The organism is Corynebacterium sp. 1103A, from assembly GCF_055700955.1.
This window is the reverse complement of the sequence record NZ_JASTTF010000006.1, coordinates 57,672-114,930: the sequence shown is the minus strand read 5'-3', so window position 1 is coordinate 114,930 and position 57,259 is coordinate 57,672. Positions and strand designations below refer to the sequence as shown.

Annotated in this window: 54 protein-coding genes and 7 tRNA genes (1 of these 61 running past the window's edge); 48 read left to right on the top strand and 13 right to left on the bottom strand. The window is 65.8% G+C overall.

All coding sequences use genetic code 11. The features are described 5' to 3' along the window. The 3 genes from QQS52_RS06330 to QQS52_RS06320 form a co-directional block, all read right to left on the bottom strand. A protein-coding gene (locus QQS52_RS06330; RefSeq protein ID WP_472773090.1) for a glycosyltransferase family 87 protein crosses the window boundary here: on the bottom strand, positions 1-798 show its 5' portion. 381 nt of this gene lie to the left of the window's left edge; the window shows 798 of its 1,179 coding nt (coding positions 1-798); the start codon lies at positions 796-798; the stop codon falls past the left edge of the window. An 80-nt stretch (positions 799-878) separates the two neighbouring features. Next, positions 879-1,562, bottom strand: a complete 684-nt coding sequence (locus tag QQS52_RS06325; protein ID WP_472773072.1) for a pyrimidine reductase family protein — start codon at positions 1,560-1,562, stop codon at positions 879-881. A 67-nt stretch (positions 1,563-1,629) separates the two neighbouring features. Further along, positions 1,630-1,704, bottom strand: a tRNA-Val gene (locus QQS52_RS06320). Between the two features lie 257 nt (positions 1,705-1,961). Between QQS52_RS06320 and QQS52_RS06315 the strand changes: the two genes are divergently transcribed. The 15 genes from QQS52_RS06315 (at position 1,962) to QQS52_RS06245 (ending at position 11,122) form a co-directional block, all read left to right on the top strand. After that, a tRNA-Gly gene (locus tag QQS52_RS06315) sits at positions 1,962-2,037 on the top strand. 31 nt (positions 2,038-2,068) lie between these two features. Beyond that, positions 2,069-2,143 (top strand) — tRNA-Val (locus QQS52_RS06310). 53 nt (positions 2,144-2,196) lie between these two features. Then, positions 2,197-2,272 (top strand) — tRNA-Gly (locus tag QQS52_RS06305). Positions 2,273-2,316: 44 nt separating this feature from the next. Continuing rightward, a tRNA-Cys gene (locus QQS52_RS06300) sits at positions 2,317-2,390 on the top strand. Between the two features lie 25 nt (positions 2,391-2,415). Then, positions 2,416-2,490: transfer RNA gene (locus QQS52_RS06295), tRNA-Val, on the top strand. Between the two features lie 53 nt (positions 2,491-2,543). After that, positions 2,544-2,619: transfer RNA gene (locus QQS52_RS06290), tRNA-Gly, on the top strand. A 226-nt stretch (positions 2,620-2,845) separates the two neighbouring features. Next, positions 2,846-3,403 (top strand): copper resistance CopC family protein, encoded by a 558-nt coding sequence (locus QQS52_RS06285; RefSeq protein ID WP_472773071.1) that lies wholly within the window; start codon positions 2,846-2,848, stop codon positions 3,401-3,403. 15 nt (positions 3,404-3,418) lie between these two features. After that, positions 3,419-4,027, top strand: coding sequence for a copper chaperone PCu(A)C (locus tag QQS52_RS06280; RefSeq protein ID WP_472773070.1), 609 nt, complete (start codon positions 3,419-3,421; stop codon positions 4,025-4,027). Positions 4,028-4,046: 19 nt separating this feature from the next. Continuing rightward, positions 4,047-5,300, top strand: a complete 1,254-nt coding sequence (locus tag QQS52_RS06275; protein WP_472773069.1) for a Dyp-type peroxidase — start codon at positions 4,047-4,049, stop codon at positions 5,298-5,300. 72 nt (positions 5,301-5,372) lie between these two features. Continuing rightward, on the top strand, positions 5,373-7,430 hold the full coding sequence (gene thrS / locus QQS52_RS06270) for a threonine--tRNA ligase (protein WP_472773068.1): 2,058 nt from the start codon (positions 5,373-5,375) through the stop codon (positions 7,428-7,430). Further along, on the top strand, positions 7,423-7,998 hold the full coding sequence (locus QQS52_RS06265; protein ID WP_472773067.1) for an HIT family protein: 576 nt from the start codon (positions 7,423-7,425) through the stop codon (positions 7,996-7,998). Before thrS ends, QQS52_RS06265 begins: the two co-directional genes overlap by 8 nt. After that, positions 7,991-8,614, top strand: coding sequence for a phosphatidylinositol phosphate synthase (gene pgsA, locus QQS52_RS06260; RefSeq protein ID WP_070768306.1), 624 nt, complete (start codon positions 7,991-7,993; stop codon positions 8,612-8,614). Before QQS52_RS06265 ends, pgsA begins: the two co-directional genes overlap by 8 nt. A 9-nt stretch (positions 8,615-8,623) precedes the next feature. After that, positions 8,624-9,556, top strand: coding sequence for a phosphatidylinositol mannoside acyltransferase (locus tag QQS52_RS06255; protein ID WP_472773066.1), 933 nt, complete (start codon positions 8,624-8,626; stop codon positions 9,554-9,556). Between the two features lie 6 nt (positions 9,557-9,562). Further along, positions 9,563-10,666, top strand: a complete 1,104-nt coding sequence (locus tag QQS52_RS06250; RefSeq protein WP_472773065.1) for a glycosyltransferase family 4 protein — start codon at positions 9,563-9,565, stop codon at positions 10,664-10,666. Beyond that, positions 10,667-11,122 carry a hypothetical protein gene (locus QQS52_RS06245; RefSeq protein ID WP_472773064.1) on the top strand — a complete coding sequence of 152 codons (456 nt, stop codon included), beginning with the start codon at positions 10,667-10,669 and terminating at the stop codon, positions 11,120-11,122. It abuts the gene before it with no gap. On the opposite strand, the gene QQS52_RS06240 is transcribed toward QQS52_RS06245, so the two are convergent. Continuing rightward, the gene (locus tag QQS52_RS06240) at positions 11,090-12,352 is read right to left on the bottom strand and encodes a DUF2029 domain-containing protein (RefSeq protein WP_472773063.1); all 1,263 of its coding nucleotides are present in this window, start codon (positions 12,350-12,352) and stop codon (positions 11,090-11,092) included. The two genes, QQS52_RS06245 and QQS52_RS06240, sit on opposite strands and share 33 nt — an antisense overlap. 96 nt (positions 12,353-12,448) lie before the next feature. Further along, entirely contained in the window at positions 12,449-12,928 is a 480-nt protein-coding gene (locus tag QQS52_RS06235) for a DUF3817 domain-containing protein (protein ID WP_472773062.1), read from the bottom strand. A 164-nt stretch (positions 12,929-13,092) separates the two neighbouring features. Here QQS52_RS06235 and QQS52_RS06230 point away from each other — a divergent pair, with 164 nt between their 5' ends. The 13 genes from QQS52_RS06230 (at position 13,093) to QQS52_RS06170 (ending at position 28,795) form a co-directional block, all read left to right on the top strand. Continuing rightward, a complete protein-coding gene (locus QQS52_RS06230) occupies positions 13,093-13,920 on the top strand; it encodes an acyl-CoA thioesterase (RefSeq protein ID WP_472773061.1) in 828 nt (275 codons plus the stop codon). A gap of 95 nt (positions 13,921-14,015) precedes the next feature. Further along, positions 14,016-14,768 carry a YebC/PmpR family DNA-binding transcriptional regulator gene (locus QQS52_RS06225; RefSeq protein WP_472773060.1) on the top strand — a complete coding sequence of 251 codons (753 nt, stop codon included), beginning with the start codon at positions 14,016-14,018 and terminating at the stop codon, positions 14,766-14,768. Positions 14,769-14,953: 185 nt separating this feature from the next. Continuing rightward, positions 14,954-15,538: a crossover junction endodeoxyribonuclease RuvC gene (gene ruvC, locus QQS52_RS06220; protein ID WP_472773059.1), complete on the top strand. Its 585-nt coding sequence runs from the start codon at positions 14,954-14,956 to the stop codon at positions 15,536-15,538. Between the two features lie 89 nt (positions 15,539-15,627). Next, positions 15,628-16,245, top strand: coding sequence for a Holliday junction branch migration protein RuvA (gene ruvA / locus QQS52_RS06215; protein WP_472773058.1), 618 nt, complete (start codon positions 15,628-15,630; stop codon positions 16,243-16,245). Positions 16,246-16,288: 43 nt separating this feature from the next. After that, positions 16,289-17,386, top strand: a complete 1,098-nt coding sequence (gene ruvB / locus QQS52_RS06210; protein WP_472773057.1) for a Holliday junction branch migration DNA helicase RuvB — start codon at positions 16,289-16,291, stop codon at positions 17,384-17,386. A gap of 67 nt (positions 17,387-17,453) precedes the next feature. Continuing rightward, entirely contained in the window at positions 17,454-17,801 is a 348-nt protein-coding gene (gene yajC, locus QQS52_RS06205; RefSeq protein WP_296202569.1) for a preprotein translocase subunit YajC, read from the top strand. 324 nt (positions 17,802-18,125) lie between these two features. After that, the gene (gene secD, locus QQS52_RS06200) at positions 18,126-19,985 is read left to right on the top strand and encodes a protein translocase subunit SecD (protein ID WP_472773089.1); all 1,860 of its coding nucleotides are present in this window, start codon (positions 18,126-18,128) and stop codon (positions 19,983-19,985) included. Then, complete coding sequence (gene secF / locus QQS52_RS06195; protein ID WP_296202571.1) at positions 19,985-21,151, top strand: protein translocase subunit SecF; 1,167 nt, start codon at positions 19,985-19,987, stop codon at positions 21,149-21,151. The genes secD and secF overlap by 1 nt, the downstream gene beginning before the upstream one ends. Positions 21,152-21,243: 92 nt before the next feature. After that, positions 21,244-22,896 carry an ABC transporter substrate-binding protein gene (locus QQS52_RS06190; protein ID WP_472773056.1) on the top strand — a complete coding sequence of 551 codons (1,653 nt, stop codon included), beginning with the start codon at positions 21,244-21,246 and terminating at the stop codon, positions 22,894-22,896. Then, complete coding sequence (locus QQS52_RS06185; protein ID WP_472773055.1) at positions 22,897-23,448, top strand: adenine phosphoribosyltransferase; 552 nt, start codon at positions 22,897-22,899, stop codon at positions 23,446-23,448. Between the two features lie 47 nt (positions 23,449-23,495). Beyond that, positions 23,496-25,790: a RelA/SpoT family protein gene (locus QQS52_RS06180; protein ID WP_472773054.1), complete on the top strand. Its 2,295-nt coding sequence runs from the start codon at positions 23,496-23,498 to the stop codon at positions 25,788-25,790. A 217-nt stretch (positions 25,791-26,007) separates the two neighbouring features. Beyond that, positions 26,008-28,092: a bifunctional metallophosphatase/5'-nucleotidase gene (locus QQS52_RS06175; RefSeq protein ID WP_472773053.1), complete on the top strand. Its 2,085-nt coding sequence runs from the start codon at positions 26,008-26,010 to the stop codon at positions 28,090-28,092. A gap of 148 nt (positions 28,093-28,240) precedes the next feature. Next, positions 28,241-28,795, top strand: coding sequence for a DUF421 domain-containing protein (locus tag QQS52_RS06170; protein WP_472773052.1), 555 nt, complete (start codon positions 28,241-28,243; stop codon positions 28,793-28,795). 126 nt (positions 28,796-28,921) lie between these two features. Here the strand turns inward: QQS52_RS06170 and QQS52_RS06165 are convergent, their stop codons facing one another. Both QQS52_RS06165 and QQS52_RS06160 read right to left on the bottom strand, forming a co-directional pair. After that, the gene (locus QQS52_RS06165) at positions 28,922-29,275 is read right to left on the bottom strand and encodes a hypothetical protein (RefSeq protein ID WP_472773051.1); all 354 of its coding nucleotides are present in this window, start codon (positions 29,273-29,275) and stop codon (positions 28,922-28,924) included. 340 nt (positions 29,276-29,615) lie between these two features. Beyond that, on the bottom strand, positions 29,616-30,479 hold the full coding sequence (locus QQS52_RS06160) for a peptidylprolyl isomerase (RefSeq protein WP_472773050.1): 864 nt from the start codon (positions 30,477-30,479) through the stop codon (positions 29,616-29,618). A gap of 190 nt (positions 30,480-30,669) precedes the next feature. On the opposite strand from QQS52_RS06160, the gene tpx reads away from it, so the two are divergent. From tpx to hisS, 3 genes are all read left to right on the top strand, one after another. Next, the gene (gene tpx / locus QQS52_RS06155; RefSeq protein ID WP_472773049.1) at positions 30,670-31,167 is read left to right on the top strand and encodes a thiol peroxidase; all 498 of its coding nucleotides are present in this window, start codon (positions 30,670-30,672) and stop codon (positions 31,165-31,167) included. Between the two features lie 161 nt (positions 31,168-31,328). Beyond that, positions 31,329-31,976, top strand: coding sequence for an MBL fold metallo-hydrolase (locus QQS52_RS06150; RefSeq protein ID WP_472773048.1), 648 nt, complete (start codon positions 31,329-31,331; stop codon positions 31,974-31,976). A 6-nt stretch (positions 31,977-31,982) separates the two neighbouring features. Beyond that, positions 31,983-33,263: a histidine--tRNA ligase gene (hisS, locus tag QQS52_RS06145; protein ID WP_472773047.1), complete on the top strand. Its 1,281-nt coding sequence runs from the start codon at positions 31,983-31,985 to the stop codon at positions 33,261-33,263. Here the strand turns inward: hisS and QQS52_RS06140 are convergent. After that, entirely contained in the window at positions 33,250-33,828 is a 579-nt protein-coding gene (locus tag QQS52_RS06140) for a TetR/AcrR family transcriptional regulator (protein WP_472773046.1), read from the bottom strand. The genes hisS and QQS52_RS06140 overlap by 14 nt on opposite strands. Positions 33,829-33,963: 135 nt before the next feature. On the opposite strand from QQS52_RS06140, the gene QQS52_RS06135 reads away from it, so the two are divergent. Both QQS52_RS06135 and QQS52_RS06130 read left to right on the top strand, forming a co-directional pair. After that, positions 33,964-34,464: a hypothetical protein gene (locus QQS52_RS06135; RefSeq protein ID WP_472773045.1), complete on the top strand. Its 501-nt coding sequence runs from the start codon at positions 33,964-33,966 to the stop codon at positions 34,462-34,464. Next, positions 34,461-34,646 (top strand): hypothetical protein, encoded by a 186-nt coding sequence (locus QQS52_RS06130; RefSeq protein ID WP_472773044.1) that lies wholly within the window; start codon positions 34,461-34,463, stop codon positions 34,644-34,646. The genes QQS52_RS06135 and QQS52_RS06130 overlap by 4 nt, the downstream gene beginning before the upstream one ends. Positions 34,647-34,689: 43 nt before the next feature. Here the strand turns inward: QQS52_RS06130 and QQS52_RS06125 are convergent, their stop codons facing one another. The 5 genes from QQS52_RS06125 to ypfJ all read right to left on the bottom strand — a co-directional run bounded on the left by QQS52_RS06125 (position 34,690) and on the right by ypfJ (position 40,034). After that, positions 34,690-36,099, bottom strand: coding sequence for an L-serine ammonia-lyase (locus tag QQS52_RS06125; protein WP_472773043.1), 1,410 nt, complete (start codon positions 36,097-36,099; stop codon positions 34,690-34,692). A 105-nt stretch (positions 36,100-36,204) separates the two neighbouring features. Beyond that, positions 36,205-37,026 (bottom strand): FMN reductase, encoded by an 822-nt coding sequence (locus tag QQS52_RS06120; protein ID WP_472773042.1) that lies wholly within the window; start codon positions 37,024-37,026, stop codon positions 36,205-36,207. 48 nt (positions 37,027-37,074) lie between these two features. Continuing rightward, complete coding sequence (locus QQS52_RS06115) at positions 37,075-38,187, bottom strand: LLM class flavin-dependent oxidoreductase (protein WP_472773088.1); 1,113 nt, start codon at positions 38,185-38,187, stop codon at positions 37,075-37,077. 59 nt (positions 38,188-38,246) lie between these two features. Next, positions 38,247-38,984, bottom strand: a complete 738-nt coding sequence (locus QQS52_RS06110) for a CBS domain-containing protein (RefSeq protein WP_472773041.1) — start codon at positions 38,982-38,984, stop codon at positions 38,247-38,249. Between the two features lie 156 nt (positions 38,985-39,140). Further along, positions 39,141-40,034 carry a KPN_02809 family neutral zinc metallopeptidase gene (gene ypfJ / locus QQS52_RS06105; protein WP_472773040.1) on the bottom strand — a complete coding sequence of 298 codons (894 nt, stop codon included), beginning with the start codon at positions 40,032-40,034 and terminating at the stop codon, positions 39,141-39,143. A 411-nt stretch (positions 40,035-40,445) separates the two neighbouring features. Between ypfJ and aspS the strand changes: the two genes are divergently transcribed. The 15 genes from aspS (at position 40,446) to nusB (ending at position 57,115) form a co-directional block, all read left to right on the top strand. Then, positions 40,446-42,278: an aspartate--tRNA ligase gene (aspS, locus tag QQS52_RS06100; RefSeq protein WP_472773039.1), complete on the top strand. Its 1,833-nt coding sequence runs from the start codon at positions 40,446-40,448 to the stop codon at positions 42,276-42,278. Between the two features lie 67 nt (positions 42,279-42,345). Next, the gene (locus QQS52_RS06095; RefSeq protein ID WP_472773038.1) at positions 42,346-43,563 is read left to right on the top strand and encodes a phosphotransferase family protein; all 1,218 of its coding nucleotides are present in this window, start codon (positions 42,346-42,348) and stop codon (positions 43,561-43,563) included. A 68-nt stretch (positions 43,564-43,631) separates the two neighbouring features. Further along, the gene (locus tag QQS52_RS06090) at positions 43,632-45,011 is read left to right on the top strand and encodes a replication-associated recombination protein A (RefSeq protein ID WP_472773037.1); all 1,380 of its coding nucleotides are present in this window, start codon (positions 43,632-43,634) and stop codon (positions 45,009-45,011) included. 157 nt (positions 45,012-45,168) lie between these two features. After that, entirely contained in the window at positions 45,169-47,835 is a 2,667-nt protein-coding gene (gene alaS / locus QQS52_RS06085; protein WP_472773036.1) for an alanine--tRNA ligase, read from the top strand. Between the two features lie 4 nt (positions 47,836-47,839). After that, on the top strand, positions 47,840-48,373 hold the full coding sequence (ruvX, locus tag QQS52_RS06080) for a Holliday junction resolvase RuvX (RefSeq protein WP_472773035.1): 534 nt from the start codon (positions 47,840-47,842) through the stop codon (positions 48,371-48,373). A 60-nt stretch (positions 48,374-48,433) separates the two neighbouring features. Beyond that, positions 48,434-49,624 (top strand): endolytic transglycosylase MltG, encoded by a 1,191-nt coding sequence (mltG, locus tag QQS52_RS06075; protein ID WP_472773034.1) that lies wholly within the window; start codon positions 48,434-48,436, stop codon positions 49,622-49,624. Positions 49,625-49,644: 20 nt separating this feature from the next. Further along, positions 49,645-50,493 carry a shikimate dehydrogenase gene (locus QQS52_RS06070; RefSeq protein ID WP_472773033.1) on the top strand — a complete coding sequence of 283 codons (849 nt, stop codon included), beginning with the start codon at positions 49,645-49,647 and terminating at the stop codon, positions 50,491-50,493. A 93-nt stretch (positions 50,494-50,586) separates the two neighbouring features. Further along, on the top strand, positions 50,587-51,093 hold the full coding sequence (locus tag QQS52_RS06065) for a prepilin peptidase (RefSeq protein WP_472773032.1): 507 nt from the start codon (positions 50,587-50,589) through the stop codon (positions 51,091-51,093). A gap of 44 nt (positions 51,094-51,137) precedes the next feature. Next, positions 51,138-52,361: a chorismate synthase gene (aroC, locus tag QQS52_RS06060; protein ID WP_472773031.1), complete on the top strand. Its 1,224-nt coding sequence runs from the start codon at positions 51,138-51,140 to the stop codon at positions 52,359-52,361. Positions 52,362-52,394: 33 nt separating this feature from the next. Next, on the top strand, positions 52,395-52,931 hold the full coding sequence (locus QQS52_RS06055; RefSeq protein WP_472773030.1) for a shikimate kinase: 537 nt from the start codon (positions 52,395-52,397) through the stop codon (positions 52,929-52,931). Between the two features lie 56 nt (positions 52,932-52,987). After that, positions 52,988-54,058, top strand: a complete 1,071-nt coding sequence (aroB, locus tag QQS52_RS06050) for a 3-dehydroquinate synthase (protein ID WP_472773029.1) — start codon at positions 52,988-52,990, stop codon at positions 54,056-54,058. After that, on the top strand, positions 54,058-54,507 hold the full coding sequence (gene aroQ, locus QQS52_RS06045; RefSeq protein WP_472773028.1) for a type II 3-dehydroquinate dehydratase: 450 nt from the start codon (positions 54,058-54,060) through the stop codon (positions 54,505-54,507). The genes aroB and aroQ overlap by 1 nt, the downstream gene beginning before the upstream one ends. 136 nt (positions 54,508-54,643) lie before the next feature. After that, complete coding sequence (locus QQS52_RS06040) at positions 54,644-55,741, top strand: M24 family metallopeptidase (protein WP_472773027.1); 1,098 nt, start codon at positions 54,644-54,646, stop codon at positions 55,739-55,741. A 173-nt stretch (positions 55,742-55,914) separates the two neighbouring features. Further along, entirely contained in the window at positions 55,915-56,478 is a 564-nt protein-coding gene (gene efp, locus QQS52_RS06035) for an elongation factor P (protein WP_472773026.1), read from the top strand. A 73-nt stretch (positions 56,479-56,551) separates the two neighbouring features. After that, on the top strand, positions 56,552-57,115 hold the full coding sequence (nusB, locus tag QQS52_RS06030; protein WP_472773087.1) for a transcription antitermination factor NusB: 564 nt from the start codon (positions 56,552-56,554) through the stop codon (positions 57,113-57,115). Positions 57,116-57,259: the final 144 nt, after the last annotated feature.

Below are 57,259 nucleotides of genomic sequence, written 5' to 3'. Positions count from 1 at the left end.
CATGACGGCGACAGCCACCAGCACCGCCGCCAGCACCCAGACGGGGTAGTAGGCCCAGCCGGGCAGGTCGAAATAGGCGCGCAGGCCGTCCCAGGAGGAGTTGGCGTAGTCGCGGGTGGTGCCCAGGTAGGGCACCAACCGGCGCAGGTAGTCCCCGGCGTCCGGGATAACCGGCCAGGCCACCACGTTCAGGCCCACCGGCACCGCAATACCTGCGGCCACGGTGAACCAGCGGGCCTTGACCAGCGGTAGGACCAGCAGCGGGGCGAACTGCGGCTTGACGGTAATGGCCAGGCCTAGCACGATGCCCGCCCACAAGCTCGCTCCCGCGCCCCGTAGGCCCAAAGCCAAAAACCCGCTGAGTGCCAGCAGCAGCAGGCCGTTGATGTTGGCGAAGGTCAGAGTGTTGGTGACGGCCTCGGTGGCGAAAGCCAGGGCGATGCTTGCCGGCCACAGCGGGCTGGACAAGCGGTGGCCCACCACCCGGGTCAAAATCGCCAACGCGCCGACGATCGCCGCGGCGTTGACCAGGATGAAAAACACGCGGGCCAGGGGAAAATTGTCCACCAGGCCCAGCGGGTAGAGGAGCAGTGTGGCGCCCGGGTTGTAGAGGTAGAGCGGGTCCACGTGGTGGTAGGCCTGCTCGTAGACGGCCTGCCCGTCCAGGGCGCGCCGCACGGCGTAGTAGACGGTGCTGAAGTCATCGGTGGGCGCGCCGTTGAAGGCGCGGACCAGCACGGTGTTGAGCGCCAACAGGATGGCCAGCGGCCAGGCGGCCAGATTGAGGCCGGCGGGCAGCTGGGCGGGGCGGCCGGGGGCGAGCGCGGCGCGGGCAGTCCACGCGGAAGACAGGAAACTGGTACTCACGGCCAGCCAGTTTACGGCCTCGGCGCGCGGCGGTAACGCAGAAACACGGTGCCGTCGGCATCGGGGGCGCAATTGTCCAGAGTGAGGCGGGTAGTGCGGGGTGAGGTGGCATCGTTGGCGCGGACGACGGGGGTCTCCACCGCCGACGTGACCGTGGGATCGAGGGTCAGGTAGAAGGCGTCGATGGCGTCGGCGGCCACGAATTGGGACAAAAGGCCCGGCCCGCCCTCGCAGACGATGCGCCCGTAGCCCCGGGCCCGCAGGCAGGCCAGGAGGTCGGCGGGGCTCGCCGTCCCGGCGTCGAGGACCTCCGCGCCCTGGGCCGCCAGCCGGCGGGTGCGCTCGCGTACTCCGGCCTGGGCGAGTGCGGCGTGCGGGACCAGCAGCAGCGGGGCGGTGGTGAAATCAGTGAAGAAGCGGGAGTCCGGATCCATGTCCGCGCTGCCGGTGACGACCGCAATTGGGGCCGGGGCCCCTGAGTTGGAGGTCGCGCCGCCGTAGTCCTCGGCGCGCACGGTGGACGCGCCCACCACGATGACCTCGGCCCATTCGCGCAGCCCCTGCAACAACTGCGCGTCGGTGTCGTTGCCGAGGCTGTGGGACGTCCTGGCCGCCGAGGCCGAGCCCGAAACCGTAGCGACCACCACCGCCCGGACTTCAGGGCGGTCGGGGCCTACTAAAGCGTTGATATCCATGGCCACCATCATAGGGTGCGGATACAAAAAGAGCGCCTCCCCATCACAAGGGGAGACGCTTTATAAGTGGTGGTCCCAGCTGGGATCGAACCAGCGACCTTTCCGGTGTGAACGGAACGCTCTTCCACTGAGCCATGGGACCGTGCTGGGCTAAAATGTAGCACGGTGCCGCGCGATCCGGCGAATCCCCAGCAAAATGGCGGTCCCGGTGGGGCCGCGGTGGCCCGGATACCGGGGTGCGGGTCGCGGGGATGACAGCGGTGTCATTTAGCTTGCGCTACACCCCGCCGCGAAGGTCCCAAGAACCGGCCTGTGAGCGGGCGATTTGTAAACAGGGACCGGTTCAGGATAATGTTTTTACTCGCACCGCACAGAAAGCTTCAGCTGGAGACGGTGCATGCGGATGTAGCGCAGTTGGTAGCGCATCACCTTGCCAAGGTGAGGGTCGCGAGTTCGAGTCTCGTCATCCGCTCCACGCTTTCTTTTTTAAAGAAGGTGTTAATCCCGCGCGATTAGCTCAGTGGGAGAGCGCTTCCCTGACACGGAAGAGGTCACTGGTTCAATCCCAGTATCGCGCACCACGGGTTTTCCAACCTCGTTGGGAAGTCCTGAAACCGGGCCTGGTTTCAAATTTGCGGATGTAGCGCAGTTGGTAGCGCATCACCTTGCCAAGGTGAGGGTCGCGAGTTCGAGTCTCGTCATCCGCTCCAACACAGTTTCACTTTGTATACTTGTGTGAGGCGGCATACGCCACGGTGGAATGGCCGAGTGGTGAGGCAACGGTCTGCAAAACCGTGCACACGGGTTCGATTCCCGTTTCCACCTCCAGTTAGCGTGGCCACCGGCGACGCCTGCGCGATTAGCTCAGTGGGAGAGCGCTTCCCTGACACGGAAGAGGTCACTGGTTCAATCCCAGTATCGCGCACCACGGGTTTTCCAACCTCGTTGGGAAGTCCTGAAACCGGGCCTGGTTTCAAATTTGCGGATGTAGCGCAGTTGGTAGCGCATCACCTTGCCAAGGTGAGGGTCGCGAGTTCGAGTCTCGTCATCCGCTCCACTTTTCACGCCGTCCCCGCTGGGGGCGGCGTTTTGTATGTTGGCGCTCGGGTGGGGGACAATCGGGGCACCAGTTATGACAGTGAGATCTGCGCCATTGTTGGGAACTGCTTCCAGCAATGGAGCGACTAGTCGGATACGCGTCGCGCAGCGCGGCGGAAAGCCCGCGGTGTGTGCCGCTGCGACCTTGGAACGACCAGGCGAGTCCTCGCCGTAAGGAGCAGTACATGTTTTCATTTTCCCCGCGCACCGCAGGCGCTGCGGTGGCAGCCGGTGCCTTGGGCCTGTCCGCGTGGGCAGCGCCGGTAGCCCTGGCTCACGATGCCGTCATCGGCGGCACCGTCACCGAAGGTCAGGTCCTCGACGATTTCCCCGAGACCATCACCCTGGAATTCTCCGGAATCCCGCGGGAGGGTTTCAATAACTTCGCCGTGACCAACGAGGAGACCGGGGAATTACTGTTTTCCGCCGAGCCGGAGCTAGACGAGCGCAACCTGACCATCGAGACCCCGGACGACGTCGATCCGGGCCCCGGTGACTACCAGGTAGGCTTCCAGATCACCTCCTCGGACGGGCACGCCACCCGCGGGGGAGTCAGCTTCACCGTGGCCGGCGACGACGATTCCAGCGTCGCCGCCGACGAGTCCGCCGTCCCGTCCCCGGATGAGGAGGTCGGCGGCGCCGATGGCCCGCTGAGGTGGATCCTCGCCGTCGGCGGCGTGCTGGTGCTGGCCGTCGTCGTCGTCCTGGTTCTGGCCAAGCGTCGCCCCATTGATGAACAGTAAACAAAGGAATCTGTCATGAAATACACCCGTTTTGTTGTCTCCGCAGTCGCTGCCTCGGCATTGTCCCTGGCGGCCTGCTCCCCGAGCGATGAACCCTCGGATCAGACCGACACGCAGACCACCACCACCGCCGGCGAGTCGGAGCAGGCCGCCGCTGACGACGTAAGCTTTGAGGGCGGCGTCGTGCGCGCGATGGCCGAGGACTCCGACATGACCGCCATCTTCGGCACCCTGGTCAACCACACCGACACCGACCTGCAGGTTGAGTCCTTTAGCACCAGCATCGACGCGGAGATGACCCAGCTGCACGAGACCGTCGACGGTCAGATGTCCGAGATGACCGAACCGCTGACCATTCCGGCCGACGGCGAGGCCACCCTGGAGCCGGGTGGAAACCACCTCATGCTCATGGGGGTCAAGGAGCCGGTGATGGCCGGCGAGTCCGTAGCGATTACGCTGCACCTGACCGACGGCAAGACCATCGACCTGGGCGAGGTGCCGGTGCGCAGCATCGGCGCCGGCGACGAGGACTACGGCGACCTGGGATCCACCGATCACGCCAACCACGGCGATCCGGGTGACCACGCCGAGCACGGCGAGCACGCCGGCCAAAGCGGACACTAGGGGAGGGTAAGCGAGAGCCATGACGGGACTTAATCGCCGGCATTTCCTGCAGGGCGCAGGCGCGGTGGGGGCGGCATCGTTCGCCTTAAGCGCCTGCGGCCAGGCGGAAGAAAAGGACGCGATTGAGCAGGCCAGCCAGTCCGAGCCGCTGGCGGAGGCGATCGTCGCCTTCGACGGCGAGCACCAGGCGGGCGTGGACACGGACATGCAGGCCCACCTGAACTTGGTGGGCTTTGACCTGAAGCGGGGCATCGGCAAGCGGGGCTTTCGCAACCTGATGAGCCTGTGGACGGAGGACGCCCGGGCGCTGTGCACGGGCGAGACCCCGCTGGGCTCCCTGGAGCCGGAGATGGTGGACGTGCCCGCCAATCTCACCATCACCTGCGGCTGGGGCGAGTCGGTCTTCGACAAGCTCGGCGCCGCCGACCTGAAGCCGGAGTGGCTGCGGGACATCAAGCCCTTCGCGCGGGACCAGCTCAGCGACAAGTGGGGCCAGACCGACGTCGTGCTGCAGATCTGCTGTGACGACGCCGTGATGGCCTCGCACGCCATGCGGCACATGATTCGCGCCGGCACCGACTACGCCAAGGTCACCTGGCTGCAGCAAGGCTTTGCCAACTCCTTTGGCTCCCTGCCTCACGGCGCGACCCACCGCAACCTGTTCGGCCAGCTCGACGGCACGGTCAACCCGCGCGGCGAGGAAGAATACGACCAGCAGGTCTGGATTGATGAGGGCCCCGACTGGGCCCAAGGCGGCACCTGCATGGTGGTGCGCCGCATCCGCATGAACCTGGATACCTGGGAGAAGCTGGACCGCGCCACGCGGGAAAACTCCGTGGGCCGCAAGCTGTCCAACGGCGCGCCGCTGACAGGGCAGGAGGAGCTGGACGAGCCGGATTATTCGGCCGCCGACAAGTACGGCCTGCCGGTAATCGACCCGAACTCCCACATGGCCCGGGCCCGGCCGCCGGCCGACCATCCCGAGCAGAAGCTCAAGCGGCGCCCGTACAGCTACGACCTGATGCCCGATTACGCCGACTCGCAGGAAGAAGACCTCATCCAGCTGTCCAACGCGGGCCTGGTTTTCATCTGCTTCCAGAAGGACCCGACCCGCCAGTTCGAGCCCATCCAGGCCCGCCTGGACGAGGCCGATCATCTCAACACGTGGATTAGCCACATCGGCTCCGCGGTCTATTTCATCCCGCCCGGGACCAGCGCCGGCGGCACGGGTTCGGCCTTTTGGGGATCCGCACTGTTGGACGCGGTAAGATAAGCTCCGGAATAATAAACCGCGGGCCGCGGCCAGGTATGCTGCTGCCCGCATGAGCGCAAAGGAGCGCACCAAATGGCGGAAGCTATTCCTGCAGTCCCCGTGAACTACGAGTCCTTCGTCTGCCCGGCCGGCACTGCCGTCGGGGCTGCTATGCGCGAGCTGGACCTGCCGAACAAGGGCCCGGAGGCCGTCGTGGTGGTCCGGGATGCCGAGGGCAACCTCAAGGACCTGTCCCATGTTCCGGAGACCGAACAGACCTTCACCCCCGTCGCCGCCAGCGAGGAAGAGGGCCGCGCGGTGGTCCGCCACTCCTGCGCCCACGTGCTGGCCCAGGCCGTCCAGGCGGAGTTCCCCGGCACCAAGCTGGGCATCGGCCCGGCCATTGAGAACGGCTTCTACTACGACTTCCAGACCGAGGAGCCCTTCACACCGGAGGACCTCAAGGCCATCGAGAAGCGCATGAAGAAGATCATCAAGACGGGCCAGCGCTTTGCCCGCGGGGTCTACGAGAGCCCGGAGCAGGCCGCCGAGGCGCTCGCCGACGAGCCCTTCAAGCTGGAGCTCATCCAGGACAAGGGCAACGTTGCCCCGGATTCGGACGAGGCCGCCGAGGTCGGCGCCGGCGACCTGACCTTCTACGACAACGTCAACCCGCGCACTAACGAGGTCGAGTGGTTCGACTTGTGCCGCGGCCCGCACCTGCCGACCACGAAATACATCCCGGCGTTCGCGTTGACCCGCTCCTCGGCTGCCTACTGGCGCGGCGATCAGTCCAAGGCTGGCCTGCAGCGCATCTATGGCACCGCCTTCGAGTCCAAGGAGGCCCTGGAGGCCTACCAGACGCTGATGGCCGAGGCCGAAAAGCGTGACCACCGCCGCCTGGGCGCGGAGCTGGACCTGTTCAGCTTCCCGGACGAAATCGGCTCCGGCTTCCCGGTCTTCCACCCGAACGGCGGCATCGTGCGCATGGAGATGGAAAACCACTCCCGGCGCCGCCACCTGGCGGACGGCTACTCCTTCGTCAACACCCCGCACATCACCAAGGGTGACCTGTTCAAGAAGTCCGGCCACCTGGACTTCTACGCGGACGGCATGTTCCCGCCCATGCAGCTGGACGGCGAGTATGACGCGGAGGGTAACTGCACCAAGCAGCCGCAGGACTACTACGCCAAGCCGATGAACTGCCCGTTTCACAACCTGATCTTCGCCTCCCGCGGGCGCTCCTACCGCGAGCTGCCGCTGCGCCTGTTCGAGTTTGGCACGGTCTACCGCTACGAGAAGTCCGGCGTGGTCCACGGCCTGACCCGTGCGCGCGGCTTCACGCAGGACGATGCCCACATCTACTGCACCGAGGACCAGCTCGAGGACGAGCTGACCAAGGTGCTGGAGTTCATCATCTCCCTGCTGCAGGACTACGGCCTGGACGACTTCTACCTGGAGCTGTCCACCAAGGACCCGAACAAGTTCGTCGGCTCGGACGAGATCTGGGAGCGCTCCACCAGCATCCTGGAGCGCGTGGCCACTAAGTCCGGCCTCGAGTTGGTCCCGGACCCGGCGGGCGCGGCCTTCTATGGCCCGAAGATTTCGGTGCAGGCGCGCGACGCCATCGGCCGTACCTGGCAGATGTCCACCGTGCAGCTGGACTTCAACCTACCGGAGCGCTTCGAGCTGGAATACACCGCCCCGGACGGCTCCAAGCAGCGTCCGATCATGATTCACCGCGCGCTGTTTGGCTCCATCGAGCGCTTCTTCGGCGTCCTGCTGGAGCACTACGCCGGCGCCTTCCCGGCTTGGCTGGCCCCGCAGCAGGTCATCGGCATCCCGGTGGCGGACGAGTTCGTCTCCTACCTGGAGGACGTCACCGCCAAGCTGCGCTCCCGCGGCATCCGCGCTGAGGTGGACACCTCGGACGACCGCATGCAGAAGAAGATCCGCAACCACACCACGGGCAAGGTCCCGTTCATGCTGCTGGCCGGCGGCCGCGACGTCGAGGCAGGGGCGGTCTCTTTCCGCTTCCTCGACGGTTCCCAGGTCAACGGCGTGCCGGTGGACGAGGCCGTCGAGCTCATCGACAAGTGGGTGACCCAGCGGGTCAACGATCAGCCGAGCGAGGGCAACCTCCGTGGCTAGTGGCCAAAACGCGGAATCCGAACGGCCCGCCCCCTCCGCCTATGTCGACTCCGGGGCGGGCGAGCCCGACCGCCTCGAGCGGCTCTGGGCCCCATACCGCATGGCCTATATCCAGAAGCGGTCGATGGACCCGTTCGTCGAAGCCCCGCAGAGCAGCGACGAGGACGGGCTCATCATCGCGCGCGGGCGTGAGGTCTACGCGCTGCTGAACCTTTTCCCCTACAACGCGGGCCACCTCATGGTGGTGCCTTACCGCAAGGAATCCCAGCTGGAAAACCTCACCGAATCTGAGACCGCGGAGATGATGGCCTTTGTGAAAAAGGCGATTCGCGTCCTCAAGCGGGTGTCGCGGCCGGAGGCCGTCAACGTGGGGCTTAACCTAGGTAAGGCTTCCGGCGGATCGGTGGGAGACCACCTGCACATGCACGTCGTGCCGCGGTGGCCGGGAGATAGCAATTTTATGACTATCCTGGATGGGGTTAAAGTACTGCCGCAGCTGTTGCAGGAGACGCGCCGTCTCTTGGCCGCAGCGTGGCGGGACATAGACGAGGAGGATTCGCGTGCTTAGTGTGCACGGCAGGAAACCGGCCGCGGTGGTGGTGGAGCCGGTAGCCAAAGCGGCTCTGAAGGTCGGGTTGACCCCGAACGCAGTGACCGCGGTCGGCGCCATCGTGACCATCGCCATCTCGGTGCTGTTGATCCCCTCCGGGCACCTGGTCTGGGCGGCAGTGCTGTCCGGGCTTTTCGCGGCCTTCGACATGATCGACGGGACCATGGCCCGGATCCGCGGTGGGGGCACGCCCTTTGGCGCGACGCTGGATGCCTCCTGTGACCGCGTGACCGACGGCGCGCTGTTTGCCGCCATTATCTGGTACTTGGTCTATACCGTCGACGCGCACCCGTCCACCGTGGCCGCCGGCCTCATCGTGCTGGTTTCCTCGCAGGTCATCTCCTATGTTAAGGCCCGCGGCGAGGCCTCCGGGCTGCGCATGGTCGGCGGGCTGATTGAGCGGCCCGAGCGGCTCATCATCGGCTTGGTCGGCGTGGGGCTAGAAGGTTTTGGCGTGCCCAACGCGCTGGCGATATCCCTGTGGATCCTGGCCATCGGTTCGATTTTCACCATCTACCAGCGGCTTATCATGGCCATGAAGCAGGACAAGGTAGCCGACCAAGCGCAACTTTAGGGGGCAGCGATGGCGCTGTTTTTCTCTCGCGAAATTGATTTCTCGACGCTCGGGTATCTGGCCGGCTGGCGGGTGGTCCGCTGGCTGCCGGATGCGTGGGCTACCTGGCTGTTTGACCGTATTGCGGACTTAGCCTGCGACCACGGGCGCGGCATGGACCAGCTGCGGCGCAACCTGACCCGCGTCGTGGGTGCCGAAAACGTCACGCGCGAGCTGGTGCGCGCCTCCATGCGCTCCTATATGCGCTACTGGAAGGAAGCCTTCCGGCTGCCGGCCATCCACGACGACCCCGGCCTGCACGCGCGCCTCCAACGCGACCTAGTCGGCCGCGAACACCTAGAAGACAGCCTGGCGCGCGGGCGCGGCGTCATCCTGGCGCTGCCGCACTCGGGCAACTGGGACATGGCCGGCGTCTGCCTAGTGGGCATGCACGGCCAGTTCGCCACCGTGGCCGAGCGCCTGCGGCCTGAGGTGCTTTTCGATGCCTTCGTGGACTACCGCGAGTCCCTAGGTTTCGAGGTCCTGCCACTCACGGGTGGGGCCGAGCCACCGTTTGGCAGGCTGAAAGAGGTCTTGGAGGCAGGGGGCATCGTGTGCCTGTTGGCCGAGCGCGACCTGTCGCGCACGGGCGTGCCGGTGGAGTTTTTCGGGGAGTCGGCAACCATGGCCGCCGGCCCGGCGCTGCTGGCCGCCCAGACGGGCGCGCGCCTGCACGTGGTGCACCCCTGGTTTACTTTGGATGGCTGGGGTCTGTCCTGCGCGCCGGCGCTGGAGGTGACCGACGTGGCGGAAACGACCCAGCGCATGGCCGACGGCTTCGCGGCCAATATCGCCGCGCACCCGGCCGACTGGCACATGCTGCAGCCGCAGTGGAACGTCGACGTCGGGCGGCGGCGGGCCGACCGCACCCGCCGCGCCGAGGCCGAGAAGGACGGGAGGTAAGCCCCTATGCGGATTGGCATCGTCTGCCCCTATTCCTTCGACGAACCCGGCGGAGTTCAAGCGCACATCCTTGACCTGGCCACGGTCTACCTGGAGCAGGGGCACTACGTGCGCGTCATTGGGCCCGCGGCCGAGGAGACCGAGCTGCCGTATTTCGTGGTCAAGGGCGGCCGGTCGGTGCCGATCGCCTATAACGGCTCCGTGGCCCGCCTGGCCATCGGCCCCCAGGTCTTTCGCCGGCTGCGCCAGTTCGTTACCGAAGGAAACTTCGACGTGCTGCATATCCACGAGCCGAACTCGCCGAGCTATTCCATGGTGGCGCTCTATCTGGCCACCGGGCCTATCGTGGCAACGTATCACGCGTCTGCTGCGAATTCGACGATCCTGACCCTGGCCAAGCCCATCCTGGCGCCGATGCTGGAGAAGGTCCGTGGCGGGATCGCGGTTTCCGAGATGGCGCGGCGCTGGCAGGTCGAGCAGCTCGGCGGCGACCCAGTGCTCATCCCCAACGGGGTGGACACGTCCGTCTACGCGCGCGCCCGCCAGGCGCAGGAGGACGCGCAGCGGGCAGACCCGCGCCCTGAGATCGTCTTTTTGGGCCGGCTGGATGAGCCGCGCAAGGGCCTGGACATCCTCTTAGCGGCCCTGCCCGAGGTCCACCGCGAGGTGCGGGTGACCGTGATGGGCGGGGGACGGGCCCGCGAGGTCGACGGGGTGGACTTCGTCGGCCGCGTCACCGACGCGGAGAAGGCCGAGATCCTGGGCCGGGCGGATATCTACGTCGCGCCGAATACCGGCGGCGAGTCCTTTGGCATCGTGCTGGTGGAGGCCATGGCGGCCGGCTGTGCGGTCGTCGCCAGTGACCTCGAGGCCTTCGCGGCGGTCTGCGACGTCGAATCCGCGGAGCCGGCCGGCCTGCTCTTTGCCAACGGCGATGCCTCAGCGCTGGCCCGGCAGCTCAACCACGTGCTGGACAACCCTGAGTTGCGCGACAGGCTCACCGCCGCCGGCACCCGCCGGGCGCTTACCTATGACTGGGATCATGTGGCGGCCCAGGTGATGGCGGTCTACGAGACCGTGCAGGACGGGTCGAAAGTGCAGGTGAAGTAGATGGGTACCGCCTTGCTCGTGGCGGTCGCCGTGGTGGTGACCGGGGTGATGCTCTGGGCCTATTTCACGGCCCAGCGGCTTAACACCCTGCACATCCGTACGGACGCGGCGTTGGCCCAGCTGCAAGCGGCGCTGGATAGGCGCGCGGCGGTGGCGGCGGCACTCGAGCCCCGGCTGGCCGAGGCTAGCGCGCAGGCCGAGTCGACCGCCCTAGTGCCGGGCCAGTTCACCCAGCGCAGCGACCTCGAGCACCGCCTGGGCGAGGAGATCCGCCGCTTGTGCGAGCCGCCGCCGGCGCAGCTGGTCGACGCCGAGGTGCGCGTGCAGCTGGCCCACCGCTTCTACAACGAGGCCGTGGCGGACACCCGCGCCCTACGCCTGCGCCCCCTCGTGCGCACCTTCCGGTTGGGCGGCACCGCCCGGCTACCCGAGTTCTTCGATCTGACGGCCTTCTAGCACCTGGGCGCGCAGCTCGAGTGCCCACCACGCCAGCGCGAGCACGAACATGACCACGACCAATCCGTTGCGCGCGACCAAGGCGGCCACGGGCGCCAGCTGCTCGCCCACGAAATTCCAGAGGTAGTCATAGCCGAAGGGGTAGATGAAGGTCCCCAGGCCCGCGCAGACCACCGTCATAACGCTCAAGGCCGCCACCAGTTTGCGGCGCGCACTTCCCGGCGCCGTCGTGCGCAGGGCGACCGCGATGAGCGGGCCGAACCAGATGATGTACTGCGGGGAGAAGACCTTGTTGGTCACGATAAGGCCCAGCACGATGACGGCGGCCCAGGCGATGGTGGTCTGCGGGCTCCAGCCGCCCCAGATGAAGCGGTAGAGCGCCCACAGTAGCGCGAAGGCGATGATAATGCCCATGGCCCAGGTGGTTGCCTGCACCGCGCCGTCGGTGCCCGCGCCGGCGATCTCGAAGGACTTTGACGGCGCCATGCCGATGTTGTAATTCCCCGGGTGCCGGTAGGCGTCCCACATGAAGGGCGTGGCCGCGATGGACTCGATCTGCAGGCCGCGTACGTTCTGGTAATCCAGGGGGCTGGTCAGGCGCTCCCAGCCGCCCGCGAGCAGCGTGACGCCGGCGAAGGCTACCAGGGAGACCCCGAAGGTCAGCACCCGCAGCCAGGCGCGGGCGCTGGAAAAGCGCCCGACCAGCCCGGCGGCGAGCACGCCTGGCCACAGTTTCATCGCGCAGGCGAGCGCGATGAGACTGGAGGACAGCGCCGGCCAGCGGTGGATAACAAGCGCCGCGAGGCCGACCGCGAGCCCGGGGAAGATGTCCAGGCGCATGAGGAAGACGTGGCCGGCGGCCAGCCCGAACAGCACCCAGAACCAGGCCGCGGCAAAGGCGGTCGGGCGCTTGTCGTGCCGGTGGAGGAGGGCGGCCAGGAAGGCGGCGTCGCAGGCCAGGCAGACAAGGGCGAAGACGAACATGAAGGCCATGATCTCGCTGCCGCCCAGCCAGGCGGCGAGGAAAGTCGGCCAGGTCCCGGCGTGCGGGTATTCGGTCATATCCTGCGGGTTCGATCCGAAGATCGCCGCGTGGTAGTAGAAAAGATCGCCCCGCGGCTCGTGGTTGAGCTTGATGAGCAAAGCCAGGCACAGGCGCGCGAGCACCCAGCCGGCCCACACGGCCGGGACGCGGCGAAGGACACCGCCTGCCCGCAGGAGCCTAGTCATTATTCAAAAGTCTTTTCATCATCACAAGATAGAGCACAACACGGTCAGAATCTGGCGCGTAAAGCGCCGCGAGGGCCCGCCGAGGATACGACGAGCTTAAGAGCCGCGGAGGATTTCTTCGACATCGACCGGCGGCCCCAGCGTCACGAGGACTCCAAATACGATAGCAATAACCACTACCGTCAACAGGATAGAGCGCACGGGGTGGCGCACCGCCTGCGCCAACAGGGTATCGGCGGGCCCGGCGGGGGTAGCCTCGCTGTCGGTGTCGCGGTAGCGCCACCCGCCGGACACCAGCCCGCGGCGTGCGGTCCACAGCGCGAAGGGCAGGGCGGCGAAAGGGAAGGCGGAAACGGCCAGGCCCAAGAGGCCGATCCCAACCGGCCAGCGGTTGTTGATCCAAATCAGGCAGGTCATTACCGCAAAGCTCAAGAACCCGAAGCCGTGGATGCTGCCGGCGACGGGGACGACGGCCTCGGTGACGCCGGAGTATTTCAGGGCCATACCCACCAGCAGGAGGGTCCAGGTGAACATCTCGAGCACAGCGGCGGACAGGTGTAGTTTCTGGGGAGTCATCGTCCGACCATCTTACGGAGGCTGGCGCCACCGGGTAAGGTGGGCAGCCATATATGTGGTGGGCGTCATAGTCCTCCGGCCGGTGCCACACCGCACCTGCACCGGCCAACCGCCCCGCGCGCCCTCGCGCGGCAGCGCCCACCTGGAGGAGAAGGGAGCTTTCGGTGTCGTTTCGTCAGGTTATTGAGTTGTCCGACCTGGGCGATGGGCGCTACCGCGGTCCGGGCGTGCCCTCGGAGATGCAGCGTACCTTCGGCGGCCAGGTTATCGGCCAGGCGCTGCAGTCGGCGCAGCAAACGGTCGAGGCAAAGACGGCGAACTCGCTGCACGCGTATTTCGTAGGCGGCGGGCTGTCCGCCGAGCCCATCGACTTCACCGTGCACACCGTCCGCGACGGACGCACCTTCAGCCACCGCCGGGTCACCGGCTGGCAGGGCGACAAGGAGATCGTGGAGATGCTGGTCAGCTTCCGCCGCCCCGGCGACCAGGGCCCGGAACACGCCGCGCAGCTGCCGGACGTGCCAGGCCCGGAGGAGTGCCGCGACCACGCGGCGGACTGGCCGTCGACCTCGCGCATCGTGCTGGGGGAGTGGAGCGACTGGGTCGTCGTGATGGTCCCCGACGAGTACGACAACTCGCACCACGCCCAGGACAAATACGGCGCCGGCGCGCGGCACATCTGGTTCCGCTACAACGCCGGGCTGGGCGACGACCCGGACCTGAACCAGGTGGCGCTGTCCTACCTGTCGGATATGACCTTGCTCAACTCGACGCTGATTTCGCACCCCGACGCCCGCGTGCAGATGGCCAGCCTCGACCACAGTCTGTGGTTCTTCGACGAGCTTAAAGTGGATGAGTGGTTGCTTTATGAGCAGGATTCTCCGTTCGCCGGCGGCGGGCGCGGTTTCGCCCAGGGGCGGGTCTTCCGCCAGGATGGCACTCTGGTTGCTCAAGTCAACCAGGAAGGCCTCATCCGGTGGCTGAAGGAATGACCGAGTAGGTGATCTGGGCGAGGTCTTATTCAGACCCGATGGCCTCGGCACGTATAATCGCGTTAGTTAAAACCAACTAGGAAGGGGCACACCTTATGGCCGGCCACTCTAAATGGGCGACGACCAAGCATAAAAAAGCTGCCAACGACGCCAAGCGCGGCAAGGAATTCGCCAAGCTGATTAAAAACATCGAGGTGGCGGCGCGTACCGGTGGCGGCGATCCCGCGGCCAACCCGACGCTGGACGACATGATTAAGAAGGCCAAGAAGGCCTCCGTCCCTAACGACAACATCGAGCGCGCCCGCAAGCGCGGCTCCGGCGAGGAAGCCGGCGGTGCCGACTGGGAAAACATCATGTACGAGGGCTACGGCCCCAACGGCGTGGCCATGCTGATTGAGTGCCTGACCGATAACCGCAACCGCGCGGCCACCGAGGTGCGCACCGCCATGACGAAGAATGGCGGCAACCTGGGCGAGTCCGGTTCCGTGTCTTATATGTTCTCGCGCGTCGGCGTTGTATTTGTGAAGAAGGGCGAGCTGACCGAGGACGACCTGCTGCTGGCCGTACTCGAGGCCGGCGCCGAAGAGGTCAACGACCGCGGCGAGCAGTTCGAAATTACCTGCCAGCCTGCCGACGTGCGCGCGGTGCGCAGTGCCCTGGAGGAGGCGGAGATTTCCGTCGAGGACGCTGACAGCGACTTCCGCCCGTCCGTCGAGGTCCCGCTCGGCGCGGCCGATGCCAAGAAGATCTTCCGCCTCATCGACGCGCTGGAAGACTCCGACGACGTGCAGAACGTCTACACCAACATGGATCTCAGCGACGAGGTCCTGGCTGAGCTCGAGGACTAGTAAGCCGGCCCGGGGCTTAAGAGCCTGGCAATGGGGCAGTCGGGGCGAGAATTTCTTGCCGCGGCTGCCCTTGGTCTTGTCTGCACCGGGCTGACCACACCGGGGCACCCAGGCTGGCCGTCCGGACGTAGCGCGTGTAGTATGCGTGATGAGGTACTAGAACATATGTGTGACGGAGGTAGCCGGTGAACTTGGAAGGCTTACGCGTCATGGGCATCGACCCGGGGCTGACGCGCTGCGGCTTGTCGGTCGTGCAGGCGGGCCGGGGCCGCGCCGTCATCCCCATTTCCGTCGGCGTCGTGCGCACGCCCGCGGACAAGGACCTCACTGAGCGCCTGCTGCGCCTGTCGAAGGCCGTGGCGGAGTGGATGGACGAGTACCAGCCGGACGTCGTGGCCATCGAGCGCGTCTTCGAACGCGGCAATGTCTCCACGGTCATGCAGACCGCCCACGCCGTCGGGGTCCTGGTGCTCGCGGCCGCCGAGCGCGGCTTGGACGTGCACATGTACACCCCCTCGGAGGTCAAGAAGGCCGTCTCCGGCAACGGCCGCGCTGACAAGAAGCAGATGACCGCCATGATCACCCGTATCCTGGGGCTTAGCGAGCCGCCCAAGCCGGCCGATGCCGCCGACGCGCTAGCGCTTGCCGTCAGTCACTGCTGGCGCGCCCCGGCCCTCGCCCGCGCCGAGCAGGTGCGGGAAAGGACCCAAGCCCAGCGGCAGGGCCAACAGCAATCCCTGGCGCACGCCCGCTCGGCGCAGTCAGGTTAGCCCCGCGACTTTTAAGCCCCAACCGTCCGAAACTTTAAGAACACTTTGTCTCCTAGAACTCCACCCGGGAAGAAAGGAAAGCCCTCGCCATGATCGCATCGCTGCGCGGAGAGGTCATCTCCATCGCGCTAGATCACGCCGTTATCGAATGTCAGGGCGTGGGCTACCTGGTGCACGCTGCCCCGCCCACACTTGGGCGGCTGACCCGCGGGGAGGAGGCTTTCGTGCTGACCTCCATGGTGGTCAAGGAAGACTCCATAACCCTCTACGGCTTCGGCACCGCCGAGGACCGCGAGATGTTCCACCTGCTGCAGTCCGTCTCCGGTCTCGGCCCGAAGCTGGCGTTGGCCGCGCTGTCGGTGCTGGAGGCCAACGAGCTGGCGCAGGCGATTAGCCAGTCGGACGCCAAGCGCCTACAGACCATTCCCGGCGTGGGCAAGCGCATGGCGGAGCGGCTAGCGCTCGAGCTCAAGGACAAGGTGGCCGGCTTCGCCGGGGCCGGTGCGGCCGCGGGCGGCGGCGCGGCTGCCGGCGGGGTGCCCGCGGCCAACGAGCCGGTGGTCCAGCAGGTCACCGAGGCGCTGGTGGGGCTGGGCTTCACGGAAAAGGCCGCGGCCGCGGCCGTCGAGGCAATCATGGCCGAGCAGCCCGATGCCGCCACGCCGGTGGTCCTGCGCAGCGCGCTGGCCCGGCTGGGGAAGAAATAAGTAGGCGCACGCCAGGGTTTGGCGACGGGTAGGGTGTTAGAACATGTCAGATATTGAGCGCACCGAGTTCCAGCTGCCCGACGGGCTGGAGGCCGCGCGCCAGGGCAGCGCGCAGGCCGCGGATCGGCGCAACGACGACGTCGACGGGCACGCCCAGCAGGGCGAGCGCGACATCGAGCGTTCCCTGCGCCCGAAGAGCCTGGACGAGTTCATCGGGCAGCCCAAAGTCCGCGAGCAGCTCTCCCTGGTGTTGCAGGGCGCGAAGAAGCGCGGGGTGACCCCGGACCACGTGCTGCTGTCCGGCCCGCCCGGGTTGGGCAAGACCACCATGGCGATGATCGTCGCCCAGGAGCTGGGCACCAGCCTGCGGATGACCTCGGGCCCGGCTCTCGAGCGCGCCGGCGACTTGGCCGCCATGCTCTCCAACCTCATGGAGGGCGACGTGCTGTTTATCGATGAGATCCACCGCATCGCCCGCCCAGCCGAGGAAATGCTGTACATGGCGATGGAGGACTTCCGGATCGACGTCATCGTGGGCAAGGGCCCGGGTGCGACCTCCATCCCGCTGGAGATCCCGTCGTTCACCCTGGTGGGTGCGACCACCCGCGCCGGCATGTTGACCGGCCCGCTGCGGGACCGCTTCGGTTTCACCGCGCAGATGGAGTTCTACGACACCGCGGATCTTACCCGGGTCATCAAGCGCGCCGCCCAGATCCTCGACGTGGAGATCACGCGGGAGGCGGCGGTGGAGATTGGCTCGCGCTCGCGCGGCACCCCGCGTATTGCCAACCGCCTGCTGCGGCGCGTGCGCGACTTCGCCGAGGTCAACGGCGACGGCGAGATCGACCTGGCGGCCGCCCAGGGCGCCTTGACCGTCTTCGACGTGGATGAGATGGGCCTGGACCGCCTGGACCGGGCAGTGCTCCACGCGCTCATTGAGGGCCACAGCGGCGGGCCCGTCGGCGTGAACACTCTGGCGATCGCCGTGGGGGAGGAGCCCTCCACGGTGGAGGAGGTCTGCGAGCCCTACCTCGTGCGCGCCGGCATGATCGCCCGCACGGGCCGCGGGCGCGTGGCCACAGCGGCGGCCTGGCAACACCTGGGGCTGACCCCGCCCGACGGGGCGATTGGCCTGTTTTAATAGATTCTTGCTGCCCAACGGCGTTTGATTAACAGCTAAACTGAAAAGTCTGGCACACTGGATCGGTATGGAACTAGTACTATTTATCGTCCTCGTTGTCCTTTTAGTTCTGCCCACCTTCTTCGCTATGCGCAAGCAGCGCCAGCGTCAGAAGGAAGTCGCGGCCTTCCAGGCCTCGCTGACCCCGGGCAAGCGCGTCGTGACCGCCGGCGGCATCCACGGCACCGTGACCGCGGTGCGCGAAGGGGATATCGACTTGGAGGTCGCCCGCGGCATGGTAATCACCGTCGACAAGATGGGTATCCTGCGCGCGGCGAATACCGCCCCGAACCCGGTGGGCGACGCCCCGGCCGAGCCGCAGCAGACTGATGTCCACCCCGAAGACAAACCGGTTAACCCGGACGAGAAGAACTAAAAACGCCCACACCCCGGCGAGTCTTATTCCCTCCGCCGCCTGTCGAAGATGGGCCTAGCGCGCCGTCGACAGGCGGATTTATCTATCTTGGTCCCTACTGTGATCGTTGTCATGATCACACCTGGCCCCTTTTCTGGCGACCTGTTGAGGTTTTAGCACGGATATCACGTACCATGATGGATCGTGTTCGCTCCTTTACTTCGTTAAAGGCAGCGATTTTTACTTAGCCCTGTAACTTGCAATGCACAGGAGATTGAATTCGTGTCCGCTCCTCACAAAGGCGCCATCAACAACGCCAGTAGGAAATGGCCCAAGCGCGCCATCATGCTCTTCGTGGTCATTCTGCTGGGGGTGTGGGCGCTCGTATTCTTTACTGGCGATCGCGCCGCCAGCACCAAGCTCGGCATCGACCTGCAGGGTGGTACCCGCGTGACGCTGGTCCCGCAGGGCGAAGAACCCACCCAGGACCAGCTGCAGCAGGCCCGCGAGATTCTGGAACAGCGCGTCAACGGCATGGGCGTGTCCGGCTCCGAGGTGGTCATCAACGGCAACACGCTGGTGATTACCGTCCCGGGCGAGGACACCCAGGAAGCGCAGTCGGTCGGCCAGACCTCCCAGCTGCTCTTCCGCCCGGTGGCCGAACAGCCCACCCCGGACATGACCAAGCTGCTGCCGGAGATGGAAGACATGGCCAACCGTTGGGTGAAATACGGCGTGCTCTCGGAAGACGAGGCAAACCAGTCTCTCAAGCGCGTGACCGACGCCATCAACCAGGCCAACGAGCAGGCCGAGGGGCAGGGGTCCAACAACACCAAGGTGGATGAGAAGAAAGTCAGCGCCGAGCCGCTGCCGGAGCCGGAGAACTCCCTGGAGCAGGCGGAACGCCGCGACGAGATGACCGAGATGCTGCTCGAGGACCGCCAGTCGGAGGACCCGACCACGCTTTCTGCGGCCTCGGCCCTGATGACCTGCACCCAGGACACGGATCCTCTGGCGGGCGCGGACGACCCCGCCAAGCCGCTGGTTACCTGTGACTACTCGCAGGGCATGCCGTACATCCTGGATCCGGCCCCGCTGCTGGACGGCGTCGAGGATCCGAACGGCACCCGCCTGACCGGTTCGGAAATCGACACGGATTCCCCGATCGACGGTGGTCTGAATCCCGAGACCGGCCAGATGCAGATCAGCTTCTCCTTCCAGACCGGCGACGGCCCGAACGGCTCGGCCACCTGGGCGAAGCTGACCGAGGAGTACCTGCAGAAGCAGATCGCCATCACCCTGGACTCCGGAGTCATTTCCGCGCCGCAGATTCAGGGCGCGACCCCGTACGGCTCGGCCACCTCGATCACCGGCGACTTCAGCCAGGAGGAAGCCCAGTCGCTGGCCAACAACCTGCGCTACGGCGCGCTGCCGCTGTCCTTCGTGGGTGAAAACGGTGAGCCGGGCGGCACGACCGAGACGGTCCCGCCGTCGCTGGGCCACGCCGCCCTGCAGGCCGGCCTCATCGCCGGCCTGGTCGGCCTGATTCTGGTCCTGGCCTACTCGATCTACTACTACCGCGCCTTCGCCTTCGTGTCCTTCCTGACGCTGGTCGGCGCCATGGCCCTGACCTACGGCTCCCTGGTGCTGCTGGGCCGCTGGGTCGGCTACTCGCTGGACCTGTCCGGCATCGCCGGCCTAGTCATCGGTGTCGGCGCCATGGCTGACTCTTTCGTGGTCTACTACGAACGCATCAAGGACGAGATCCTGGAAGGCCGCACCTTCCGCTCGGCCACCACCAAGGCCTGGGAGCGGGCGCGGACCACCATCGTCACCGGTAACGCGGTGACACTAATCGGTTCCGTGGTCGTCTACTTCCTGGCCATCGGCGAGGTCAAGGGCTTTGCCTTCACCCTGGGGCTGACCACCGTCTTCGACCTAGTCGTCTCCTTCCTCATCACTGCGCCGCTGATGATGCTGGCCGCCCGCAAGCCGGTCTTTGCCAAGCCGTCCATGAACGGCCTGGGCGGCATCTTCTCGCTGGCTGAGGAAAACCGGGCGAAGGGCCACTATGGCAAGACGCATTCGCGCGGCGAACAGACTGCGGATACTTCAGACACGACGCCTGGGCAGACCGAGCGCACCGCGCGTGGCAAGCACACCGCGCGTAATAAGCGCACCGAGCAGGGCGAGGAGAACAACTAATGGCTAAGAACAAGATTTCCCGTTTGGATCGCCTCTACTCCGACGAGGGCGGTATCGACTTCATCGGCCGGACCAAGCTGTGGTACTCGATCACCATCGGCCTGCTGGTCGTGTCCATAGCCGCGATCCTCATCCGCGGCTTCAGCCTCTCGCTGGACTTCGAGGGCGGTACCACCGTAACCATGCCGGCCGCGGATCTGGTGGAAGAGGAGGTCGGCCAGACCTTCGAGGAAGCTACCGGCGTGGAGCCCGAGCAGGTCCAGATCGTCGGCTCCGGCGCCTCAGAGACGCTGGAGATCACCTCCGAGCGGCTGAGCCAGGAGCAGGTCGACAGCGCCCGCCAGGCCATCTACGAGGAGTACCAGCCGGAAAACGCCGAGGGCGAAGCCACCCCGGACGCCATCGGCACCTCCACCGTGTCTGAGTCCTGGGGCTCCTCGATTACCGAGCGCATGATCATCGCGATGCTGGTCTTCCTCATCGCGGCGACGGTGTACGTGGCTATCCGCCTGCAACGCACGATGGCTTTCGCGGCTATCCTCGCGCTGATCGTTGACGGCGTCATCATCGCCGGCATCTACGCCCTGTTCGGGCTCGAGGTTTCCCCGGCGGTCATCATCGGTCTGCTGACCGTCCTGACGTTCTCCATCTACGACTCCGTCATCGTCTTCGATAAGGTCAACGAGAACACCCAGGGCATTTTGGGGCAGCGCAAACACACCTACGGCGAACAGGCCAACCTGGCCATCAACCAGACGGTGATGCGTTCGATTTCCACCTCCGTGATTTCGGCGCTGCCGATTATCGCCCTGTTCGTGGTCGCGGTCTGGCTGATGGGCATCGGCACGCTCAAGGATCTGGCGCTCATCCAGCTCATCGGTGTCATCGAGGGCATTTTCTCCTCGCTGTTCCTGGCCACCCCGTTGCTGGTCAGCATGGTCAACCGGAAGAAGGAGTTCCGCCGGCACAACGCCGAGGTGGAGCGCTACCGCTCCGGCGAGGTTGATGAGGACGCCCCGGCTGAGGAAGGCGGCGCGAAGCGCACCGTGGCCTCCCCGGTCACAGCCTCGGCCAACGACGACATCGCCGAGCCCGACGAGGACCACGGCCCGCGCCCGGGCGAAGGCACTTCCGGTTCCGGCGCCACCTGGCGCCCGGGGCAGTAGCCCGGCCGAGGTAGTTCACCGTCAGTTTCTTTCCCCGGGGCATTGCACCCCGGGTTTTCTAATTGCTAGTTCCAGGTAGGAGTAATCCCGTCATGGGAAGTGGAGTCAAGAAATACCCAGCGCTGGGGCGGCTGGCAGCCGCGGCAGTGGCCACCAGCCTAACCCTAGGCCTGGCGGCGTGTGGGCAGAGCGACGAGCCCGCCGAGGAAGAAGGTAAGGCCTCCAGCGACCACTTTGGCTACCAGACCTCCTCGGAGCTGGTGACCACCAACGCCGGCACCGCCTTCGGCTCGGCCGGCAGCGTGGCGCAGCTGTCCAGCCGCCTGTACCCGGCCGCCTTCGTGCCGGGCCCGCGCGGCCAGATGATCCCCAACACGGACCTGGTCAATACCCAGGAGCTAAATCCAGGTTCTGAGGACGAGTCCAAGTCGGTGGTCTACACGCTCAGCGATGACGCGCAATTCTCCGACGGCCAGCCGGTGACCTGCGTGGACTACCTGCTGGCGTACACGGCCGGCGCCATGCAGGAAACCTTCGGCTCCCACATGCCGCTGGCCCACGACATCCAGCAGTTCAAGTGCGCGCCGGAGAACAAGGTCTTCGAGGTGGTCTTCGCGCCCGGCACGGGCCAGCGCTGGCGCGGCCTGTTCGGGCCGGGCACGGTCATGCCGGCCCACGCCATCGCCAAGAAGGTGGGGATGGACTCCCAGGAGCTGACCAACGCCTTATACTCGCAGGATCCCACGGTGCTGGAGGAGGTCGCGCGCATCTGGCGCTTCGACTTCCAGCTGGCCGAATTCGATCCGGAGCTGCAGGTCTCCTTCGGCCCGTACGTCATCGACCACTTCGGTGAAAGCGGGGAAGTGGTCTTGGAACGCAACCCCCACTTCTTCGGCGACGAGGCCGAAATCGCCCCGGTGGCCGTCTGGCCCGCGGACGCGGATTCCGGTGCGCTGAAGGACGCCGGGACCCTCGGTGTGGTCGACTCCCGTGAGGCGAACCCCGCCTGGCTGGACCGCGACGCGGACGATAACCCCTACGAGATCGAACCGGTTGTCGGCGATCTGACCGAGTCGCTGGTCCTGTCGGAGTACGGTCTATTCGACCAGGAAGAACCGCGGCGGGCGTTTTCCGAGTGCATCGACCAGGCCGCGCTCGCCAAGCTCAGCTCCACCGAATCCGGGGTGGAGGTCCCGCCCGTCTACCAGCACGTGCTGCGGCACAACGACCCCATCAGCAAGTACTTGAAGCGGGCCACCGAGCCGCACGTGGGCACCGACCACGCCATCGCGCAGACGCTGAGCGGGCAGACCATCCGCATCGGTTACCTAGGCCCCAACGAGCGCCTTGCCGCCATGGTGGAAAAGATCGCGGAGACCTGCCAGTCGGCCGGGATCACGATCGAGGACGTGAGCGCGGAAAACACCTCGCAGTACATGCTCAACCCGGACCCGGAAACAGGTATGCCGGCTATCGACGCCTTCTTGGGCCCCATCGATCCACTCACGGAGTTCTCGACCGTGGAGCCGCGGATTTCGAACGTGGAGGAGCTCAACAAGGCCGAGGCTGAGCAGTGGCAGACGGTGCGGACCATCCCGCTGGCCGCCCAGCCGAAGACCTTCGTGGTCCGCAACGATGTCAAACACGTGGTACCGTACACTGGGTTGTCGGGAATCGGTTGGAATATGGACAGGTGGGCGCTGATCCCCGAAGGCGCCACTGAATCGAAATCGAAGGATAATTAAGTGAGTTCTGAGTACTCCAACGCTAATGAAGCCCTACAAGACAAGATCCGCTACGTCCAGGATTTCCCGGAGCCGGGCGTCCTCTTCGAAGACCTGACCCCAGTGCTGGCGGACGCGGATGCCTTCAGCGTCGTGGTCGACGGCCTGGCCGAGGCCTGCGAGGAACTCGGCGCCGAGATGATCGGTGGGTTGGATGCCCGCGGGTTCCTGTTGGGCTCGGCTGTCGCCTACAAGATGGGCGTGGGGATCCTGGCCATCCGCAAGGCGGGCAAGCTGCCGCCACCGGTCCTACACACCGAGTACGAGCTGGAGTATGGCACCGCCGCGTTGGAGATTCCCGCCAACGGCGCGGAGCTCAAGGGCAAGAAGATTGCCCTGGTCGATGACGTTCTGGCCACCGGCGGCACCCTCTTTGGCGCCCGCCAGCTGCTGGAACAGGCCGGCGCCGAGGTCGTTGGCAACGTCGTGGTCATCGAGGTCGACAGCCTGGGCGGGCGCGAGCGGCTTGCGGGAACGCCTTTGGTGGTCTTACGCACACCTGAGGAGAATTAAGCGCTAGACTGAACTAATTAGTAGTTTAGTTCGGAAAGGGGCGCGTAATGACTCACGATAAACCGGCGAAACGCCCCGCTGGGTCGAGCATGCGCAGCATGTCCGCTCGCCTGGCTCGTTCCCTGACGGGTGGGCGGACCAAGGTTAATCCGGTCTTGGAGCCTTTGCTGTCCATCCACCGCGAGTTCCATCCGCGGGCAGACGTGGAGCTGCTGAACAACGCCTACGAAACCGCCGAGCGCCTGCACGAGGGCGTGATGCGCAAGTCGGGGGATCCGTATATTACGCACCCGCTGGCGGTGGCTACCATCGCCGCGGAGATCGGCATGGACACCACCACGGTGGCCGCCGCTCTCCTGCACGACACGGTGGAGGACACGGACTATTCCCTCGAGGACCTGACCGGTGATTTCGGCCCCGAGGTCGCCCGGCTCGTCGACGGCGTGACGAAGCTGGACAAGGTCGCGCTGGGCGCTGCCGCTGAGGCGGAGACCATCCGCAAGATGATCGTGGCCATGGCCCAAGACCCGCGTGTGCTGGTCATCAAGGTCGCCGACCGCCTGCACAACATGCGCACCATGCGCTTCCTGCCGCCGGAGAAGCAGGCGAAAAAGGCCCGCCAGACCCTCGACGTCATCGCCCCGTTGGCGCACCGCCTGGGCATGGCGAGCGTTAAGTGGGAGCTCGAGGACCTGGCGTTTGCCATCCTGTACCCGAAGAAGTACGACGAGATCGTGCGCATGGTGGCCGCCCGCGCCCCGTCGCGCGACCGCGCGTTGAAGCAGATCAAGGAAGAGGTCGGCGCCGCGCTCAAGGAGAACGGCATCCAGGCTGAGGTGATGGGCCGGCCGAAGCACTACTGGTCCATCTACCAGAAGATGATCGTGCGCGGCCGCGACTTCGACGAGATCTTTGACCTGGTGGGTATCCGCATCCTGGTCGAGGGCATCAACAGCTGTTACGCCGCCATCGGCGTTGTCCACGCCCTCTACTCGGCGCTGCCGGGCCGGTTCAAGGACTATATCTCCTCGCCGCGCTTCGGCGTCTACCAGTCGCTGCACACCACGGTGCTGGCCGACGGCGGCTCCTCGCTGGAGGTGCAGGTGCGCACGCACGAGATGCACTACAACGCCGAGTTCGGCGTGGCTGCGCACTGGCGCTACAAGGAGACCAAGGGTAAAAACTCGGGCCACCAGGAAGAGGTCGACCAGATGGCGTGGATGCGCCAGCTGCTCGACTGGCAGAAGGAAGCCGCCGATCCGAACGACTTCCTGGACTCCCTGCGCTACGACCTGTCCGCCAAGCAGATTTTCGCGTTCACCCCGAAGGGGGATGTCATCAACCTGCCGGCCGGGTCCACGCCGGTCGACTTCGCCTACGCGGTGCACACCGAAGTTGGTCACCGCTGTATCGGGGCGAAGGTCAACGGCAAGCTGGTGGCGCTGGAGTCTACGCTGAAATCCGGCGACAAGGTTGAGATCTTTACCTCCAAGGACGCCAACGCCGGCCCGTCGCGTGACTGGCAGGAGTTTTTGGTCTCGCCGCGCGCGAAGGCGAAGGTGCGCCAGTGGTTCGCCAAGGAGCGCCGGGAAGAGCACCTCGAGGCCGGCCGCGATGCCCTGGCCACGGAGGTCCAGCGCGGCGGCTTGCCGCTTTACCGGCTGTTTACGGCCAGCTCGATGAAGCAGGTGGCCAAGCAGCTGCACTACCCGGACGTGGATTCGCTGTACACGGCCATCGGCTCGGGCAATGTCTCCGCCCAGCACGTGGCCAACCAGCTGACCTCCCTGTTCGGCGACCGAGACGACGCCGTCGAGGCCCTAGCGGACCGCACCCCGCTGTCGGCGCTGGAGAATTCCCGCACCAAGGAGACGGAGGATTCCTCCTCGGGCACCGGCATCCTGGTGGAAGGTAGCCCGGACGTGATGGCCAAGATGGCCAAGTGCTGCCAGCCCGTCCCCGGCGACGAGATCTTCGGTTTTGTCACCCGCGGTGGCGGGGTCTCCGTGCACCGCGTGGACTGCACCAACGCGGAAAAATTGCGCAGCCAGCCGGAGCGCATGATGGAGGTATCCTGGGCCACGGGCAGTTCCGCCTCGGGCGCTTTTGCCGCCACGCTGCAGCTGGAGGCGCTGGACCGCCAGGGCCTACTGTTCGAGATCACGCGGATCTTTAGCGATCAGAATCTGAACGTACTGTCGATGACCTCGAACCGTGGCGACGATCACATCGCGACACTGAAGTTCACCTTCTCGGTCTCCGACACCAAGCAGCTGGGCCAGCTGATGACCACGCTGCGCAATACCGAGGGCGTCTTCGACGTCTACCGCGTCACCGCGTAGGCTCGCGCGCACCGCGGGGCCAGCGACCAAAGAAATAGCGACAGGGGAGAGCGCAGTGCCCCCGTCCGGTGACTGGCAGGTGAATTCTTCGCCGCGGTCCGGTTAACGCCGCAGGGGAAGCCGCGGCCCAACTTCGCGGGCGCTGCGCCGGCTTGGTTACGGGGTTATAAAGGGACTTGTCTCTAATCCCTTTCCCAAGTCTCGCAGGAGAACTCCCATGAGTAACTTCCGTCGCATTGGCCGCCTTGTGGCGGCTACCACCGTCACCGCCGTCGCCCTCCAGGGCGCTCCGGCCGCCTTCGCCGAGGACAAGGTCAGCTTCTCGGTGTCTAACTTCACCGACTTCCACGGCCACCTGGAAGAAGCCGATCCGGAGCTCGGTGCGGCCAAGTTGATGAGCCTGGTCGAGCAGGTCAACCAGGACCAGGACTACGACCTGACCACTTCGGGCGATAACGTTGGCGGCTCCGCGTTCGTCTCCGCCATCACCGATGACGAGTACACCCTGCAGGTCCTCAATGCCATGGGCGTGGAGGCCAGCGCCGTGGGTAACCACGAGTTCGACCAGGGCTTTGACGACCTGACCGACCGCATCATCCCGAAGTCCGAGTACCCGGTGCTGGGCGCCAACGTCCTCAAGAATGGCGAGCCGGCGATGGAAGCTTCCCACGTGTCTGAGATCGACGGCGTCAAGGTCGGCTACGTGGGCACCGTGACCCAGCTGACCGCCGAAAAGGTCGCGCCGAGCGCCATCGAGGGAATCACCTTCTCCGACCCGGTGGAGGCCACCAACAAGGAGGCCACCCGCCTGAAGGAGTCCGGCGAGGCCGACATCGTCGTGGCGCTGATGCACGAGGACGCCGAACAGTACGCCGAGGGCTTCAACAACGACGTGGACGTCCTCTTCGGCGGTGACTCCCACGTGCGCTCCCAGGGCACCGTCGAGCGCGACGGCGCGCTGCCGCTGCACTGGGCCCAGGGCCACGAGTACGGCAAGGTGCTCAACGACGTGGACTTTACCTACGACAAGACCGCCGGCGAGCTCACTGACGTGGAGCTGACCCAGTACGACTACTCGGATGCAGCGGCCCTGGAGCCGAACGCAGAGATCACGGGCCTGGTGGAGGAGGCCAAAAACAAGGCTGCGGAGAAGGGCGCCGAGGAAGCCGGCGAGACCCCGCAGGCCATGTTCCGCGGCTCCGATGAGGGCAAGGAGCCCGGCTCCAACCGCGGAGTCGAGTCCACTCTGAACAACTTCATCGCCGAGGGGCAGCGCGTGAGCATGTCCAAGCAGGTCGACAAGGACATCGACCTGGGCCTGATGAATGCCGGCGGCGTGCGCGCCGACCTCAAGGGCGGCACGGTGACCTACCAGGACATCTTCGAGGTCCAGCCGTTTGGCAACTCTATTGCCTACGGCACCATCACCGGCCAGGACCTGGTCGACGCCTTGGAGAACCAGTGGCAGCCGGGCAACTCCCGCCCGCGCCTGGCACTCGGCCTGTCGGCGAACGTCTCCGTCGCCTACGACCCGCAGGCGGAGCAGGGCCAGCGCGTCCAGTCGGTCATCATCAACGGCGAGCCGCTCGACCGGGAGAAGAACTACACCGTGGCACTGTCGACCTTCCTGGCCGGCGGCGGTGATGGCTTCTTCAAGGAGGACCAGGTCAAGGACATCGTGGACGTGGGCTACATGGACACCCGGGCGATGATCGATTACATCGCCAGCGGCGAGGCCGACGTGCGTACCGGCCAGGGCCAGGTCGGCGTGCACTTGTCCGGCGAGCCGAAGACCGGTGAGAAGCTGACCGTGGAGCTTTCCTCCCTCAACTACACCAGCGAGGGCGAGCCGATGGCCAAGACCGCCACCGTCTCCCTGGGTGAGGCAACCGCCGAGGCCGAGATTGACAACGCTCGCCAGGACGGCGACGACCAGATGGGTGAGCGCGGCCGCGCCACCGTCGAGCTGACCGTCCCGGAGGGCCTTTCCGGCGAGCAGGAGCTCAAGGTCACCACCGACCAGGGCACCGAGGTCATCATCCCGGTCACCGTGGCCTCCGCCGACGGCAACGGAGGCGATGACACCGACGACGACACCGACGACGACGGCTCCAGCCAGAGCTCCACCTCCAGCCTGAGCTCCGGCTCCAGTGATTCGCTGCTGTCCTCGGTGGGTATTGGCGCGGGCGTTATCGCCGCCCTCGTCGCCGGCCTGATGGGCGCGGTTGGTACCGGCATCATCACGCTGCCGGCCCCGGTCCGCAAGATGATTGAGGACCTGCGCAAGCAGTTCGGCCTCTAAGCCCGACACCGCGCGGCCCAAACACCAGCGCGACCAATAACGCCAAGGCCCTGGGGATTACCCAGGGCCTTTGTTCGCACTACCGCAGCCAAGCACCAACCGACCAGCGTCTCCGTATCCGTACCTATCAGCGACTAAGCTAGTGCACGTGAGTTGGCAGCAAATTCTACTGGACGAGGCCTATTACCAGCTGGGGCTGGAGTGGCACCGCATCCCTATCGTCATCCTGGCGTCGATCGGCATCTACCTGGCGTTCATGCTCTTGGTGAAGGTCTTCGGTTCCCGCGTGCTGACTTCCATGACTGCTTCCGATGCCGTCATTATCATCATGTTCGGCGCCGTGGCCGGCCGCGTCATCGTGGGCGTGCCGCCGTCACTGGCCGCCGGCGTCCTAGGCCTGGCCACGCTCATGGGCCTGGAGGCTGCCTTCGGCGTGCTGCGCAACGCTGTGGGCTGGTCCCGGTTCATCGACCGCAAGCCCATCCTCATCATGCACCATGGGGAGAAGATCGAAGCCAACGCCGATTTCGCCCACGTCAGCGACACTGATATCTATTCGGCCATCCGCAAAGCCGGCCTCGGCAGCACGCAGGAAGTCCAAGCCATGATCCTGGAACCCACCGGGCAAATCGCCGTCATCCAAGAAGGCAAGAGCATGGACCCTGACGTCTTCCGCGATGTTAAAGGATTCGGCGAAGAATAGAGCGCAGCGTGGTACGGAAAAGCGGAAAACCGAACAGACAACTAACCCGAGCCAAGGGATAAAAATACCCCGTGGATAAAACCACGGGGTATTAAACGTGCTAGCTAGCAGCTAGTACAAACCGAATTACTTCATGCCCGGGACGTCGATGTGCTTGCTGATGAAAGCGAAGATGGAGCCCAGCACACCGATAACGGCGCTGACAACGCCGATCCAAGCCTTGATTTCGTCCGGATCGACGTCCTTGTCCTCGCTGGAGGACAGGTCGCCAATGGAGGAACCGGAGTCGTCGTTCTTGTCCTTGTCGCCGCCGGTCTGGTCTTCGTTGTTCTGGCCGTCTTCGTTGTTGCCAGCCTCGCCGGCGGCCTCGACACCCTGCTCCTGCGGGTTCTCTTCGGCGGTGGCAACGTTGACGCCAGCGAAGGAAACGGCGATAGCGGTTGCACCAGCAACCAGGGACTTACGGGAGAAAAGCTTCATTGTCAAAATCCTTAGATTCCGTGGAGTACTTGCAGACGTTACAAATAGTAGCGATACGGGCAGGGGTTTGCAAGAGCTGTTTAAGGAAACTGTCAATTGAAGTCCCAATCGTAGAGTTCTTAGTGAATCTAGAACCGCAGGTAAACAGCTGGTTAATTGGTGGCACCTAAAGAACAGCTAAGAAACAACTGAGTGTGTGTTGCCTAAGTTGGTGGGTCTGATGGGGGATGCTTTACGGGGTAGGGCGGGTACGGCAAAGCCCCGGCACGGAGCGCAGGTGCGCGGGTGCCGGGGCTGGGTGTTGAGAACTTCGCCGCGGTTGGCGGGTTCTGGTTATGGGTTAGGACTCGACGGAGACCTTGTCGATCTTGACCTCTTCGGCGGGCTTGCCGTCGGGCTGGCCGCCTTCGACGCCCTTCTCGGCGATCTTGTCGAGGGTTTCCTGGCCCTTTTCGGTCAGTTTGCCGAAGTAGGTGTAGTCCGGTGCCAGCTGCGAGTCGGCGTAGTTGACGAAGAACTGGGAGCCGTTGGTGTCCTTGCCGGAGTTAGCCATGGCGATGGAGCCCTTCGGGTAGGTCACGGGCTGGCCGGCCTCAGCGTCCTTCTCGGTCGGGTATTCGTTGGCGAAGCTGAAGCCTGGGCCGCCGGAGCCGGTACCGGTCGGGTCGCCGCACTGCAGGACGTTCAGGCCGCCGGAGGTCATACGGTGGCAGATGCTGCCGTCGTAGTAGCCCTCATCGGCGAGGTGGGTGATGGCGTTGACGGTACAGGGAGCCACGGAGCGCTCGAGCTCCATTTCCATGTCGCCCTGGTTGGTAGCGAAGTTAACCTTAACGGTGCCCTTGGTGGAGATGTCGTCGCCGTTCGGGACGGTGGCGCCGTTGGAGTCCTGGCCCTCCGTGGCCGGGTACTCACAGGTAACGGTCTCCGGGAGTGCCTCGGCGCGCTTGCCAGTCAGGGCAACGGCCTCCGGCTGCTCTTCGGACTCGGTGGTCTCAGTAGTGTTCTGGTCCTCCGCGGTAATTTCCTCGTCGGAGCTATCGCGCGAAGCCATGAACCAGACGCCGCCCACGAGGGCGACGATGGCGAGCAGGGCGATCAAAGCCACGCCCACGGGGCGGGTTTTGGTCTTGCGCTCGCGGGACTTGAGCTCACGGTTGAGGTTGGCCAAGGCCTCCTCGCTGCGCTTCTTGTTATCAGGCACTGTAGTTTTCCTCGTTACACAGTAGGCAGAATGAACACGTCTTCCGGTCCGGGACGTTTTGGGCGCGGCCCGAACCAACTGGCACACAATCCTATCGCGTCGCCTGGTTTAAGTGGGTGATTAGGCCGGGGACTGTGTGGCTTAAGCAGGGCCGTGGCAGGCATAGGGGAGTGTGGGTATCCTCGGGGCCATGGCAAACGTTAACTTTGATGGAAATGCAACGACGACCACCGGTGAGCTGCCCGCAGAAGGCGAGCAGATTCCGGACTTCACCCTGGTCGGTACCGATCTGAAGGAAATTACCGCGCAGGACTTTGCCGGCAAGCGCCTGGTTATCTCCATATTCCCGTCGCTGGATACCGACGTCTGCGCGGCCCAGCTGCGTAACTTCAACGAGAAGGCCGCCGGCCTGGACAACACCGTGGTGCTGTCCGTCTCCCGCGACCTGCCCTTCGCACAGGCACGTTTCTGCTCCACCGAGGGCATCGACAACGTCGTCAGCGGCTCCGACTTCCGTACCGACTTCGGCGAGAAGTTCGGCGTCACCCTGGACGGCTCCCCGCTCAAGGGCTTGCTGTCGCGCTCCGTGGTCGTCACCGACGCCGACCACAAGGTCGTCTACACCGAGCTGGTGGACGAAATCACCACCGAGCCCGACTACGACGCCGCCCTGGCTGCCCTGAAGTAGTCCGCGCTCGCACGTTCTGCCGCCGCCCCGCTTTATGTGTGGGACGGCGGCTTTTCTTATTGCGGTCCGCGAGGTTGTTTGTGGTTGAGTCGCGGCGGCTGGCACGGGAGGACAGCGCGCGGGCGTGGTCGCTGCGGGGCCGAGTCACTATTCTGGGAGTTATGCAGTATTACGGTTTCACCGCGGGTCCCTACAAGACGAATTGCTACTTGGTCACGCACGAGGACAAGGCTTTCGTCATCGACCCCGGTATGCACGCCCTAGAACGCGTGGAAGGATTGCTCAACGAACACCAGGTCACCCTGGAGGCGGTGGTCCTAACCCACGGGCACATCGACCACACGCGCAACGCCGGGGACCTGGCCCAAAAGTACAACTGCCCGGTCTATATCCACGCGGAAGACGAGTTCATGCTGGAAGACGGATCGGGTGTTTCCGAAGAATCCAAGGTGCTCTTCGACGCCGCGCACATGGTCCCGATTACCGAGGTGCGCCACCTTCGCGACGGGGAAGACCTCGAGCTGATCGGCCTGAAATTTGCCATCCACCACGCGCCGGGGCATTCGCCGGGTAGCGTCCTGCTGGTCAACGAGGACGTGGCGTTTACCGGCGACGTGCTCTTCCGTGGCTCCATCGGCCGCACGGACCTGCCGCATTCGGATCCGGCGGCCATGGACGCCTCCCTGCGCGGGCCGGTGTGGAGCCTGGCCGATAACCTGGCGGTCCTGCCGGGTCACGGGATGACCTCCACCATGCGGCAGGAGCGGGGGGCCAATCCCTTTTTGCTCAAGGTCGGACGGGTAATGTAGATAAGCGTGAGTGACAAGAAGAAGCAGTTTAAGCCCCTGTCCGCCCCGAAGGGGGTGCCGGACTACCTGCCGCCGGAGTCCGCCACCTTCTACAAGGTCCGCCAGACCATGGTCGAGCAGGCCCATCTGGCCGGTTTCCAGCACATTGAGCTGCCCGTCTTCGAAGACACCTCCCTGTTCGCTCGCGGCGTGGGCGAGTCGACCGATGTGGTCTCCAAGGAGATGTACACGTTTGCCGATCGCGGCGACCGCTCTGTGACCCTGCGCCCGGAGGGCACCGCCGGCGTGATGCGCTCGGTGATCCAGCACAACCTGGACCGCGGCCAGCTGCCGGTCAAGTTGAACTACTACGGCCCCTTCTTCCGCTACGAGCGCCCGCAGGCCGGACGCTACCGCCAGCTGCAACAGGTCGGCGTTGAAGCCATCGGTGTGGACGACCCGGCCCTGGACGCCGAGGTCATCGCCCTGGCAGACCGCTCCTACCGCGCGCTGGGGCTCAGCGGCTTTCGGCTGGAACTGACCAGCCTGGGCGATCGCACTTGCCGCCCGCAATACCGCGACAAGCTGCAGGAATTCCTCTTCAAGCTGGATCTGGACGAAGAGACCCGCCACCGCGCGCAGATCAACCCGCTGCGTGTGTTGGACGACAAGCGCCCGGAGATCCAGGAAGCCACCGCGGATGCGCCGCTCATTCTGGACTACCTGAGCAACGAGTGCCGCGAGCACTTCGAGACCGTCACGGGCTTGCTCGAGGACATGGAGGTCCCGTACACCATCAACCCGCGGATGGTGCGCGGTCTCGACTACTACACCAAAACCACCTTCGAGTTCGTTCACGACGGCCTGGGCGCCCAGTCCGGCATCGGTGGCGGCGGCCGCTACGACGGGCTGATGGCCCAGCTGGGCGGCCAGGACCTCTCCGGTATCGGCTACGGCCTGGGCGTGGACCGTGCGGTGCTGGCACTCGGGGCCGAAGGTCTTACCCTCGAGGGCACTGAGCGCCGCGTCGACGTCTACGGCGTAGCGCTGGGGGCTGACGCCAAGCAGAAGATGGCGCGGCTGATCAACGATCTGCGGGCCCGCGGAATTTCCGCCGACATGGCCTACGGTGACCGCGGCCTGAAGGGCGCTATGAAGGGCGCGGACCGCGCCGGTGCCCGCCTGGCCTTGGTGCTGGGTGAGAACGAGCTCGCCGCAGGCACGGTGGCGGTCAAGGACCTGGCTGCCCACGAGCAGCAGGAGATCTCGCTGGACCAGGTCGTCGAGACCATCGCTAGTCGGGCTTAATCCCGACCCGGATGCCGGCGAGGTAGATGCGGATCATCGCATTGTCGAGCTCGTTTTCTACCTCGCCCAAACTCACCTCGCGGGGGCGCTGAAGCGCCAATAGTCCGACGGTGAATTCTAGGTGCGTGACCCCGGGGCCAACTTGCCCCAGGGCGCGCGCCTTTTCTATGAAGCGGGCACCGTTATCCATCAGCTCGTTTTGTAGGACTTTTTGCTCGGGGGGAAGGGATTCCAGGTTGGCCGGTAGGAAGCTGGGGATGAGGACGCCCAGGCCCAGGGAAAGGAACTCGCGGGCATAGGCGCACACGGTCTCCCCGGCGTTTTCGGGGTCAGTATCCAAGCGCTCGAGGAGCATGTTCTGGGTATCGATGAAGCGCTGGGCATAAGCGCTCACGCATTCGTCGATGAGCGCCTGCCGATCGGGGAAGTTGCGGTAGAGCGTGGCGATTCCGACGCCGGCGTGCGCGGCGATCTTCTCCAGGCTGACGTTGTTTCCGTGCGCGCGGAACAGCTCGAGGGCTGCGGTGACTATGGCTTGGCGGCGGCGGGCGGCATCGGCGCGCATGAAGCTTCCTTTCGCGGATCAGTCAACTTTAGCGGCAGCGGGGGTTAAGTATATTTACGTTAACTGATAGTACATCCTCCGCTTTAGGTTTAACCATTTTCGCAGGGTGCTTTTTAATTTGGAGTAACCGCCACCATGACACAAGCTTACCTGTGCAGGACCGAAAACCCGGTGCTGAGCACCGGCTTTGCGGTACCGGACTTCCACCTTGTCGAAGGCCTCAACCTGCTGCACGTCAGCCGGAAGGCCTCCGCCACCGTGCTAGGCCTGACCCTTGCCGGTCGGATGAAGAAGAAAGACGGTGAGGTGCGCTGGACCCCGGCGCTAGCCGGGCAGCGTGAGGAGGGCAGCGCGCACGCCGCCGGGGCAGAGCTTCCCACTCGCATGCTGTTTTCCGACATCGCCTATGCCGGAACCCCGGAAATCGATGGCCTGGAGCGCCTCGTGCCAGTGCGGGCCGTGGTGCGCGAGCAGCTGGCATGGACCAGCCCGTGGTACCGGCTCACGCCCCGCAAGATTTTGTCCGACGAGCGCGTCCAGGACGCCTTTAACGCGCTGGAAATCGAGCTCGACGAGGAGGCCTGCCGGAGACCCAGCCGGCCTTCCTCCAGTGGTTCCACAACTACGACCCGATGACGTACACGACGAACCTCTTGCGGCAGATGATTTTCCACTACGACGCCGCCGATCCGCGCCTGGAGCAGGCCATCGGGGTCCTAGCAGCAATCTGGGTCATCTTCATGGCCATCGCCGTGGTGGGCGCCTGGCGCGGGCGCCACATCGCCATGAAGGACCTGCACCCGGAGGTGGCCGTCTAGGCAAGCCGGGGTGGCAACGCCCCGGGGGTAGGACACTAGGCAGCTAGCACTCGACCTGGGTGACGGAAAAGCCCATGGTCTTGGCCAGGCCGCCGAGGGAGGTCTCCTTGTACTTGGAGAGCATGTCCCGGCCGGTTTCCGCCATGGTCTGCACGGCGTTGTCCAGGGAGACGTGGTGCGTGCCCTCGCACAGCATGGCCATGCGGGCGGCGTTGATGCACTTGACCGCGCCGATGGCGTTGCGCTCGATGCAGGGGATCTGCACCAGGCCGCCGACCGGGTCGCAGGTCAGTCCGAGGTTGTGTTCTAAGGCGATCTCCGCGGCGTTTTCGATCTGGCGGGCGTTGCCGCCCAGCAGCTCGCACATACCGGCCGCGGCCATGGCGGAGGCGGAGCCGACCTCGCCCTGGCAGCCGACCTCGGCGCCGGAGATGGAGGCGTTTTCCTTGATGATGGTGCCGATAGCCCCTGAGGTCAGCAGGTAGCGGCGGGCGTCCTCGCGGGTGAAGTTGCCCATGAAGTCGCGCGCGTAGTGCAGCACGGCGGGGATGATCCCGCAGGCGCCGTTGGTGGGCGCGGTGATGACGCGTCCGCCGGCGGCGTTTTGCTCGTTGACGGCCAAGGCGTAGAGGTTGGTCCACTCCATAGCGGAGAAGCCGCAGGACGGATCCTCCTGCTTGTCCAGCAAGGTCTGGTAGACCTGCGGGGCGCGCCGGGGCACGCGCAGCCCACCCGGCAGGGTGCCCTTGGTGGAAATACCCTCGGTCACGCACTCGCGCATGGTGTCCCAGACGGTGTCCAGGTGACGCAGGACGTGGTCCGCGCCGCCGGAGCTGCGGTGGAGCAGGGTCTCGTTGGCCAGGACGATTTCCCACACCGGCAGGTCGTAGGTCTCGCACAGATCGAGCAGCTCCGCGCCGGAGGTAAACGGGTAAGGGACCTGGTCCTCGACGGCGGCCGCGGCGACACCTGCGGGCACCTCGCAGGAGGCTTCCTTTTCCGCCTCCAGCTCCGCGCGGGAGAGGATGAAGCCGCCGCCCACGGAGAACCATTCCTGACCCGTGGCGATCTCGTTGCCCGCGCCGTCCCAGGCGCTAAAGATGAGGCAGTTCGGGTGCTCCGGCACCGGCTCGTTGTTGAAGCTAATCTCAAACTCGAGGCTGCCCGCAGGCCCCGTGACTGTGCCCTCGGAGGGAATGGGGCTGGACGGGTCCGGCTCGGCGTCCAGCGGCACCGTCAGCGGGGTCCACCCGGCTAGGCCAAGGATGACCGCGCGGTCGGTCGCGTGCCCGCGGCCGGTGGCCGCTAAGGAGCCGCGCAGCTCCGTGTGGACGCGCGCGGGCAGCTGGGGCAGGGAGTCGATGAACGCCTTGGCGGCGCGCATGGGGCCGACGGTGTGGGAGGACGACGGCCCGATCCCGATGGAGAAGACATCAACGACGCTAATTGTCATATTGAGTTCAAGCCACCTTTCTCTGAGCAAACAGACGTGGATTGTAACTTAGGGTAACTTTTGCCACCCAAGTCTACGTGACGAACCCCACATTTGGCGTCTGGCTTACTTCTCTGGGTCCTCCGTGTCCTGCTCGCTAGTCGCGGCGTTCGGGCTGACGTCGACAAACCCGGTGGCGTCGAGCACGCCCTCGCCCGGCTCGAGGGGAGCCCCGGCGCCGGGAACGGTCTCGGTGTCGGAGTTGCCGTCACCGCCGAGGAGCTCGCTCATGGGCGTGAAGTCGTCCTCGTAGTCGATGCCATTGCGGCGGTTCGGTGCCGAACGCGTCACCGCGGGGGAACCGGACAGGCCACCCACCCGGTCGGTCGGCGTGACGATGAGATCGGCGAGCTGCTCGGCGGCCTGGCTTATGCGGTTGGGGCTCAGTCCCCCGTGGCCGGCCTCGCCGCCGGCCGGGGCCGCGCCGTAGTCCTCCGTGGCGCGGTAGATGCCCGTGGGGACCACTACGGCGTGCAGGTAGTTCATCAGGGGCCGCAGGGCGTAGTCAAGGATGAGCGCGTGGCGCGAGGAGCCGCCGGTGGCGGCAATCAGCGTGGGCATGCCGGTGATTGCCTGCGGGTCCAGGGTGTCGAAGAACATCTTGAACAGCCCGGAGTAGCTGCCCTGGAAGACCGGAGTGACCGCGATGAGCGCGCTGGCGGAGCTGAGCAACCGGCGGGCATCGTCCAGCGCCGGGGTCGCCGCGCCCCAGTTGGTCATGGCGTTGGTCAGGTCCTGGGCCAGGTTGCGGACCTCAATGAACTCGATGTTGAGGCCCTCCCCGCGGGCGGTGACGCGGGATTCGGTGGCCGCGGCGAGTTCCTCGCCCAGCTGGCGGGTAGTAGAGGGAGTGGACAAACCGGCGGTCACGACCACGAGGGTGTGCACGGTAAAAACCTCCTTGGGTTGGTATACGGGCCGGGGCCAGGGCGGAGGCTAGCTTTCCTCGCCGGGGTTGACGCGAAAGTGCGGCGAATCCGGGGTGTTGCGCAGGCTGGCGTGGGTCGGCGGATCGGCGGGGACGTGATCCGGGCGGCGCTTTTCGAAGCGGCGGCGCAGCTCCGGCACGACCTGAGTGCCCAGGCGCTCAATCTGGTCCAGGACCACTTCCTGGGGTAGGCCGGCGTGGTCGATGAGGAAGAGCTGGCGCTGGTAGTCGCCCACCCAGTCGGCGAACTGCATGGTGCGCTCGATGACCTGCTCGGCGGTGCCGACGGTCAGTGGGGTCATCTCCGTGAAATCCTCCAGCGACGGGCCGTGGCCGTAGACCGGGGCGTTGTCGAAGTAGGGGCGGAAGAAGTCCTTGGCCTCCTGCTCCGTGTCTGCGATGAAGACCTGGCCGCCCAGGCCCACGATGGCCTGGTCTTCCTGCCCGTGGCCGTACTTGGCGTAGCGGTGGCGGTACATGTTCACCATCTTGGCGGTGTGTTCCTTGTTCCAGAAGATGTTGTTGTGGAAGAAGCCGTCGCCGTAGTAGGCGGCCTGCTCCGCAATCTGTGGCGAGCGAATAGAGCCATGCCACACGAACGGTGGGACCCCATCCAGCGGGGCCGGCGTGGAGGTAAAGGCCTGCAGCGGGGTACGGAACTTGCCTTGCCAGTTGACGGAAGGCTCGCGCCACAGGCGGCGCAGCAGGTGGTAGTTCTCCACGGCCAGCGGGATGCCTTGGCGGATGTCCTTGCCGAACCACGGGTAGACTGGGCCGGTGTTGCCGCGGCCCATCATCAGATCTACGCGCCCGCCGGACAGGTGTTGCAGGAAGGCGTAGTCCTCGGCAATCTTGACCGGGTCGTTGGTGGTGATAAGCGTGGTCGAGGTCGAAAGCTGTAGGCGCTCGGTCTGCGCGGCGATATAGGCTAGGTGCGTCGTGGGTGAGGACGGGACGAACGGTGGGTTGTGGTGCTCGCCGGTGGCGAAGACGTCGAGGCCGACCTCCTCTGCCTTGAGTGCGATCTCCGTCATGTTGCGGATGCGCTCCGCCTCCGTGGGGGTGGTGCCGTTGGTCGGGTCAGCGGTCATGTCGCCAATGGTGAAGATGCCGAATTGTATGGTGGGGATCCTTTCTCGATCAACCATATATGACGTGTCAACAAAATCTCGAGGGGAATTTATTCCCAAGCCACGGCCTCTAGCAAAACCCCCACGTCGGCCTGGGTAATCACGCGGATCGGGCGCTGGGATTTCTCGCCGGTCTCGGTGATAATCAGCGCGAAGGGCAGGGAGCCATCACGCGCCGGGGAGGTCAAGGCGTCGATAGCCGCCTGCGCGCCTACCGTCTTGGGCAGGAATACCGCCCGGTCGGTGTTTTCCGCCCGCTCCAGCACGTCGGCCACCGTGCGGGCATCGATGGTCTGGTTGTCGCCCAAGTCAGCCGCGACCCAGTGCGCGATGGTGTTGGTGGTCAGCAGCTGTAGGAAGGCGCCGGAGTCGTAGACGGGCAACTGCGAAAACCCGTGGGTGCGGATAAGTTCCAACGCCGAGAGCACCGAGTCCGCGGGCGTTACCGTCTCCACTTTCTGGTCGCCTAGCCGCGCCACCGCGCCGGGTGGATCCATCAGCAAATCCCGCAGCCGCTCAATATGCTCGATGACCCGGGGGTTCGGCTCCGCAATAGGCGTGCCGTCGTGGTAGCGGCCGTGGGAGATGGCGTTGCGCAGGCTCGTGTAGTCGTGCAGGGCCTCGGCCTGCTGGGAGTTGAGCAAGTGCTCGTGCCGGGCGGAGTCGATAAGCCGCCGGAAAGAGTCCCCGTCGCCCGCCTGCAGACGGGCTCGAAGGTGTTGCTCGATGTCGTTGAAAGCGGCAATAAAGCGGTGGGCGCCGTGGCCGGACTGCTTGTCAGAAGTCATGGCCCCCAGTGTAGAGGCCGGCCCTGCCTGCGACGGGGAATCGTTCGCGCACAGTAGTTCCAGCGTAGTTCCAGCTGTAGTTGGGGCGGACAGACTTAAGCCCAGGTGCGGTAACCCGCCCGGGGCTTAAATGGGCTAGTTAGCGAAGATGTGGGCTTATTTGTAGGCGCCGCGGCCCAGGGTGTCGCAGGACTTCATGGAGCCGGACTGGTAGCCGGCCAGGAAGGACTCCTGGCGCTGCTCGGAGGTGCCGTGGGTAAAGGAGTCCGGATCGACCTGCCCGCCGGAGCGGGACTGGATGTTGTCGTCGCCAACCGCGCGGGCGGTCTCGATGGCCTCAGCGACCTGCTCCTTGGTGATGGGCTCGAGGAGGGCGTTCTCGCCCTTGTCCGCGTGGGAGGCCCAGATGCCCGCGTAGCAGTCGGCCTGCAGCTCAATCTTGACCGCGTTGGAATCCTCGCCCGGGTCGTCGTAGTTTGACAGGCCGAGGGTGCCTTCCAGGTTCTGGATGTGGTGGCCGAACTCGTGGGCCACGATGTACATCTGCGCCAGCGGGGCGGAGGAGCCGCCGAAGCTCTCCAGCTGCTGGAAGAAGGAGGTGTCGAAATAGGCGGTGTTATCTGCCGGGCAGTAGAACGGGCCGGTGGCGGCAGAGGCCGCGCCGCAGCCCGACTGGGTGGTCTGCTCGAAGACCACGCGCTCCGGCTCGGTGTAGTCAATGCCGGCCTGCTCCGGCAGTACCTCGCTCCACACCCGGTCCAGGGACACGCCGGTGAAGTCCACGCGGCAGTCGTCGTACTTGTTGCCGTCCTCCGGGGTCTGGCAGTGCTCCAACTCGCTGCCGGCCTCCGGCCCGGAACCGGACTGGCTAGCCGGCTCCTCGGAGCCGAGCAGCCCGCCCAGCTGCCCCGGGCTGCCTCCCAGCAACAAGTACAGACCAATGAGGACCACGGTGCCGAGGCCGCCGCCCGCCGCTACGACACCGCCGCGCCCGCCACCGCCGGTACGCGCCCGTTTGCCACTAATGTCACCGCCACTGCGAAAAGTCATAACTTAAGTGTGCCATGTCCGAGCCTTATCTACCTCTTTAACATAAGATCCCGCCGCCGCGGAGGTTCCCTTGCGCCGGCTGAGCCGTGGGTGCGCTGGGAGTTGAAGGAGGGATACTGCCTGGGTGGCCGCGGTTGTGGGGTGGGCTTTGAGCCGTGGCTGTGCCCGGGCCAAACCGTAGGCACTGCTCGCGCCGGGCGGGCACCTACTGCCGGCACGTGGGGGACAAGTCACTACCGCTTGCCGTGGGTGGGTAGACTGAAGGCGTCAACTTCTGCCTCCCGTAGCCGGGCTGGGCGCTGGGGCGCCGTAGGCACTGCGCGATGCGTGCCGCACGGTGGCCGCGGCGCGCCGGGCGCGGATAAAGCGGAAGCTACCGAGGAAGCTATGTGTGAAGGGATTTGAGCAACAGTGCTGCGTACCCATTTGGCGGGCGAGCTCCGCAAGGATATTGCCGGCGAGACAGTAACGCTTACGGGGTGGGTGTCTCGCCGCCGTGACCACGGCGGAGTGATCTTTATTGACCTGCGCGACCGGAGCGGTCTGGCGCAGGTAGTCTTCCGCGAGTCCGAGGTCGCTGAGCGCGCCCACGACCTGCGGTCCGAGTACTGCATCAAGGTTACCGGCGTGGTCGAGGCTCGCCCAGAGGGCTCGGAAAACCCGAACCTGCCGTCCGGCGAGATCGAGGTCAACGTCACCGACCTGGCGGTGCTGAACAAGTCGGCGGCCCTGCCGTTCCAGATCGATGATCCGTCGACCTCCGGCGAGGTGGGTGAGGAAGCGCGCCTGCGCTACCGCTACCTGGACCTGCGCCGCCAGAGCCAGGGCAACGCCCTACGCCTGCGCTCGGCCGCCAACCGCGCGGCCCGTCAGGTGCTGGACTCCCACGACTTCACCGAGATCGAAACCCCGACCCTGACCCGGTCCACCCCGGAGGGCGCGCGCGACTTCCTGGTGCCGGCCCGCCTGAAGCCGGGCTCCTGGTACGCGCTGCCGCAGTCCCCGCAGCTGTTCAAGCAGCTGCTCATGGTCGCCGGCATGGAGCGTTACTACCAGATCGCGCGCTGCTACCGCGACGAAGACTTCCGCGCCGACCGCCAGCCGGAGTTCACCCAGCTGGACGTCGAGATGTCCTTCGTGGACCAGGACGATATCATCGGCCTGGCCGAGGAGATCCTGGTGGCCCTGTGGAAGCTCATCGGCTACGACATCACCACCCCGATCCCGCGCATGACCTACGCGGACGCCATGAAGTACTACGGCTCCGACAAGCCGGACCTGCGCTTCGACATCAAGATCGTGGAGTGTACCGACTTTTTCAAGGACACCACCTTCCGTGTCTTCCAGAACGAATACGTCGGCGCGGTCGTCATGGACGGCGGCGCCTCCCAGCCGCGTCGCCAGTTCGACGCCTGGCAGGACTGGGCCAAGCAGCGCGGCGCTAAGGGCCTGGCCTACATCACCATCGCCGAGGACGGCGCCCTGGGCGGCCCGGTGGCCAAGAACATCACCGACGCCGAGCGCGAAAGCATCGCCCAACACGTCGACGCCAAGCCGGGCGACGCCATTTTCTTCGCCGCCGGCGACACCAAGTCCTCCCGTGCGCTGCTAGGCGCAGCCCGCGGCGAGATCGCCCGCAAGCTGGGTCTTATCAAGGAAGGCGACTGGGCCTTTACCTGGGTCGTCGACGCCCCGCTTTTCGAGCCGGCTGCCGACGCCACCGCCTCCGGCGACGTGGCCCTGGGCCACTCCAAGTGGACCGCCGTGCACCACGCCTTCACCTCGCCGAAGCCGGAGTGGATTGACTCCTTCGACGAGAACCCGGGCGAGGCCACCGCCTACGCCTATGACATCGTCTGCAACGGCAACGAGATCGGCGGCGGCTCCATCCGTATTCACCAGCGCGACGTCCAGGAGCGCGTCTTCGACGTCATGGGCATTGGTGAGGAAGAAGCCCGCGAGAAGTTCGGCTTCCTGCTGGACGCCTTCGCCTTCGGCGCCCCGCCGCACGGCGGCATCGCCTTCGGCTGGGACCGCATTGTCTCCCTGCTGGGTGGCTTCGACTCCATCCGCGACGTCATCGCCTTCCCGAAGTCCGGCGGCGGCGTCGACCCGCTGACGGATGCCCCGGCCCCGATCCCGGCCGCGCAGCGCAAGGAGACCGGCGTGGACTTCAAGCCGGAAAAGAACGCCAAGGCGGATAAGGAATCCAAGCCGAAGTCGCCCGACTCGACGGATAGCTAAGGCGGCACGCCCCGGTCCACGCGGTGCGTGTGCCGGGGCTTACCGCTTACCCAGGAGGAGATTTTAGGTGGAGACTGCACAGCCGGACCAGCAGGCAATTGTCGCCTTTGCGGAGGACTTATTGTCCAACCGATTTGGGGGAACGCAAAAGCTCAGCGACGTTGAAGCCTTGACCGGTTCGGGGCATGCGGTCGTGCTGCGCGCCCGGGTGGCCAATTCCCCGTTCCTCCCGCACCGATCCGTGGTCATCAAGCACAACCCGGCCACCGGTTATGCCGGGGATGACGCCGCCTTCCTCCGGGAGATCGTGGCCTACCAGTTCACCAACTCCTTGGCGGCGGATGTGCGCCCCGGGCCGGTACTGCTGGCACACGACGTGGACAGGCGCACGGTGGTGCTCACCGACTCCGGCAATACGGATACCTTCGCCGAGGCCTTAGAGTCCGCCGACGAGGACGTGCGGCGCACGCTGTTGCGCTCCCTGGGCGCGGAGCTGGGTCAGATGCACGCCGGCACCGCCGACCGCGAGCAGGACTACGACCTGCTGCTGTCGCGGAAGCTGAAAAAGCACCCGGAGTACGCCGAGAACCAGGTCATACGCGACAAGGTGCTCTATGACTCCATCTACCGCGGCGTGACCATCGCCGAGGCCGCCGGGCTGGCGGTGCCCGACGAGGTCAAGGACCTGGCGGACCAGGCGGCCAAATCGCTGCAGTCCGGCCGCTACCGTGCCTTTACCCCCTTCGACCTGTCGCCGGACAACATTATCGTGGCAGACAACATCCACTTTCTGGACTACGAGTGGGCTGGTTTCCGCAACGTCGGCTTCGACGTCGCCTGCGTTATCGCCGGCTTCCCGCAGTTCCTCTTCGCCCAGCCGGTCTCCGACGAGGAGGCAGACGCCTTCATCGAGGCCTGGGCCAGGGAGGTCCACGGCCTGTGGCCGCAGTTCAAGGACGCCGGCCAGATCCAGCATCTAGTCACCGCCTGCCTGGTCGGCTGGGCCTTTTCCAGCCTGACCACCATGTCCGCCGGGGGAGTAGAAGTACTCGCTGCCGTCCTGCGCGGCCACGAGGAAATTCCGGTGGGCCCGGAGGACTCCCTCCTGCGCACCGCGGACCACGGTCCGTTCAACGACGACGAGCTGCTCATCCGCCGCGATCTTTTCGAGACCTTCGAGGCCCTGTCGCGCTTTGCCAACCGCTGCGAGGATGGCGACTGCCAGCCGGCGGCTGAATTTGGTGCGCTGGTAGCACGGCGCCTGAGCGAGCCCGGCCAGCGCTAGGCCGGGGCGGTACGTAACCCCGCGTTGCCGCCCTGGACGTTGATAAAGAAAGTGAGGTGCTAGCCACCGTGGCTCAAGAAGATCTCTTCGGGGGGATTTCCCCGTCCCCGGAAGCCGAGCAGTCCAGTGGCCTGGCCGGACGCGGGCAGCAGATGTTTAGTACCCACGCTGGCTCGCCGCTGGCCGCGCGCATGCGCCCGCGTACCCTGGACGAGGTGGTCGGCCAAAAGCACCTGCTCGACCCGGGCAAGCCCCTGCGGCGGCTGGTCGAGGGCTCTGGGGAGGCCTCCGTCATCCTGTACGGCCCGCCGGGTACGGGCAAAACCACCATCGCCTCGCTCATCGCCAGCGCGATGGGGCAGAACTTCGTGGGCCTGTCCGCGCTGGATTCCGGGGTCAAGCAGGTGCGCGAGGTCATCACCCAGGCCCGTCACGAGGCCGCCCGCGGCGCGCGCACCGTCCTGTTTATCGACGAGGTGCACCGCTTTTCCAAGACGCAGCAGGACGCGCTGCTGGCGGCTGTCGAAAACCGCACCGTGCTGCTGGTCGCCGCGACCACGGAAAACCCGTCCTTCTCCGTGGTCTCCCCGCTGCTGTCGCGCTCGCTGCTGCTGCAGCTCAACCCGCTAGGCGACGAGGATCTTAAGACGCTGGTGGACCGGGCGGTACGCGACGAGCGCGGCCTGGCCGGCCGCATTACCGTGAACGCCGAGGCCCGGGACCAGCTGGTGTTGCTGGCCGGCGGCGACGCCCGCCGCGTGCTGACCTACCTGGAGGCCACGGCGGAGGCCGTGCCCGACGGCGGGGAGCTGGACACCCAGACTATCAAGGACAACGTCAACAAGGCGGTGGTGCGCTACGACCGCGACGGCGACCAGCACTACGACGTCGTCTCCGCCTTCATCAAGTCGATCCGCGGCTCGGACCCAGACGCGGCCCTACACTACCTGGCCCGCATGATCGAGGCGGGGGAGGACCCGCGGTTTATCGCCCGGCGGCTCATCGTGCACGCCTCGGAGGACATCGGCATGGCGGATCCGACCGCGCTGCCGACCGCCGTGGCCGCCGCCCAGGCCGCACAGCTCATCGGCTTGCCGGAGGCGCGGATCCCGCTGGCGCAGGCCACCATCCACTTGGCGACCGCGCCGAAGTCGAACTCGGTGATTGGCGCTATTGATGCCGCCCTGGGCGACGTGCGCGCCGGCAAGTCCGGCTTCGTGCCCGCCCACCTGCGCGACGGCCACTACGCTGGGGCGAAGGATCTGGGCAACGCCGTGGGCTACGTCTACCCGCACGATGATCCGCGGGGCGTGGTGGCCCAGCAGTACCTGCCGGACACCCTGGCCGACGCGGTCTACTACCATCCCACCGATCACGGGGCGGAAAAACGCGTGCGCGGCTTCTTGGGCCGCCTGCGGGACATCGTCCGCGGGCGCGGGCGCGGCTAGCGGGCACTAGCCGGGCCCTATCACGGTACCGGACCGGCACGTGAGCAAGCCGGCGGGGCGGGGCGATTTGAGCGTCCCGAACTTCACCCGCAGCTGCGGGGCGGGTAAAGTTGAGCGCTGTTACTGACGTTAGTCGATAGTCAAAGGAAGTTACCTGGTGAAGACCCACGAGATTCGGGAGCGCTTTACTGCGCATTTTGTGAATAAGGGCCACGAGCCCGTCCCCAGCGCCTCGCTGATCCTGGATGATCCTAACCTGCTGTTCGTCAACGCCGGCATGGTTCCCTTCAAGCCCTATTTCCTGGGCCAGCAGAACCCGCCCTTCCCGAACGGGCTGGCCACCTCCATCCAGAAGTGCGTACGCACCCTGGACATCGAAGAGGTCGGCATCACCACCCGCCACAACACCTTCTTCCAGATGGCCGGCAACTTCTCCTTCGGCCAGTATTTCAAGGAAGGTGCTATCACTAACGCGTGGGAGCTGCTCACCAACTCGATCGAGGAGGGCGGCTTCGGCCTGGACCCAGCGCGTCTGTGGGTCACCGTCTACGAGACCGACGACGAGGCCGCCAGCATCTGGCACGACAAGATCGGCGTGCCCGAAGAGCGCATCCAGCGCATGGGCATGGAGGACAATTACTGGTCCATGGGCGTGCCCGGGCCCTGTGGGCCGTGCTCCGAGATCTACTACGACCGCGGCGCCGAATACGGCAAGGAGGGCGGCCCGGCCGCGGACGACAACCGCTACATGGAGATCTGGAACCTGGTCTTCATGCAGAACGAGCGCGGCGAAGGCAACGGCAAGGGCGATTTCGAAATTGTCGGCGAGCTGCCGAAGAAGAACATCGATACCGGCCTGGGCATCGAGCGCGTCGCTTGCCTGCTCCAGGGCGTGGACAACGTCTACGAGACGGACCTGCTTCGCCCAGTCATCGACGTGGCCGAGGAGCTGACCGGCTCGAAGTACAACTCGAACCACGAGCATGACATCCGCTTCCGCGTCATCGCGGACCACTCCCGCACCGGCATGATGCTCATCCTGGACGGCGTGACCCCGTCCAACGAGGGCCGCGGCTACATCCTGCGCCGCCTGCTGCGCCGCATTATCCGCTCCGCCCGCCTGCTGGGCGCGACCGGGGAAACCATCGAGCGCTTCCTGACCACGGTCATGGACACCATGGAGCCGTCCTACCCGGAAATCGCTGACAACCGCGAGCGCATCCTCCGCGTGGCCAAGAACGAGGAAAAGGCCTTCCTCAAGACCCTCGAATCCGGCACCTACCGCTTCGACGAGGCCGCCGCTGCTGTTAAGGCCGCCGGCAAGAAAACCCTGCGCGGCGAGGACGCCTTCGCCCTGCACGACACCTACGGCTTCCCGATCGACCTGACCCTCGAGATGGCCGCCGAGGCCGGCCTCGAGGTCGACATGCCCGCCTTCGAGGCCGCCATGGCCGAGCAGAAGGCGCGCGCCAAGGCTGACAACCGCGCCAAGAAACACGGGCACACCGATGAGTCGCTCTACCGCGAATGGGTCGACAACCAACCAACCATCTTCACTGGTTACGAAGAGCTTAGCTCCGACGCTCAGGTCATCGGCCTGGTGCGCAACGGCGAGAAGGTCACCGAGGCCGAGGTAGGAGACAAGGTCGAGGTCATCCTGGACCAGACCCCGCTGTACGCCGAGTCCGGCGGCCAGATGGCCGACCGCGGGCGCCTGGTGGCGGGCGAGACCACCCTGCAGGTCGACGACGTGCAGAAGATCGGCAAGAAGCTGTGGGTCCACAAGGCCACCGTGACCGCCGGCGGGCTGGATCTGGGCACCCGTATGACCGCGGAGGTCGACGCCGCCTGGCGCCACGGCGCCACCCAGGCGCACACGGCCACCCACCTCATCCACGCCGCGCTACGTCAGGTGCTGGGCCCGACCGCGGTCCAGGCCGGTTCCATGAACCGTCCGGGCTACCTGCGCTTCGACTTCAACTTCACCGACCAGCTCACCGAGGCCCAGATGGAGGAGATCGCCCTCATCACCAACCAGGCGGTGGACTCCAACCTGGCGGTCAACACCATCGAGACCTCCCTGGAGGAGGCCAAGGCGATGGGCGCTATGGCGCTGTTCGGCGAGAACTACGGCCGCAACGTCCGCGTCGTGGAAATCGGCGGCCCGTTCTCCATCGAGCTCTGCGGCGGCACCCACGTCGGCGCCTCCTCCCAGGTGGGCCCGGTCTCCGTGCTGGGTGAGTCCTCCGTTGGCTCCGGAGCCCGCCGCATCGAGGCCTACACCGGCCTGGACGCGTTCAAGTACTTCTCCAAGGAAGCCGCCCTGGTCGAGGGCGTATCCCGCGATCTGAAGGTCCAGACCGAGGAACTGCCGGACCGGATCGCCCAGCTGAGCGAGAAGCTCAAGGCCGCGGAGAAGGAAATCTCCAGCCTCCGCAAGGCCCAGCTCCAGGCCCAGGCCGCGGACTTCGTGGCCGCCGCCCGCGAGGTCAACGGTTTCCGGACCATCATGCTGCGCCTGCCGGAGGGCACGGACGGCAACGACCTGCGCACCGTGGCCACGGACTTGAAGAACCGCCTGAAGGACCACGACGGCGTTATCGCGCTGGGTGCGAAGAACGGCGAGAAGTTCTCCTTCATCATCGCCGCGACCCCGTCCGCCGTGGAACGCGGCGTGAAGGCCGGTGACATCGTCAAGCTCTTCGGCGAATACGTCGACGGCCGCGGCGGCGGCAAGCCGGACATGGCGCAGGGCTCCGGCCAGCTGGCCGAGGGAGCCGAGCGCGGCTTCGACGCCGTCAAGGACATGTTGGAGAAGCTGTAGGTCTATGGCGAAAGTCACACCGGATACTCCCGGCCTTGACGACCCCGGCCCCGGCCGGCGGCTCGGCGTAGACGTTGGCACTGTCCGAATTGGGGTAGCCGTCAGCGATCGCGACGCGCGCCTGGCGACCCCCGTCGAGACCGTCGCGCGGGTCACCGGCTTCAAGGACCGCGACGGCGCGGACATCGATCGGCTCGTTGAGCTGGCCGAACAGTACCAAGTTACCGAAGTGGTCGTCGGGCTGCCGCGGGATTTGCAGGCCAACGGATCCAAAAGCGTCAAGCACGCCAAGGAGATTGCGTTTCGTATCCGTCGCCGGTTGGCGAAGTCTGAAACGATGGTTTCGTTAGCACCTGTCAGATTGGCGGATGAGCGTCTCACCACGGTGGTCGCCACCCAAGCCTTGCGTGCCTCTGGAGTATCCGAGAAGAAGGGCCGTAAAGTGATTGACCAAGCCGCTGCTGTGGAGATTCTCCAAAGCTGGCTGGATGCACGCGCGCGAGCATTGTCCGATAAACAGAATGACGCAGACCAATAAAGCCTTCGACCTCAGGAGACTAATTTAGTGAGCCGCAATGAACAGCGCTTGGCTAGGCGCATGGAACCGAAGTTTGTGAAGCGACGACAGCGTGGCTTAGCCGTGCTGATCGCCTCCTTCGTGCTGATCATCGGCGCGATCGTCTACATCGGCGGCCAAATCCTGGTGGGCGACAAGGGAGGGTCGCGTACCGACTTTGAAGGGACGGGTAACGGCGTGACCCAGTTGATCCAGGTGCCGGAGGGGTCCTCCATCTCGGAGCTGGGCCGTGACTTGGTGGACAAGGGCGTGGTGAAAAGCGACGAGGCTTTCCAGACTGCCGCCGCCAACAACGTTGACGCCGGCTCGCTGCAGCCGGGCTTCTACCGCCTGCAGGAGGAGATGAGCGCAGATTCTGCAGTCGAGGCGCTGCTCGACCTTAACAACCAGGTCGACCTACTGGACGTGCAAGGCGGCGCGACGCTCCAAGACGTCTCCGTCATCGGCGGCGACGTGCGCTACGGCATCTACTCCATGATCGAGAAGGTCACCTGCGAGGAAGGCAACTGCGTCCAGAAGGACGAGCTGGAGCGTGTCGCGGCGACCGTGGACCCGCAGCAGCTGGGTGCCCCGGAGTGGGCTATCGAACCCGTCAAGGCCCGCGGCGACGATCCGAAGCGCCTGGAGGGCCTCATTGCGCCGGGCCGCTACATCCTGGACCCGAACATGAGCGCCGAGGAGATCCTGACCGATCTGGTTTCCCGCTCCGCGGAGCAGTACAACGAAACCGACATCGTGGGCCGTGCCCAGGCCATTGGCGTGAGTCCCTACGAGCTGCTTACCTCTGCCTCCCTGGTCGAGCGCGAGGCCCCGGCCGGCGAGTTCGACAAGGTCGCGCGTGTCATCCTGAACCGCCTAGACGAGCCCATGCGCCTGGAGTTCGACTCCACCGTCAACTACGGCCTGGAAGACGTCGAGCTGGCCACCACCGACGAGGACCGTGATCGCAAGACGCCGTGGAACACCTACGCCAAGGATGGCCTGCCGGATACGCCGATCGCGTCGCCGTCGGAGGAAGCCATCCAGGCGATGGAGCACCCCGCCGAGGGCGAGTGGCTCTTCTTCGTCACCGTGGATGATCAGGGCACGACCGTGTTCACCAACAACTTCGACGAGCACCAGGAAAAGGTCCGCGAGGCCCTCGACTCGGGCATCCTGGACCACCAGCGCCAAGGCACCAACCCGGCCGACGCCGAGAACGCTGAAAACTAGAGAACTAGGAGACCTCGGTCATGCCACGCGCGGCGGTATTGGGCTCGCCCATCGAGCACTCGCTCTCCCCGGTTTTGCACAACGCCGGTTACGCGGCCCTCGGTCTGGAGGATTGGGACTACGGCCGGCAGGAGTGCACGGCCGAACAGCTCCCCGGGCTCGTGCGTGGGGCCGCCGCCGACGTGCGCGGTTTCTCCGTGACCATGCCGGGCAAGTTCGCCGCGGTGGAGATCGCCGACGAGGTCACCGACCGCGCCCGCCTGCTGGGCTCGGCCAATACCCTGGTGCGGCTGAGCGAGGCGCGCTGGCGGGCCGACAACACCGACACCGAGGGCGTCATCGGCGCGCTGCAGCGCCTGCTCTGGGACCAGCACGTGGACGAGGCCGTGGTCATCGGCGCCGGCGGTACCGCGCGCCCGGCGCTGTGGGCTCTGGCCCAGCGCGGCGTTAAAACCGTCACGGTGCTCAACCGCTCCAACCGCCGCGCCGAGCTCGAGCCGCTAGCCCGCGAGCTGGGCCTGGAGTTGCGCACCACGGACTTCCACACCGACTTGGAGCAGCTGTCCCTGGGCACCGGGGTCATCGTCTCCACGGTTCCCTCGGCGGCGCTGGAAGACCACCTGCTGGATCTCGCGCACGCGCCGGTGCTAGACGTCATTTACGAGCCCTGGCCGACTCCGCTGACCGTGGCCGCCGCGGCGAACGGCTACGCGACGGTCAACGGGCACATCATGCTGGCCCACCAGGCCTTCAGTCAGTTCGAGCAGTTCACGGGCCAGCCTGCCCCGCAAGAAGAGATGATTGACGCGCTCAACAGCGCCCTGGCCGCCCGCCAGAGCTCGCTAATAAACCGCGCCAAGCGCAGCTAGCCCACGACCGCGCCCTGGGCAGCCCCGCGCCCGATCCCTTAAGCTGGGCTACACGAGGTTCAAGCTTTGGGGGAAGCGGGGGAGAATCAGCTTATGGTGCACACTGCGCCTTTCGTGACCACGGGGGAAGAGTTACCAATCGCGGCCTGTGCCGTGGGGCTTTGGCTGCTGGTGGCCTGGGCCGCGACACTGTGCTGGTGGGACCTTAGCGCCCGGCGCCTGCCCAACTGGCTGACGCTGCCCGCCGGGGCAGTAGCAGTCCTCGCGCTTTTTCAGTATCCGTCCTGGGCCGTGGGGCTTATCTGGCCGGGCGTCTACCTCGCCCAGGCGCTGCTGCCCGGCCCGGTCGGGCGCTTAGGCGGCGGGGACATAAAGCTCGCGGCCCCGCTCGGGGTGGGCTGCGCCGCGCTTGCCGGGACGGCCGGGGTGCTCGCCGCGATGGTCATTGCCGGGCTGGTGACCCTGGGGGCCGGATTATTATGCACCGCTGCCGGCAGCGGCCGGAAGGCGGATCACCGGGGCGTCCCACACGGTCCGGCCATGCTCTTTGCCGCCGCCGCGGTGGCGGCCGCCAGGTGGGTGGCTACCCCCATAATGTAGACGGATGCACCACTTCACAGGGCCGGCGTGAAATAATGACAGCCATGCTTCGTTGGACAACTGCGGGAGAATCCCACGGGCAGGCGCTCATCGCGCTGCTTGAGCACCTGCCGGCCGGGGTTCCGATTACTAAGGACGAGATTGCGCTGCAACTATCGCGGAGGAGGCTGGGCTACGGCCGCGGCGCCCGAATGAAGTTCGAGGCCGATGAGCTGACCCTGCTCGCCGGCGTCCGCCACGGCCAGACCTTGGGCAGCCCGATTGCGGTGATGATCGGCAATACGGAGTGGCCGAAGTGGACCACCGTGATGAGCCCGGGCCCGTTGGATATGGACGACGCGCAGGTCGCAGAAGCCATGCAGTCGGGCCGCGGCGCGGCGCTGACCCGCCCGCGACCGGGACACGCGGATTTTGCCGGCATGGTCAAGTATGACCACGCCGAGGCCCGCCCGATCCTGGAGCGTTCCTCCGCCCGGGAGACCGCCGCCCGCGTGGCCGCGGCCACCTTCGCCCGCAACTTCCTGCGGGAGACCCTCGGCGTGGAGGTGATCTCCCACGTCATCTCCATCGGCGCTTCCGATCCTTATGAGGGCCCGGCCCCGGCGCCGGCGGATCTTGCGGCTATCGATGCCTCCCCGGTGCGTTCCTTCGACAAGGCCGCTGAGGAGAGCATGGTCGCCGAGATCGAGGCCGCCAAGAAGCAGGGTGACACCTTAGGCGGGATCGTGGAGGTCGTCGTCGACGGGCTGCCCATCGGCTTGGGCTCGCACATCAGCGGCGAGGATCGCCTCGACGCCCAGCTGGCGGCCGCGCTGATGGGCATCCAGGCCATCAAGGGCGTGGAGATCGGCGACGGCTTCGCCGAGGCCCGCCGCCGCGGCTCCGCCGCGCACGACGAGATGGTGCGCACGGACGACGGCGTTGACCGGCTGACTAACCGCGCGGGCGGCCTCGAGGGCGGCATGACCAACGGCCAGCAGCTGCGGGTGCGGGCGGCCATGAAGCCGATTTCCACCGTGCCGCGTGCGCTGCAGACCGTGGACATGGCCGACGGTTCCGCCGCGACCGCCATCCACCAGCGCTCCGACGTGTGCGCGGTGCCCGCGGCCGGCGTGGTGGCCGAGGCCATGGTGGCGCTCGTCGTCGCCCGCGCCGTGCGGGAGAAATTCGGCGGCGACAGCTTAGCGGAGACCAAGCGCAACATCGCCGCTTACCAGGACTACGTCGCCCAGCGCTTGAACTGCCCGCAGGATAACCCCGAAGCCTAAAAGACCAAACACACTGGAAAGGCCAGGACTACGATGACCGTACCTCCTTTAGCGACGGGAGCTCCGCGACCGCTGGCAGTGCTGGTGGGCCCGCCCGGCGCCGGTAAATCGACCATCGGGCGCCGGCTCGCCCGGGCGCTGAACGTCGGGCTGGTGGATTCGGACCAACTGATCGAGGTCGCCCACGGCAAGCCCTGCGGTGAGGTCTTCGCCGAGCTGGGCGAGGAAGATTTCCGCCACGAGGAAGAAAAGCACGTGGCCGAGGCCCTGTCTGCCGGCGGCGTGGTCAGCCTCGGCGGGGGAGCCGTGGTCAGCTCGGCCACCCGCGACCTGCTGGAGCGCCACACAGTCATCTGGGTGGAAGTCAGCGCGGAGGAAGGTGTGCGGCGCACCTCCAGCAACAACTCCCGCCCGGTCCTGCAGTCCGAGGACCCGTTGGCGCGCTACCAGGAGCTGCTGGACCAACGCGATGAGTTCTACCGCGAGGTCGCCGACTACCGTGCCCGCACCGACGGGCGCAGCCCGCAGCAGGTGGTCGGGGATATCCTCGGCTTCTTGGAGACCCTGTAGGAAGACCACCCTCTAACCGTCACACCCCACCCCCTAATTTTGTCGAGGAGAAGCCCATGCCCGTCATTCCGGTTAACGGCCCGGCACCGTATCAGGTCCACATTGGTCACGGGCTGGCCCCGGAAATCGTCGAGACCATCCGGGAGTCCGGCGCGGCCCAGGTAGCCATCCTCTGCCCCGAGGTCTTGAGCGCCTCCGCGCGCCGGCTCGCCGACGTGGTTGAGGGCGCCGGCGTGCGCTGCCACGTCTGGCTCTTGCCGGACGCTGAGCGCGCCAAGCAGCTCAGCGTCGTCAGCGAGCTCTGGGACAAGCTCGGCGCGGCCGGCTTTGGCCGCCAGGACCTTGTCGTCGGCTTCGGCGGCGGTGCGACCACGGACCTGGCGGGATTCGTCGCGGCGACCTGGATGCGCGGCATCCGCGTGGTGCAGGTGCCAACGACGCTGCTGGCCATGGTGGACGCGGCTGTCGGCGGCAAGACCGGCATCAACACCGCGGCCGGCAAGAACCTGGTTGGGTCCTTCCACGAGCCGCTGGCCGTCTTCGCCGACATTGAGGTGCTGCGCAGCCTTCCGGACGAAGAGATGGTGACCGGCTCGGCAGAAATCATCAAGACCGGCTTCATCCACGACCCGGAGATCATCGAGCTCTACCGCCGCGACCCGGCCGCCTGCCTGGACCCGGACGGCGCCCTGCCGGAACTTATCGCCCGCTCGGTGGCGGTCAAGGCCCACGTGGTGGGCGAGGACCTCAAGGAGTCTGGCCTGCGGGAGACCCTGAACTACGGGCACACCTTCGGGCACGCCATCGAGCGCGCGGAGGACTACTCCTGGCGCCACGGCAACGCCGTGGCCGTGGGCATGATGTTCGTGGCCTACCTGGCCGAGGCCCGCGGGTTCATCGACGCCGATCTGGTCGAGCTGCACCGTGAGGTCCTCACCTCCGTCGGCCTGCCGGTTGCCTACCGCGACGGCCAGTGGCCGGAGCTGCACGCGGCCATGCGCCATGACAAGAAAAACCGGGACGGTAAAATCCGCTTCGTGGCCTTGACCGCGGTGGGGGCGACCACCCGCGTTGAGGGCCCGAGCGAGGACGAATTGCGCCAAGCATTTGAGAAGGCGAGCAGATAATGCAGGTAGTTATCATCAACGGGCCCAACCTGAACCGGCTGGGCAAGCGCCAGCCGGACGTCTACGGCGCCACCACCCTGCGCGATATCGAGGAGATGATCCGCCAGCGCGGGGAGAAGCTCCGCGCGGAGGGCGCCGAACTGGAGCTGGACTTCTTCCAGTCCAACCACGAAGGTGAGATCATCGACCGCGTCCACGCCGCCGCCGATGCCGGCGCGGGTGTCATCATCAACCCCGGGGCCTTTACCCATACCTCCGTGGCCATCCGCGACGCGCTCGCGGAGATCGCCGACGGCGCGGGCTTCGTGGAGGTCCACCTGTCCAACGTGCACGCCCGGGAAGAATTCCGGCAGCGCTCCTACCTGTCGGCCATCGCTGGCGGCGTCATCGCCGGACTCGGCCCGGTTGGCTACCTCGCCGCCCTCTCGTACTTCACCGCCTCTTCCTAAGCCCTGCAGACCCGCGCCTTAACGCCGGTGTGAAAACGGTTACCGTGTCTGCGGACACAGGCTAGAATGGGTGTCCTACGCGGTGGGCTTTAAAAGCCTGCCTTTAGTGCATTTTGCTCAGCGGAAAGGATTAACCATGGCTTTGGCAGATACTCGTTTTAGCGACCGGCGTCGGAAGCTTGCGGCGCAGCTGGCGGGGCAGCGCATCGACGCGATTTTGGTCACCGATCTTATCCACGTGCGTTACCTGTCGAATTTCTCCGGCTCGAACGGCGCGCTGCTGTTGCGGAAGGACCTTTCCGCCGCTATAGCCACCGACGGGCGGTACACTACCCAGATTAAGCAGGAAGTGCCGGACATCACCCCGATTATCGAGCGCGGTGTCGGCATGGCCCTGCTCAAGACCCTGGAGGGGCAGGGGCCGCTGAGGGTGGGCTTCGAAGCGGACACGGTCTCGGTTAACCAGCACGCGGCTCTGGAGAAGGCCTGCCCGGAGGACGTGACTCTGGTTCCTATCTCCGGCGTGATTGAGGAGATCCGCCTCTACAAGGATCCGCTCGAGCTGGAACGCCTGGACTCCCTGGCGCAGCTGGCTACCGATGCCTTCGAGGCGATGCTAGCCGCGGGCGAGGTCCGCGCGGGCCGCACCGAGCGCCAGATCGCAGCCGACCTGGAATACCGGATGCGCGAGGCCGGCGCGGAGCGCACCAGCTTCGACACCATCGTGGCCTCCGGCCCGAACTCCGCGCTGCCGCACCACGGCGCCGACGACCGGGTGCTGGAAGACGGCGACTTGGTCACCATCGACTTCGGCGCCCACCTGCGCGGCTTCAACTCCGATATGACGCGCACCGTCGTCATCGGTGAACCGGACGAGTTCGTCCGGGAGATCTACGACGTGGTTAAGCGTGCCCAGGAGGCCGGCGTGGCGGCGGCCACCCCGGGCACGGCACTCGCGGACGTGGACAAGGCCTGCCGCGACGTCATCGAGGAGGCCGGCTACGGCGAGTACTTCGTCCACTCGACCGGCCACGGCGTGGGCTTGCTCGTCCACGAGGCGCCCGCGGCCGCCCGCAACGCCAACGGCACCCTGGCCGCCGGCATGACGCTGACCATCGAGCCGGGCGTTTACGTGCCCGGCAAGGGCGGCGTGCGGATCGAGGACACCCTCATCATCACCGACGGCGCCCCGACTATCATCACCCGCTCGCCGAAGGAACTGCGGTCCTTCTAGCCTGGGCCCCAGGTCCACGCTAGGTACTGCCCGCGCGGACGCACTGACCGCCCGGGGCGTTGCCGCCGGTTGCCCACCACAAAAAGTGGGCGCCGGTTTTACACGCATTCCGGCAGGGATAGTAAACTGGTAAGACGTAACTTTTAATCCAACAGATTTCGGGAGATTGATTCGTGGCTGATACCACTGCTTTCAAGAACGGTCTTGTTCTAAAGATTGACAATAAGCTACAGCAGATTATTGAGTTCCAGCACGTCAAGCCGGGCAAGGGCCCTGCCTTCGTGCGCACCAAGCTCAAGGACGTTGTCTCGTGCAAGGTCACGGACAAGACGTGGAACGCCGGCGCCAAGGTCGAGACCGCGACGGTGGACCGCCGCGACATGACCTACTTGTACCACGACGGCAGCAACTACGTCGTCATGGATGACAAGGACTTCGAGCAGGTCGAGCTGAGCCCGGACAAGTTTGGCGACGCCGCCAAGTTCCTGCTGGAGAACATGCGCGTGCAGGTCTCCTTCCATGAGGGCGAGCCGCTGTTCGCCGAGCTGCCGATCAACGTTGACCTGAAGGTCGAGCATACCGATCCGGGCCTGCAGGGCGACCGCTCCAACGGTGGCACCAAGCCGGCCACCCTGGAGACCGGCGCCGAGATCCAGGTCCCGCTGTTCATCGAGACCGGCAACGTGCTCAAGGTGGATACCCGGACGGGCGAGTACCTGTCCCGCGTCAGCAACTAGCGTGCAGCAAGAACAAAAGAAGGACCCAGTGACGGAAGAAAATTACGAGCAGCACAGCTCGTCTCCCGAGCGCGTGTCCCGCAACCGTCGCCACGGCGCACGGTACCGGGCACGGCGGCGTGCCGCCGACATCCTCTACGAGGCAGAAAACCGCGACATCGATCCGGTAGCCATCGTCGAGGAACGAAAGGGCCTGGCCCTAGAAGGCGAGCACGGCGTTGCGCCGATCGCGGACTACACCGCAGAAATCGTCCAAGGCGTGGCCGAAGAGCTGGACGACATCGATGACGCGATCGCTCGCTACCTTGCCGACGATTGGCGCCTGGACCGGCTGCCTCCCGTCGAGCGAGCGATCCTGCGCGTGTCCACCTGGGAGCTGCTCTACAACCCGGAGGTACCGCTGGCTACCGCCGTGACCGAAGGCGTGGAGCTGGCCAGCGAATACTCGCACATCAAGGCCGCCCCGTACATCAACGCGGTCCTCGACGACGTCGCGCAGTCCCGCCGCGCCGGCAGCCCGATGGCCTCCGAGGAGGACCTCGCCTCCGAGGAGACCGCGGACGGCGCTGAGACCACCGACGGCGCTGAGACCGCTGCGGATTCCCCGGAAGGGGAGAAGGACACACCGGCTGAGTAGGCGCGGTCCCGCCGCTTCGGCGCAGGCCGGCTGTGGGGCGTTGTCTGCAAGATCTAAAAAGCTGGCTGGCCTTCCGATCCACCCGCGCTAGTGCGCGAGGTTGGAGAAGGAGGACAGCCAGCTTTTCGTGATGAATTGGCTCTG

Bases quoted from the DNA above. Each gene is read 5' to 3' on its own strand.
- QQS52_RS06325 (WP_472773072.1), bottom strand. From the start codon at position 1,562: ATGGATATCAACGCTTTAGTAGGCCCCGACCGCCCTGAAGTCCGGGCG.
- QQS52_RS06285 (WP_472773071.1), top strand. From the start codon at position 2,846: ATGTTTTCATTTTCCCCGCGCACCGCAGGCGCTGCGGTGGCAGCCGGT.
- QQS52_RS06280 (WP_472773070.1), top strand. From the start codon at position 3,419: ATGAAATACACCCGTTTTGTTGTCTCCGCAGTCGCTGCCTCGGCATTG.
- QQS52_RS06275 (WP_472773069.1), top strand. From the start codon at position 4,047: ATGACGGGACTTAATCGCCGGCATTTCCTGCAGGGCGCAGGCGCGGTG.
- thrS (WP_472773068.1), top strand. From the start codon at position 5,373: ATGGCGGAAGCTATTCCTGCAGTCCCCGTGAACTACGAGTCCTTCGTC.
- QQS52_RS06255 (WP_472773066.1), top strand. From the start codon at position 8,624: ATGGCGCTGTTTTTCTCTCGCGAAATTGATTTCTCGACGCTCGGGTAT.
- QQS52_RS06250 (WP_472773065.1), top strand. From the start codon at position 9,563: ATGCGGATTGGCATCGTCTGCCCCTATTCCTTCGACGAACCCGGCGGA.
- QQS52_RS06245 (WP_472773064.1), top strand. From the start codon at position 10,667: ATGGGTACCGCCTTGCTCGTGGCGGTCGCCGTGGTGGTGACCGGGGTG.
- QQS52_RS06240 (WP_472773063.1), bottom strand. From the start codon at position 12,352: ATGACTAGGCTCCTGCGGGCAGGCGGTGTCCTTCGCCGCGTCCCGGCC.
- QQS52_RS06235 (WP_472773062.1), bottom strand. From the start codon at position 12,928: ATGACTCCCCAGAAACTACACCTGTCCGCCGCTGTGCTCGAGATGTTC.
- QQS52_RS06225 (WP_472773060.1), top strand. From the start codon at position 14,016: ATGGCCGGCCACTCTAAATGGGCGACGACCAAGCATAAAAAAGCTGCC.
- ruvA (WP_472773058.1), top strand. From the start codon at position 15,628: ATGATCGCATCGCTGCGCGGAGAGGTCATCTCCATCGCGCTAGATCAC.
- ruvB (WP_472773057.1), top strand. From the start codon at position 16,289: ATGTCAGATATTGAGCGCACCGAGTTCCAGCTGCCCGACGGGCTGGAG.
- yajC (WP_296202569.1), top strand. From the start codon at position 17,454: ATGGAACTAGTACTATTTATCGTCCTCGTTGTCCTTTTAGTTCTGCCC.
- secD (WP_472773089.1), top strand. From the start codon at position 18,126: ATGCTCTTCGTGGTCATTCTGCTGGGGGTGTGGGCGCTCGTATTCTTT.
- secF (WP_296202571.1), top strand. From the start codon at position 19,985: ATGGCTAAGAACAAGATTTCCCGTTTGGATCGCCTCTACTCCGACGAG.
- QQS52_RS06190 (WP_472773056.1), top strand. From the start codon at position 21,244: ATGGGAAGTGGAGTCAAGAAATACCCAGCGCTGGGGCGGCTGGCAGCC.
- QQS52_RS06180 (WP_472773054.1), top strand. From the start codon at position 23,496: ATGACTCACGATAAACCGGCGAAACGCCCCGCTGGGTCGAGCATGCGC.
- QQS52_RS06175 (WP_472773053.1), top strand. From the start codon at position 26,008: ATGAGTAACTTCCGTCGCATTGGCCGCCTTGTGGCGGCTACCACCGTC.
- QQS52_RS06165 (WP_472773051.1), bottom strand. From the start codon at position 29,275: ATGAAGCTTTTCTCCCGTAAGTCCCTGGTTGCTGGTGCAACCGCTATC.
- tpx (WP_472773049.1), top strand. From the start codon at position 30,670: ATGGCAAACGTTAACTTTGATGGAAATGCAACGACGACCACCGGTGAG.
- QQS52_RS06150 (WP_472773048.1), top strand. From the start codon at position 31,329: ATGCAGTATTACGGTTTCACCGCGGGTCCCTACAAGACGAATTGCTAC.
- QQS52_RS06140 (WP_472773046.1), bottom strand. From the start codon at position 33,828: ATGCGCGCCGATGCCGCCCGCCGCCGCCAAGCCATAGTCACCGCAGCC.
- QQS52_RS06135 (WP_472773045.1), top strand. From the start codon at position 33,964: ATGACACAAGCTTACCTGTGCAGGACCGAAAACCCGGTGCTGAGCACC.
- QQS52_RS06130 (WP_472773044.1), top strand. From the start codon at position 34,461: ATGACGTACACGACGAACCTCTTGCGGCAGATGATTTTCCACTACGAC.
- QQS52_RS06125 (WP_472773043.1), bottom strand. From the start codon at position 36,099: ATGACAATTAGCGTCGTTGATGTCTTCTCCATCGGGATCGGGCCGTCG.
- QQS52_RS06110 (WP_472773041.1), bottom strand. From the start codon at position 38,984: ATGACTTCTGACAAGCAGTCCGGCCACGGCGCCCACCGCTTTATTGCC.
- ypfJ (WP_472773040.1), bottom strand. From the start codon at position 40,034: ATGACTTTTCGCAGTGGCGGTGACATTAGTGGCAAACGGGCGCGTACC.
- ruvX (WP_472773035.1), top strand. From the start codon at position 47,840: ATGGCGAAAGTCACACCGGATACTCCCGGCCTTGACGACCCCGGCCCC.
- mltG (WP_472773034.1), top strand. From the start codon at position 48,434: ATGGAACCGAAGTTTGTGAAGCGACGACAGCGTGGCTTAGCCGTGCTG.
- QQS52_RS06070 (WP_472773033.1), top strand. From the start codon at position 49,645: ATGCCACGCGCGGCGGTATTGGGCTCGCCCATCGAGCACTCGCTCTCC.
- QQS52_RS06065 (WP_472773032.1), top strand. From the start codon at position 50,587: ATGGTGCACACTGCGCCTTTCGTGACCACGGGGGAAGAGTTACCAATC.
- aroC (WP_472773031.1), top strand. From the start codon at position 51,138: ATGCTTCGTTGGACAACTGCGGGAGAATCCCACGGGCAGGCGCTCATC.
- QQS52_RS06055 (WP_472773030.1), top strand. From the start codon at position 52,395: ATGACCGTACCTCCTTTAGCGACGGGAGCTCCGCGACCGCTGGCAGTG.
- aroB (WP_472773029.1), top strand. From the start codon at position 52,988: ATGCCCGTCATTCCGGTTAACGGCCCGGCACCGTATCAGGTCCACATT.
- aroQ (WP_472773028.1), top strand. From the start codon at position 54,058: ATGCAGGTAGTTATCATCAACGGGCCCAACCTGAACCGGCTGGGCAAG.
- QQS52_RS06040 (WP_472773027.1), top strand. From the start codon at position 54,644: ATGGCTTTGGCAGATACTCGTTTTAGCGACCGGCGTCGGAAGCTTGCG.